This is a genomic window from Cedecea colo, assembly GCF_011808225.1.
Taxonomy (GTDB): Bacteria; Pseudomonadota; Gammaproteobacteria; order Enterobacterales; family Enterobacteriaceae; genus Dryocola; species Dryocola colo.
Window position 1 is genome coordinate 1 of the sequence record NZ_SOYS01000014.1, and the last position, 57671, is coordinate 57671.

Consider the following 57671-nt stretch of genomic DNA (forward strand, 5'->3'; position numbering starts at 1 on the left):
GGTCCCCCTCTTTGGTCTTGCGACGTTATGCGGTATTAGCCACCGTTTCCAGTGGTTATCCCCCGCCATCAGGCAGTTTCCCAGACATTACTCACCCGTCCGCCACTCGTCAGCAAAGCAGCAAGCTGCTTCCTGTTACCGTCCGACTTGCATGTGTTAGGCCTGCCGCCAGCGTTCAATCTGAGCCATGATCAAACTCTTCAATTAAAAGTCTGATGTGCTGCAACTCGTGCAGCGGTGCTCAAAGATTACTTTCAAATAATTCACTTAAATGAATTACTGTCTGGTCACTCTTCAAGGCTTGATATTTTTTTGATACCCGAAGGTATCTGAGATATCAATCCTGCGAGTGCCCACACAGATTGTCTGATAAATTGTTAAAGAGCGGTGCCACAATCTTCGGTGGCGCGGGGTGTGCATATTACGCTTCCCCGCTACGTAGTCAAGCATTTATTTCCTGCTTCACTCCGACTGACGGGCCGGTTTGTAAGCCGTTGTGCCGTGTCAGTGGAGGCGCAGTATAGGGATTTTTCGGAACGTGACAAGCGTTTATTGCAAAAAAATTACCGACCGCAGTATTTTTCAACAAACCGTCTATTTTGAAAGCTATCTGGCGGATAACTGCGCTACTTCATGGGCAAAACGCGCTACCTGCTGCCAGTCGGTGTAGACCACTTCTTTGCTGGTATCCGTTTCGCCGCCGGTCATTTTCATAATTAAACGAATCATTGCGCGATCCAACCAGCCATAACGCGGATAACGCAGCGCTCCGGCGAAGACCGCACAGCGATCTGGCTGCCATGGCGAATTCAGCAGGAACTTGCGTGTATAGGAGTTTGTTTGCGGTGAACGCTTTTCCGCTTTGCGGGCGACCAGGTTTACGGAAAAGAATGCGCTGGGAATGGAACTTAATGCCTGCTGATGCTTTTTCACAAACGTATCAACCGATGCGTGGAAGTGGCCGTAACGTATAGAGGCGCCAATAACCACGCGGTCGTAATTGTCCCATCCAATATTGCCGTTACGATGCAGGTTAACCACATCGCTTTCCACGCCCAGTTCTTTTAACTCGGATGCTATATAAGAAGCTATTTCGCGGGTCTGACCATCGCGGGTCGAAAACAGAATCAAAGTCTTCACTACGGGCTCCGGTTATTCTCGCCAGAAGGTTGGCGTGAAAAGTACTAATAAAGTAAATACCTCAAGGCGACCAAACAGCATATTGCTGATAAGGATCCACTTCGCCACCGGGTTCATGCTGGCAAAGTTATCCGCTACCACGCCCAGCCCCGGCCCGAGGTTATTAAGCGTAGCCGCCACCGAAGCAAAAGCAGAGAAGTCATCCACCCCCGTCGCAATAATCGCAAGCATGCTTAAAAGAAACACCAGCGCATAGGCAGAGAAAAATCCCCACACCGCTTCCAGGATACGTTCCGGTAGCGCACGGTTACCCAACTTAATGCTATAGACCGCATTCGGGTGTACCAGACGCTTAAGCTCACGGTTCCCCTGTTTGAATAACAGGAGGATACGAATGACTTTCAGACCCCCGCCGGTAGACCCAGCGCAACCGCCAATAAACGCCGAACAGAGCAATAGTACCGGTAAGAAGAGAGGCCATCGGGCGATACTGTCAGTAGTAAACCCGGCCGTTGTCGCCATAGACACAACCTGGAAGAACGCCTGGTTTAACGTTTGCAGCGCCGATTGATAAGTACTGTGCGTCCACAGTACCAGAGTACAGACGATCACCAACGTTAGCTGCACGCCAATGAACATACGGAATTCCGGGTCACGCCAGTAAACTTTTAAATGACGGCCGCTGAGTAAAGAGAAATGCAGGCCGTAGTTGCAGCCTGAAATCAGCAGAAAAATAGCCATGATGCTGTTAATCGTAGGATTGTTGAAATATCCCACGCTGGCGTCGTGCGTTGAAAACCCACCGATGGAGATAGTCGCAAAGCTGTGCCCTATCGCGTCAAACGCCGGCATTCCGGCAAACCACAACGCCAATGCACAAGCGATGGTTAACAGCACATAGATGAGCCACAGCGTTTTCGCGGTATCCGCAATGCGCGGACGCATTTTGTTATCTTTCAGCGGCCCCGGCATTTCGGCCCGGTAGAGCTGCATCCCCCCTACGCCCAGGATAGGCAGAATCGCCACGGCCAGAACGATGATCCCCATCCCGCCGAACCATTGCAGCATTTGCCGGTAGAACAAGATGGCATGGGGAAGCGTGTCCAGCCCCACAAGCGTAGTCGCGCCCGTGGTGGTCAGGCCTGAAAAGGATTCAAAAAAAGCGTCGGTGACGGTCAGGTTAGGACGTTCAGAGAAGATAAACGGCAATGCCCCCACGCTTCCCAATACCGTCCAGAACAATACGACTATCAGAAAACCTTCGCGCGGCTTAAGCTCGCTTTTTTCACGACGATTTGGCCACCAGAGTAATGACCCAATCGCCAGCGCAACAAAGAAGGTCTGTGTAAAGGCGCGGCCAGCGCCATCGCGGTAAATTAAGGCAACCAGCCCGGGAATTATCATGGTCCCGGAGAACAGGATAACCAGCAGACCAACGATTCGGGTTATGGCACGAAAATGCATTTCAGCCGCTTCCTTAAATATCAAAAATTGCGAGGAGGGAATTATTCTTCAATCGGCAATAAACGCAATGAACCACGGCTAAAATCCGCCAGCCGAAGTGAAAATTCAGCCAGTTGCGTCTGCGGCAAAGCCACTTTAAGTAACACCGATGCCTGAAATTCACTTTGCACGATTAGTCCATCATAGTGTTTGAGTAGCGCTTCAATGCCCGCGAGCTGAGCGTAATCACATTGCAAAGTATATTCGGTTAATGGCACTTTGAGCACCGTAGGCAATTGGTTTAGCGCGAGCTGGACGCCGCCGCCGTAAGCTTTAACCAGACCGCCCGTGCCCAGCTTAATTCCGCCGTAGTAGCGCACGACTACGGCGGTAATTTCACCGATACTGCTCCCCATAAGCTGCGCGAGCATTGGCTTGCCGGCCGTCCCGGCTGGTTCCCCATCGTCAGAAAAGCCAAGCTGTTGCGAATCATCCGGTGCGCCCGCTACCCACGCCCAGCAATGGTGCCGGGCATCAGGATGCTGCGCACGCACCTGCTCTACAAAAGCTTTTGCCGCCGCTATCCCATCAGTATGAGCTACCAGCGTAATAAAACGGCTTTTCTTGATTTCCTCGCTGACGAAAAAGGTTTCAGCTGGAATTAGCCAGCTATCCATCAGGCCAGCTTCAGGTCGCGCGTCATGTTTTCGACGTTATTTTCGTGGATAACGACGTTATCCTCGATGCGGATCCCGCCGAACGGCTTCAGCGCCTCGATACGCTGCCAATCAAAGTGCTTGCTGTACTGTCCTTCGCGCCATGGAGCGAGCAGAGATTCAATAAAGTAGATGCCCGGCTCGATGGTCAGCACCATACGTGGCTCAAGCACACGCGTGCAGCGCAGGTACGGATATTGCGAAGGCGCAGCGAGATGTGTACCTGTATCATCCTGCATAAAGCCCGCAACATCATGAACCTGTAGACCCAACGGGTGACCAAGACCATGCGGCATAAACGGACCGGTAATGCCGGTTTCCACCATCGCTTCTTCACTGATATCGTTGACCAGTTGATGACGACGCAGCAGTTTAGCGATGCGTTGATGGAACTGGATATGATAGTCGGTGTAGCGCACACCCGCTTTCAGCGTGTCAATCAATGCCAGTTGTTCGGCATTAACGTCTTTGATTAGCTGCGCATAATCGCTGTCGCCGTTGGCCGCCCAGGTTCGGGTCAGGTCGGCTGCATAGCCGTTGTACTCTGCGCCAGCATCCAACAAAAAGCTGCGCATTTCGGACGGGGCCTGGCTGTCCAGTTTGGTGTAATGCAACACGGCGGCATGCTCGTTCAACGCAACGATGTTGCCGTAGGGCACGTCGATATCGCGGTGGCCGGTTGCGGTCAGATAAGCCTGATTGATGTCGAACTCGCTCATGCCGGACAGAAAAGCTTCGTGGGCAGCCTGATGGCCAACAACGGCGGTTTTCTGCGCCTGGCGCATGCACGCCAGTTCATAATCCGTTTTATAAGCACGATAGTAATGCAGGTAATCAAGCACCCCTTTCGGATTGATGTTTCCCGCCTGGAGTTCAAGCTGTAAAGCGCGCTCTGGTACCGGACCAATATAGCCGATATTGCCCCGTGCGGCAGGGAGCTGGCCGCCAATGCCGTCGGCTTTCGGCAGCGCAACCACATCAATTTCGTCGGTCCAGAAGGATTCCGGCAGCGGTTCAACGTTATGCCAGTAATCTACCGGCAGGTAGAACCACAGCTTTGGTTTATTAACGCCATCTACCAGCAGCCAGCAGTTTGGTACCTGGGTCACCGGCACCCAGGCTTTGAACTGCGGGTTAACTTTGAACGGATAAGCATGATCGTCCAGGAAGACATTAAGCAGCTCCCCGGAGTGAATCAGCAGTGCATCAAGATTGAAACGCGCCAGAACGTTGCGGGTGCGTTCCTGCAAGGTTGCCACATGATCTTTATAAAGCGAGGCTAGTGAATCCATAGTTTACCCTTCTGTTTTTATGCCTGATCGGCACGCATCTTAGCACACGGCTAACGGCCCCGACTTATTTCCGGCTGCTGTGATCATCCCTGCAAATATTTAATGAGTTGTTTGCATTTCGTTAACATCAATTCCACACTCCCCTCCATCTGGTACGACCAGATCCCATTGCTGGATTCAGGAGACTGACATGCTCTACCAAGGCGAAACCCTACATCTCGACTGGCTGGAAGATGGCATCGCCGAACTGGTGTTCGATGCGCCCGGTTCGGTCAACAAACTCGACACGGCGACCGTTGCCAGCCTCGGCCACGCGCTCGACGTGCTGGAAAAGCAGCCCGGTCTGAAAGGACTGCTGCTCAGCTCAAACAAAGCGGCGTTTATCGTCGGGGCTGACATTACCGAATTCCTGTCGCTGTTTCTCGTACCAGCGGAGCAGTTGACTAACTGGTTACAGTTCGCCAACAGCGTCTTTAACCGCCTGGAAGATTTACCCGTTCCAACCCTCGCCGCCATAAATGGTTATGCGCTGGGCGGCGGATGCGAATGCGTGCTGGCAACCGATTATCGCCTGGCTTCGCCGGACGCCCGCATTGGCCTGCCGGAAACCAAACTGGGCATCATGCCGGGCTTCGGCGGTTCTGTGCGCCTGCCACGCCTGCTCGGTGCGGATAGCGCGCTGGAAATTATTACCGCTGGCAAAGATGTTAGCGCAGCAGAAGCGCAAAAAATCGGCCTGGTCGATGGCGTGGTTAAAGCCGAAAAGCTGCGTGAAGGCGCGCTGGCGGTGCTGCGCCAGGCCATCAGCGGCGATCTCGACTGGAAAGCGAAGCGCGCGCCAAAGCTTGCGCCGCTACGCTTAAGCAAAATCGAAGCGACCATGAGCTTTACCATCGCCAAAGGCATGGTGATGCAGATCGCAGGCAAGCATTACCCTGCTCCGATGACGGCGGTAAAAACCATTGAAGCCACAGCAAGGCTTGGCCGTGATGAAGCATTGCAACTGGAAACACAAAGTTTTGTACCGCTGGCGCGATCCAATGAAGCCCGTGCGCTGGTCGGGATTTTCCTGAACGACCAGTACGTTAAAGGCCAGGCGAAAAAACTGACCAAAAATACCGAAACCCCGAAACAGGCTGCCGTCCTCGGCGCCGGGATCATGGGCGGCGGCATTGCTTACCAGTCAGCCTGGAAAGGCGTGCCGGTACTCATGAAAGATATTAACGAGAAGTCGCTGGCGTTAGGCATAACCGAGGCCAGCAAACTGCTTAATAAGCAGCTTGAGCGCGGCAAGATCGACGGCATGAAGCTGGCAGGTGTGATTGCCACTATTCATCCAACGCTCGATTATGCCGGCTTCGAACGCGTTGACGTTGTCGTTGAAGCCGTTGTCGAAAACCCGAAAGTGAAAAAAGCCGTACTGGCGGAAGTGGAAGATAAGGTGCGTGAGGACACGGTACTCGCATCAAATACCTCGACCATTCCAATCAGCGAACTGGCAAATAGCCTGAAACGCCCGGAAAACTTCTGCGGTATGCACTTCTTCAACCCGGTACACCGCATGCCGTTGGTGGAAGTGATTCGCGGCGAGAAAACCTCTGAGCAGACCATCGCCAAAGTTGTCGCCTGGGCCAGCAAAATGGGCAAAACCCCAATCGTGGTGAACGACTGCCCCGGGTTTTTCGTCAACCGCGTTCTGTTCCCGTACTTTGCTGGCTTCAGCCAGTTAATGCGCGACGGCGCGGATTTCCGTCAGATCGATAAAGTGATGGAGAAACAGTTTGGCTGGCCGATGGGTCCGGCCTATCTGTTGGACGTGGTGGGCATTGATACCGCTCACCACGCTCAGGCGGTGATGGCGGCTGGTTTCCCGCAGCGTATGCAAAAAGATTATCGCGATGCGATTGACGCCATGTTCGATGCCGGCCGCTACGGTCAGAAAACCCAGCAGGGCTTCTATCGCTATAAAGAAGACAGCAAGGGCAAACCGCGCAAAGAGCAGGACGAAACCACCGACAGCCTGCTGGATGGCGTCAGCGAAGCACGCCAGAGCTTCAGCGACGAAGAGATTATCGCCCGCATGATGATCCCGATGGTCAACGAAGTGGTGCGCTGTCTGGAGGAAGGCATTATTGCCAGCCCGGCAGAGGCGGATATGGCGCTGGTTTATGGTCTGGGATTCCCTCCGTTCCACGGCGGTGCATTCCGCTGGTTAGATACTATCGGCAGCGCGCAATATCTCGATATGGCTCAGCAGTATCAACATCTCGGTCCGCTCTATCAGGTGCCGGATGGCCTGCGTGCAAAAGCGTCACGTAACGAGCCGTATTATCCCCCGGTTGCGCCAGCGCGCCCGGCCAGCGATCTGAAAAGTGCCTGAGGAGTGATTATGGAAAAGGTTGTCATTGTTGACGCAATTCGCACCCCGATGGGCCGCTCTAAAGGTGGCGCGTTCCGCAACGTGCGTGCGGAGGATCTTTCGGCTCATCTGATGCGCAGCATTCTGTCCCGAAATCCGGCGCTGGAAGCAGCCGCGCTGGACGATATTTACTGGGGCTGCGTGCAGCAAACGCAGGAGCAAGGCTTTAACATTGGGCGCAATGCCGCATTGCTGGCAGAAATCCCGCATTCTGTACCCGCTGTGACGGTGAACCGTTTATGCGGTTCTTCCATGCAGGCATTGCACGACGCCGCCCGCATGATCCAAACCGGCGATGCACACGCCTGCCTGATTGGCGGCGTGGAACATATGGGCCACGTGCCGATGAACCACGGCGTTGATTTTCACCCGGGTCTTAGCCGCAGCGTAGCTAAAGCTGCCGGAATGATGGGTTTAACCGCAGAGATGCTGGCGCGTATGCACGGCATCAGCCGCGAAATGCAGGATCGGTTTGCCGCTCGTTCGCATCAGCGCGCGTGGGCTGCAACCGAAGCCGGGCATTTCAAAAATGAAATCGTCGCCACCAGCGGTCATGATGCTGACGGGGTGCTTAAGCGCTTTGATTATGATGAGGTCATCCGCCCGGAAACCACCGTCGAAGGACTCGCCTCGCTGAAGCCGGCGTTCGATCCGGTTAACGGAACGGTTACCGCTGGCACCTCTTCGGCGCTCTCTGACGGGGCCGCGGCTATGTTGCTGATGAGCGAATCTCGCGCTAAGGAACTGGGTCTGACGATTCGAGCGCGCATTCGTTCAATGGCGGTGGTTGGCTGCGATCCATCGATTATGGGTTACGGACCGGTTCCGGCTTCGAAAATGGCGTTAAAGAAAGCGGGCCTGACGCCTGCCGATATTGACCTGTTTGAAATGAACGAAGCCTTTGCCGCGCAGATCCTGCCGTGCATTAAAGACCTGGGGCTGATGGAGCAGATCGACGAGAAGATTAACCTGAACGGCGGAGCCATTGCGCTTGGGCATCCATTAGGCTGTTCCGGCGCTCGTATCAGCACCACGCTGCTCAACCTGATGGAGCGCCGCGATGCGCAGTTTGGCCTCGCCACCATGTGCATCGGCCTGGGTCAGGGCATCGCTACCGTCATTGAACGCGTTTAACAGCAGGAAGGTTCACAGGACTGTAGGGTGAATAAGCGTAGGCGCCATCCGTCTTCTACAGGTTCCGGCCGGTGACGTTGCACTTATTCGCCCTCTGACACCTCAGGCAGAAGATAAACTATTGCGCAGAGTTTAGTTGTCGTTTTTCCCGCCTGTCAGGGGCGGGTTTTTTATTTCTTGCGCCACAGAAAAATAAAAACCACCGACAATGCGGCGGCTTATATTTAGGGTTTCGCCATCAAATAAACGCGAAAGCGTCACCAAACATGCGGTCGACGTTTGCACCACGCTCATTGCAGAACAGTTCCCGTGCAATCTTCGCCATCTCAAAGCGCCCGGCGATATAAATATCGTGCCCGGCAAGCGTACCGTAATCCTGCAACACCGCCGTTAATACTGTGCCACTGCGCCCGCGCCAGCCTTCTTCCGGCTGTTCGACTACCGCTTCCACCCGCAGATTCGCATGCTTCACCGAAAGCGCTTCCAGCTCGGGCAGGTCATAGAGATGCTTCTCTTCGCGGCCGCCCCAGTAAATAGCGATTTCACGCTGCGGATTACGCGCCAGCGCCGTCAACAGAATCGAGCGCGCGTAAGAGAAGCCTGTGCCGCCCGCAATCAGGATCAGCGGACGATCTTCATCTTCGCGCAGCCAGGCATCACCGTGCGGAATATCCACAACGATTTCCTTTTCCTTCAGAATGCGGTCCATTACGGCCATGGCGTACAAATTGAGTTCTGAGGCACCGATGTGCAGCTCGATAAACTCATGCTCGCTCGGCGTGGATGCCATGGAGAACGGTCGCTTATCACGCTCATCCATCACTACCATCAAATACTGTCCGGCCTGAAAAGAGAAATCTGTTTCCGGCAGCAATCGAACGCGATATACCGTATCCGTTATCGCTTCTACCGAGGTCACTTTACAGCTTAAGGTTGTCATGCGTCCCCTCTGTCGGGTCAATAATGCTAAACCGTAAAATCGCCCCTCAGGCGTCTTTACCGTTATCGAAAATAGCCAGTTCATCCCAGATTGCGTCTATACGCGCACAGACTTCCGCATCTTTTTTGATAGGACGCCCCCACTCGCGCTGGGTTTCTCCTGGCCATTTATTGGTGGCATCCAGTCCCATTTTTGAACCAAGGCCGGAAACCGGCGAGGCAAAATCCAGGTAATCGATCGGCGTATTTTCTACCAGTACGGTATCACGCGCCGGATCCATACGCGTTGTGATGGCCCAAATAACATCGTTCCAGTCACGCGCGTTAACATCGTCATCGCACACGATGACAAACTTGGTGTACATAAACTGCCGCAGGAAAGACCAGACGCCCATCATCACGCGTTTGGCGTGGCCGGCGTACTGCTTCTTAATGGTCACGACCGCAAGGCGATACGAACATCCTTCCGGCGGCAGATAAAAATCGACAATTTCCGGAAACTGTTTTTGCAAAATAGGCACGAAGACTTCGTTTAAGGCCACGCCCAACACCGCCGGTTCATCCGGTGGACGTCCGGTATAGGTGGAGTGATAAATTGCATCTTCACGCTGGGTAATATGCGTCACGGTGAAAACCGGGAAATCATCTACTTCATTGTAGTATCCCGTGTGGTCGCCATATGGCCCTTCCGGCGCCATTTCACCCGGCTCGATATAGCCTTCCAGCACGATTTCCGCACTGGCCGGCACTTCAAGATCGTTAGAAATACATTTTACGACTTCAGTTTTGGTCCCGCGCAGCAGACCGGCAAAAGCATATTCGGAAAGGGTATCCGGCACGGGAGTGACGGCGCCAAGAATAGTTGCCGGGTCTGCACCCAGCGCCACAGAAACCGGGAAACGCTCGCCCGGATGAGCCGCGCACCACTCCTGGAAATCAAGCGCGCCGCCGCGATGCGACAACCAGCGCATGATTAGCTTGTTCTTGCCGATTAGCTGCTGACGATAGATGCCAAGATTTTGCCGTTCTTTATGCGGGCCGCGGGTGACGGTGAGTCCCCAGGTAATCAGCGGGGCGGCGTCTTCCGGCCAGCACTGCATAATTGGGATACGGTTTAAATCAACCTGTTCGCCTTCCCAGACTTTTTCCTGGCAAGGCGCACCGCGCAGCCGTTTGGTCGGCATATTCAGCACCTGCTTAAACTGCGGGAGTTTATCGAACAGGTCGCGGAACCCTTTTGGCGGCTCCGGCTCTTTCAGAAAGGCCAGCAGCTTACCCACTTCACGCAGGGCGGAAACGTCTTCCTGTCCCATGCCCATCGCGACTCGCTTCGGTGTGCCAAACAGATTGCACAACACCGGCATGCTGTAACCTTTTGGGTTTTCGAACAGTAACGCCGGGCCATTTGCCCGCAGGGTACGATCGGCAATTTCAGTCATTTCCAGATACGGATCGACGGGCAAAGCGATACGTTTTAACTCGCCGCGCTGCTCAAGCAGCGTCATAAAGTCGCGTAGGTCGTGGTATTTCATGCAGTTAATCCAGGCCCGGAGAATAGCGGTCATTATACGGACTTCATCCGCGCCATGCTGTATTTTTGTTAAAAACGGGTAATAGCCCTGTCTGCTATCAGTTGGTGATTGGTTATACTTGTGCTGGCTATCTCTGAGTTCGTCCTTTTGTTATTCTTGCGCGCTCAATGAGGTGAGATGAGAAATTATGGAATCCTGGTATCTTCTGTACTGCAAACGAGGGCAGCTGCTGCGTGCGCAAGAGCATCTTGAGCGCCAGGCGGTAAACTGCCTCACCCCGATGATCACGCTGGAAAAAATAGTGCGTGGAAAAAGAACTGCAGTCAGTGAACCCCTGTTCCCGAACTATATGTTCGTAAAATTTGATCCGGAAAATATCCATACCACAACGGTCAACTCCACCCGTGGCGTGAGCCATTTTGTCCGCTTTGGCTCGCAGCCTGCCAGCGTGCCGGATGATGTCATCGCAAGGCTTGCCAACTATCATCCAGAAAATGTCACCGACCCGGAAACGCCCTATCCAGGCGATAGCGTAGTGATCACCGAAGGGGCATTCGAAGGGCTGGAAGCAATATTCAGTGAGCCGGACGGCGAAGCGCGCTCTATGCTGCTGCTTAACCTGCTGAATAAGCAGATAAGACAGAGCGTAAAGAACACGGCCTTCAGGAAGGTTTAAAGTTAAAGAAGGCCAGCCATCGCTGGCCTTCTTGTTTGCAGCTAGCGCTGCATCTGCTCGTCGTGCAGCCACTGGGCAACGCGCTTAGAGAAGTAGGTCAGCACGCCGTCGGCACCGGCACGCTTGAAGCACAGCAGTGATTCCATGATTGCCGGTTTTTCTGCCAGCCAGCCGTTCTGAATAGCCGCCATGTGCATTGCATACTCGCCAGATACCTGGTAGGCGAAAGTCGGCACGCCAAAGGTATCCTTCACGCGGCGAATAACATCCAGATACGGCATGCCTGGTTTCACCATCACCATATCCGCGCCTTCTTGCAGATCCTGCGCGACTTCCTGTAAGGCTTCATCACCGTTCGCAGGGTCCATCTGATAAGTCTTCTTATTGCCGCCTTTCAGGTTGCCTGAAGAGCCGATCGCATCACGGAACGGACCGTAGTAGCAGGACGCGTATTTTGCGGCGTAGGACATGATCTGCGTATTCACCAGACCATCGGCTTCGAGCCGATCGCGGATAGCGCCGATGCGGCCATCCATCATATCGCTTGGCGCGATGATTTCGGCCCCGGCTTCCGCATGGGAAAGCGCCTGACGCACCAGAATTTCACGGGTGACGTCGTTGATAACGTAGCCGTCTTCGTCAATGACGCCGTCCTGGCCATGGGTGGTGTAGGGATCGAGCGCAACGTCAGTCAGTAAACCCAGCTCTGGTACCGCATCTTTCAGGGCGCGTACGGTGCGCTGTACCAACCCGTTCGGATTATAAGCTTCTTCGGCATGGAGCGATTTGCCCGCGCTTTCAATCACCGGGAATAAAGACAGGACGGGGACGCCCAGTTTTGCAACGGCTTCGGCTTCTTTAAGCAACAGGTCAATAGTCATGCGATAAACGCCCGGCATCGACGTTACTTCCTGCTGGCGATTCTGACCTTCCATAACAAACACCGGATAAATCAGGTCGTTAACCGTTAGCTGGTTTTCTGCTACCAGGCGGCGACTAAAATCGTGGCGACGGACACGGCGCATACGGCGGCCGGGAAACGTTCCGGGAAATGCATAGCTCATTTATTTTCTCCTGATTTAGGCCAGCCGGAATAAACGGCGGGCATTTTCATCCGTTACTTGCGCAAGCCAGGCGGGATCTTCTCCGCGCCAGTGGGCCACCTGTTTGAGGATATGGGGCAAGTAACAGGGTTCGTTCCGCCGGGTTGCAGGTTTTGGTTTAAGATCCCGCGGTAATAGCCAGGGGGCATCGGTTTCCAGCAGCAACTGCTGGGCAGGAATGACCGGCAGCAGCTCGCGCAGTTCCAGGCCACGGCGTTCGTCGCACACCCAGCCGGTAATACCGAGAAACAGGCCGCGGGCAAGGCACTCGCGCGCTTCCGCTTGCGTACCGGTAAAACAGTGCAGCACTATGCCCGGTAGTTTATCCAGCCACGGATCAAGCAGGGCGATAAAGCGCTCATGAGCTTCGCGACAGTGGAGAAACACCGGCATCACCAAATCGGCAGCCAGCGCCAGCTGAGCGGTAAAAGCGCGCTCCTGCTCGACGGGCGTTGAAAAGTTGCGGTTGAAATCCAGACCACATTCACCGATGGCGACCACTTCAGAAGCATTGGCAAGCTGAATAATGGCTTCTGCGGTTGCCTCTTCCCACTGGCTTGCATCGTGAGGATGCACGCCCGCGGTAGACCAACAGCCGGTGTATTTCCGCGCCATCGCGAGGGCTTGCTGGCTCTCGTGCAGGCTGGTTCCGGTAAGCAGCATGCCGCTAACGCCCGCCTGCTGCGCGCGCAGTACAACCTCCGCATGGTCTTTGGCGAACTGCGAACTGGTTAAATTTACGCCGATATCAAACATATAACGTTCCAAACGACGACCGCCCTGACGGGCGGCCTGAAATCACGACTCACTTTCTGAGCGATCGTCATCTTCTTCAGCGCCTTCCATATCTCTGCGGCCTTTGCCGACATAGTACCGGGAGAAGAATACGCCAACCTCAAACAGACAGTACATCGGAATAGCCAACAGCGTTTGCGAGAAGATGTCCGGCGGCGTTAACAGCATGCCCACCACGAAAGCACCGACGAAAATATACGGACGCTTCTGTTTTAACGCAGCAGGAGTTGTTACGCCCATCCAGCACAGCAGGATGATAGCAACCGGTACCTCAAACGCGACCCCAAACGCCATAAACAGCGTCATGACAAAGTCGAGGTACTTGCTGATGTCGGTAGACATTACCACGCCTGTCGGCGCCGTTTTTGTCAGAAAGCCAAATGCCAGCGGGAAAACGACAAAATAGGCAAAAGCGATGCCGATATAGAACAGCAGCGAACTGGAGATCAGCAGCGGCGTGACCAGTTTACGTTCATGCTTATATAAAGCCGGAGCGATAAACGCCCAGATTTGATACAGAATGACCGGCGCTGACAGAAAGACCGAGACGTAGATCGTCAGCTTAATTGGCGTAAAGAAAGGCGACGCCACGTCGGTGGCAATCATCGTTGAGCCAGTCGGCATCTGCTGTATCAGCGGTGCAGAAACGATCTGATAGATATCGTTAGCAAAATAAACCAGCGCCAGAAAAATCACCAGCACAGCGATAATGCTGTTTAACAGTCGCTTGCGCAGCTCAATCAGGTGAGTGATGAGCGGTTGGGTATCTTCAACGGCCATGTTTACTGTTTATCACTTGAAGGTTGAGGAGTGACCGGAGCGGAAACAGGCTCCGGTGCAGAGTTAATCTGAGGCCGGGAGATTGCTGCTGAAGGCTCGACGGCCTGCGTTGTTTCCGCTTCAGGAGCCTGGTCGGGCGCGCTTGCCTGGTGAGCCGCCGCCGCAGGCGTAACGCCTTCATGACTGTCCTGCTCGTTTTTCACCAATGGATTATGGATGGTGTGCGCCTCATCGCTGTCCTTTTCAGGATCCTGCGTATAGGAACGCTTCATGGATTCCGCAGCCTGACGCAGCTCATCCATGGAAGCTTTTAGCTCCGGCGTCAGGTGATCCATGCTCGCCTTCTCAACCTTTTTCAGGCTGTCCTGCAATTCCTGGATTTTCAATTCCTGAGCCAGTTCATTTTGCACCGTCGCGGCAAGCGAACGCAGAGCACGGATCCAGCCAACAACCGTTTTGACGGCCACCGGCAGACGTTGCGGCCCCAGAACAACAAGGCCAATCACGAAGACCAGCAGCAGTTCACTAAAACCAATATCGAACACGCTTTACACCTGCTCTTTATCGTTGCTCTTTGCGTCTTCTTTTTTCACGTCGCCTGGTTGCTTATCCGCCAGGTTTTTCGCGGTAAAATCAGCGTCCTGAACAGATTGGTCTTTTTCTTTAGGCTCATCATCGTTCATGGCTTTCTTGAAGCCTTTAATAGAAGCGCCCAGATCGGAACCGATAGAACCCAGCTTCTTAGTACCAAACAGAAGAACGACGATGACGGCAATAATCACTAATTGCCAGATACTGATACCACCCATGTTGTTGCCTCAAATCACTCGATGTATGTGTAACGCCCGTTATTATACGGCACGCGCCTGTTAATAACGATGGAATTTCAGGCAGAGCGCCGCCAGCCAATCAGCCAGACCACGATACCTGCGGCCATTAGCCAGGCGGGCATAAATTCCCACTCCGGTTTGTTTATTAGCAGTAACGTCCCGCTCAAAATAAGCGTAGCCCCGATGCCAAACAGATAGCGTGACTGCCCCTGACGTACATGATGCTGATGCAGGTCGCGTTGGATTTTATCAATGCTGTGCTGTAAATACTTGCCCTGGCGCAAACTGTCGTACACCAGTTCAGGAAGTTCCGGCATTTTTTCTACCCAGAACGGCGCTTTTTCTTTAAAAGAGCGAATCAGGGCAGGAATACCAACCTGATCTTTGATCCAATTTTCCAGGAAAGGCTTGGCGGTTTTCCACAAATCGAGCTGGGGATAAAGCTGTCTTCCAACGCCCTCAACATATAAGAGCGTCTTTTGCAGTAAAACCAGCTGTGGCTGCACTTCCATATTAAAGCGACGAGCCGTGTTAAAGAGGTTTAGCAGCACGTGTCCAAAGGAAATATCCGCCAGCGGTTTTTCAAAAATCGGCTCACAAACGGTACGAATAGCGAACTCAAACTCTTCGACGTTGGTTTCCGGCGGAACCCAGCCTGAGTCCACATGCAGCTCGGCGACTTTGCGGTAGTCCCGGTTAAAGAAGGCAATGAAGTTTTCAGCCAGGTAGCGCTTATCTTCTTTATTCAGCGAGCCGACGATGCCGCAGTCAATCCCGATATACTGCGGATCTTCCGGATGCTCATAGCTGACAAATATATTGCCTGGATGCATATCGGCATGGAAGAAACTGTCGCGGAAGACCTGGGTGAAAAAGACCTGCACGCCGCGTTCGGCCAGAAGCTTCATGTTAGTGCCCTGGCTTTCCAGCGTCGGGATATCCGAGACGGGAACCCCGTAAATCCGCTCCATCACCATCATGTCTTCGCTACAGTAATCCGAGAAGACTTCGGGAACGTAGAGCATCGGGCTATTTTCGAAATTGCGCCGTAACTGGATAGCATTCGCCGCCTCACGCAGCAAATTCAGCTCATCAATCAGGGATTTCTCATATTCACGCACGACCTCCAGCGGACGCAGACGACGCCCATCCGGCAGCAGACGGGGAACCCAACGCGCCAGCCGGTAAATCAGTTTCATATCGGCTTTGATGACGGGCAAAATATCCGGGCGAATAACTTTAATCACCACTTCGCGGCCGTTTTCTTTCAGGCGAGCGGTATGTACCTGCGCGATAGAAGCCGAGGCAAGCGGCTTGATATCAAAATCATCGAACCAGGTCTCAATGGGAATACCGCCCATCGCCTGTTCGATTTGTTTTTTTGCCAGTACGCCATCGAACGGCGCAACGCGATCCTGCAACATCGCTAGCTGATCGGCTATCAGCGGCGGAAACAGATCGCGACGCGTAGACATCATCTGACCAAACTTGATCCACACCGGCCCTAATTCTTGCAGCGCAAGGCGCAATCGCTCACCCAGTTCTTTGTCTTTATGACGGTTTGGCATCCAGAACAACGAACGCCGCCAGAGGCGTAGCGGCAGCGTGATTCGGAGCCGGGGAATGAGTTCATCCAGGCCATAACTGAGGAAAGTACGAACGATGAAATAGAGACGACGAATTTCTCCTGGCGTCATTTGCCCTCCAGCTTATCCAGCCGCGCACTTAAGGCGTCAACTGCGCGTTCAACGGCTGCCGTTTCTTCGGCGAACCATGCCGCTTCCAGCGGGCCTGGCGCTATACGCCACTCTTCAGCGATCGCTTCGGCGAGGTATTGCTGATTGCGTGCAAAGCCTTTCTTCAGCAGTTTGCCGCCGCCACGAAACATTTTGCTGATGCCTTCCGCCGCGATATCACCGATATAAGGCGCAAGGAGTTCTGCCGGGTCAAACTCGGCCAGATCCATCAGGGCAACCCAGTTTTGTACAACCTGCAGATCGCCCTGTACTTCAAGATCGCCGCTGCGGATAAGCGCCGTGAGCTGCTGCCTGTCGCGCAATTTTGGCAATACGGCCAGGCGCGTGACAACGCGGCAGTCCGCCTCACCCTCCCATTCGCCCAGCACATCAAGCTGCTGTTCGCTAAAGACCAGAACCAGGGGCGCGGAGAACTCTTTTAGCTCAACGCGTAATACTTTACCCAGCAGGCGCTGACGAGCGGCTTTCAGCCCGCGGTCACGCCACAGAAAGGCATTGAGGACGCTTTCGAGTCCAGCGGTCACTAGCGGTGTAAATGGCATCAGCAGCCCCCGGTCAGAATTTGTAGCCACGGTGCAGGGCAACAATCCCGGCGGTCAGATTATAATAGGTGGTGTTTTCGAAGCCTGCGTCTTCCATCATCGCTTTCAGGGTATCCTGATCGGGATGCATACGGATGGATTCCGCCAGGTAACGATAGCTTTCTGCATCCTGCGCGACCATTTCGCCGATGCGCGGCAGAATATGGAAAGAATAGGCGTCGTAAGCTTTGCTGAGCGGCTCGATGACGGGTTTGGAGAATTCCAGCACCAGCAAGCGGCCACCCGGCTTCAGCACGCGATACATAGAACGCAGCGCTTTTTCTTTATCGGTAACGTTACGCAGGCCAAAAGAGATGGTGATGCAGTCGAAGGAATTATCCGGGAAAGGCAGCGCTTCCGCGTTTGCCTGGACGTAATTCACATTGCCGATAATGCCGATGTTGCGCAGTTTTTCACGTCCCATTTTCAGCATTGAGTCGTTGATATCCGCCAGCACCACTTCACCTGTTTCCCCCACCAGGCGAGAGAATTTAGCCGTCAGATCGCCCGTTCCTCCGGCAAGATCCAGTACCCGCTGCCCACGGCGCACGCCGCTGCAGTCGATAGTAAAGCGCTTCCAGATACGGTGAATACCAAACGACATCAGATCGTTCATGACATCGTATTTTGCGGCCACGGAGTGGAACACATGAGCCACCATATCGGCTTTCTGTTCTTTCGCTACGGTGCGGAAGCCAAAGTGAGTTGTTTCCTGGGATTCGTCAACCATCTCAATGCCTGCTTATCAAAAATATGTTCATGAAGTGTAACAGAATGGGCGCTAAAGCCCTATGATTCAAGCCTGCCGGCAAAACCTAAGCCTGGCGCTCGCCAACGATTCGCCGCTTATCTAAGCCATTGTGCTGGAATGTTTCTTCGTCGTTTCCATGGCCTGTTCTTGCCGCATTATCTTCATCTTCCTGCCGCGCCTGCTCGACCAAATCTGGATTAATCTCACGTTTTACCTCCACGCCCAGTTCACGAAACGCATCGGCCTGTACGAGAATATTACCGCGCCCGGAGGCGAGTTTTTTCATCGCCTGCCGGTAGTTATCCTGAGCTTTATCCAGGCTCTGCCCGATAGCGGACATGTCATCGACGAACAGCCTCATTTTGTCATACAGGCGACCCGCGCGTTCGGCAATTTGTTGTGCATTACGGCTTTGATGCTCATAACGCCACAAATTGGCAATGGTTCGCAGCGCGACCAGCAGCGTGGTTGGGCTAACGAGCATAATATTATTTCTCAGCGCTTCGCTGATTAGCTCGGGCTGACGGTCCACGGCCAGCAGAAAAGCCGGTTCGATGGGGATAAACATCAGGACATAATCAAGGGAGCGCAGGCCCGGAAGCTGCTGGTAGTCTTTACGGCTTAGCATGCGGATATGATTGCGAACGGCGGCGATATGTTCATTAAGCGCGCTTTCGCGGGTCAGCTCATCGTCGCCATTGTAATGACGCTCATAGGCCACCAGCGTCATTTTGGCATCGATAACTACGTCCTTGCCCTGCGGCAGGCGGACAATGACATCAGGCTGCATACGGCTGTTGTTTTCGAGCTGAATGTTTACCTGCGTCTGGTACTCGTGCCCTTCCCTTAGGCCCGATGCCTCCAGCACGCGGGTCAGTACGACTTCTCCCCAGTTACCCTGCGTTTTATTATCGCCCTTCAACGCCCTGGTGAGGTTGAGGGCTTCCTGCGCCATTTGCGCATTGAGCTGCTGAAGATTGCGAATTTCATGCGTAAGGGTATGGCGTTCGCGCGCTTCCTGACCAAAGCTTTCCTGCACCTGGCGACGGAAGCCATCCAGTTGCTCCCGCAGCGGCATAAGGAGGCCATTCAGGCTCTGACGGTTCTGCTCTTCAACTTTGCGACCGCTCTGCTCAAAAATACGGTTAGCGAGATTTTCAAACTGCTCGCTCAGCCGTTGCTCGCTGTTCATCATCTGCCGATGCTTGTCTTCAGCGTGCAGACGAGTCTGTTCCAGGAGCGTGGTTAGCTCGCGGAGATCGGCTTCCTGAGTGCTGTTAATTTCAAGCTGGGTACGCAATTCGCGATTAAGCTGCTCGCACTCTTCCTTCCAGTGCTGCTGTTGCAGCAAATCCTGTCTGGCCGCGGTAAGCTCGCCGTAGATTTCTCTTTGCTCTTCATGAAGTACGGCTTGCCGCTGCGCCGCCCGCAAACTTGCCAGCAACCAACCGGTCAGCACACCGACCAGGATAATCCCCAGTCCAAATAATATTGAGATATCCACTACGCCTCCTGCAGCCCATGCCAAACATCAGCAAAATAAAATTCTGCTGTATAAATGTCCAGATTAAAAGGGATTTCCTGCGAGGCGTTACGCAAAGCGTAAAAATTAAGCCGGCTTATACCGGCTTGAGACTGATGACAAAGCTCATAACTTAAGAAGTTCAGAAAGATGTCATCATAAAATTAACAGTAAAATCAATATATTGATTTTCGGCAGATAACCACAAAGAAAGAAAAACCACGCTTTTTCCTTCTTTGCCAGCAACCTGAAGCCGGTTTGCACCAGCTTTGGAAGGTCTAGATCAGGCGGCGAGCCGCTTCCACAACGATTTTCACCGCATGACTTTCAGTCTGCTTCATGGTTTCAGCGTCAGGAATTTCTTGCTGGGTGCGGTTCACGATAACACCGGCAACCATACCGGCGCGCAGACCCTGGCTTGCGCACATGGTCAGCAGCGTAGCGGACTCCATTTCATAGTTCATCACGCCCATCTGCTGCCACTCTTCCATCGAACCTTTAAAGCGGTTAACTACGCGGCCTGAGAATGTGTCGTAGCGCTCCTGGCCCGAGTAGAAGGTGTCGGAAGAAGCCGTCACGCCAACGTGCGTGGTCGCGCCGATAGATTTCGCCGCTTCAACCAGTGCGGTGGTGCAAGCAAAGTCGGCAACGGCCGGGAATTCCATTGGCGCAAAGTGCAGGCTGGCGCCGTCAAGACGCACCGAAGCCGTCGTTACCAGCACATCGCCGATATTGATATGTGGCTGTATCGCACCGGTAGTACCGATACGCAGGAAAGTGCGAATACCCAGCTGTGCCAGTTCTTCCACGGCGATGGATGTGGACGGGCCGCCAATCCCTGTCGAACAAACGATAACTGCCTTGCCGTCGATTTCTGCACGCCAGGTGGTGAATTCACGGTGGGCAGCCAGTTTAACCGGCTTATCCATTAGCACGGCGATCTTTTCAACTCGCTCCGGATCGCCCGGGACGATAGCAAGCGTAGCCCCCTGCAGATCGTTTTTAGTAAGGCCGAGATGAAAAACATCAGACTTGGACATAACAGACTCCTCTGTTGAATAGGATTGGCTTGTGCCGCAAAGCGGTACTTTACAGAACCCCCGAACATAATTTCGTGACGAACCTCACCTTGAATAAAGCAAATTACATAAATTTCACCTTTATTAGTGACGCTCGTCACACAACAAACTCTTTCCGGTCAGTTATCAGGCACAAAGCGCGTTTTTTGCAAACCAGAGATGCTACTAATCCTGACTATAGTTATCACACTGCGCTAATGCTGGTACGGAGAATGCCAATGAAAGAAAAGCAACCAATATCCAATACGCCGGGTGGACGTTTCGCACCGGCGGCTGAACCTCCCGCGTCAACCGTTGTACATACCCCGGATGATTCAATTCAGACAGGCGAAACCTCTATTCCCACGCAGGGGGAAAATATGCCTGCTTATCACGCACGTCCAAAAGAGGCCGCAGGCCCTCTGCCGGTAGTGATTGTGGTACAGGAAATCTTTGGCGTACATGAGCATATTCGCGATATTTGCCGCCGTCTGGCGCTGGAAGGTTATCTGGCTATCGCGCCAGAGCTCTATTTTCGTCAGGGCGACCCCAACGATTTTGCAGATATTCCTACGCTGTTCAGCGGGCTGGTTTCAAAGGTGCCCGATGCGCAGGTGCTGGCGGACCTCGATCATGTCGCCAACTGGGCTTCCCGCAACGGTGGAAACGCGCATCGCCTGATGATTACCGGGTTCTGCTGGGGCGGTCGTATCGCCTGGCTGTATGCCGCACATAATCCGCAGCTTAAAGCCGCTGTCGCCTGGTATGGCAAACTGGTTGGCGAAAAAACGCTGAATTCACCGCAACATCCCGTGGATATTGCCGTTAATCTCAACGCCCCTGTGCTGGGCCTTTACGGTGGGCAGGATACGGGCATTCCGCAGGATACGGTGGAAACGATGCGTCAGGCGCTACGCGCGGCGAATGCCACCGCTGAAATCATCGTCTACCCGGAAGCGGGCCATGCGTTTAACGCTGACTATCGCCCGAGCTACCATGAAGAGTCGGCGAAAGATGGCTGGCAACGCATGCTGAAGTGGTTTGAGCGTTATGACGCGAAGAAATAAAAAAGGCCCCTCAAAATGAGGGGCCCGGTTTTTTAAGCGCTACGCAAATTCTGCGCGGCCTTCACCATGTTCGCCAGCGCCTGACGGGTTTCCGGCCAGCCGCGAGTTTTCAGGCCGCAGTCCGGGTTTACCCACAAACGTTCGGCTGGAACTGACTCCGCCGCTTTCTTCAGTAATGCTTCAATCCATTCCACGCTCGGCACGTTCGGGGAGTGAATGTCATACACGCCCGGTCCGATTTCATTCGGGTATTCAAACACCTTGAACGACTCCAGCAGGTCCATATCGGAGCGGGAGGTTTCGATGGTAATAACGTCCGCGTCCAGCGCCGCAATAGAATCCATGATGTCATTAAACTCGCAGTAACACATATGGGTGTGGATCTGCGTGTCGTCGCGCACCACGGCGGCGTTCAGACGGAAGGCTTCAACCCCCCATTCCAGGTAAGCCTGCCAGTCGGACTGGCGCAGCGGTAAGCCTTCACGCAGGGCTGGCTCATCAATCTGGATGATGCCGATACCTGCCGCTTCCAGATCCGCCACTTCGTCGCGCAGCGCCAGGGCAATTTGCTTCGCGATAGTTTCGCGGCTCACGTCTTCACGCGGGAATGACCAGCACAGAATTGTCACAGGCCCGGTCAGCATGCCTTTTACCGGTTTGTCGGTCAGGGATTGCGCGTATTTTGCCCATTCGACGGTGATCGCTTCCGGGCGGCTAATATCGCCAATTACGATCGGCGGTTTTACGCAGCGGGAGCCGTAGCTTTGCACCCAGCCGTTCTGGGTAAACACGAAGCCGTCGAGGTTCTCGCCGAAGTATTCCACCATATCGTTACGTTCGGCTTCACCGTGTACCAGCACGTCCAGGCCTAAACGCTCCTGCTCAACAATCGCCTGTTTGATGTGTTCCGCAATACCGGTGCGGTAATGACCGGCATCCAGATTTCCTTTTTTGAAATCCAGGCGCAGGCCGCGAATTTCAGTGGTTTGGGGGAATGAACCAATGGTCGTGGTTGGCCAGGCGGGCAGATTAAAGCGCTGACGCTGAGCCCGGGCACGAGCGGCATAGTCGCTCTGACGCTGGCTGTCCTGCGCGGTAACTGCGGCCAGACGTTTTTCCACCGCGGCGTTATGCACGCGGCTTGAGTGGCGGCGGGCCTGGATCGGGGCGCTCCATTCAACCAGCGTTGCCGTTTTACCGCTGTTCAACGCTTCAGTCAGCAGTGACAGTTCGGCACATTTTTGCAGGGCAAAGGCAAACCAGCTCTTCACTTCTGCATCAAGACGCGTTTCCACGCTCAGATCGATTGGGCTGTGCAGCAGCGAGCAGGAGGAGGCCACCCACAGCTCACGTTTACCAACGAGATCTTTAAGCTGAGCGTATTTTTCCGTCAGATCGGCGCGCCAGACGTTACGGCCGTTGATCACACCGGCGGACAGCAGCCAGGCGGCAGGCAGTTGCTGATGCAGCGCGTTGATATCATCTTTACCGTGGACGAAATCAACGTGAAGGCCCTGTACCGGCAGCGCGGTAATGGTGTTCAGATTCGGCGTTACGCCTTCAAAATAGGTGGTCAGCAGCAGTTTTACGTTGCCAGCCAGCGCGTCGTATGCCGGTTTGAACGCATCCAGCCACGCCTGCGGCAGTTCCAGCACCAGCGCAGGTTCATCGATTTGCACCCATTCGACGCCGCGTTTCGCCAGTTCTGCCAGCACCTGCTGATAAACCGGCAGAATATCTTTCAGCAGGCTGAGGCGATCGAATTGCTCACCCTTTACTTTGCCCAGCCACAGATAAGTTACCGGCCCGAGCAGTACGGGTTTCACGTTATGGCCTGCTGCGAGCGCTTCGTCCACTTCATCCAGAAGCTGCGTCCAGGTCAGTTTGAACTGCTGGCCTTTGCTGAATTCCGGCACCATGTAGTGGTAGTTGGTGTTAAACCATTTGGTCATTTCAGCGGCGGCGGCGGGCTCGCCCGTTGGCGCACGGCCGCGGCCAATGCGGAATAAAGTATCCAGATCGACGCTGCCGTCCGCATTCTGATGACGAGCCGGCACGTTGCCAAGCAGCAGGCTGGTGGTCAGAACGTGGTCGTACCATGCAAAATCGCCAACCGGCAGCAGTTCAACGCCCGCCTGCTTTTGTTGCTCCCAGTGGCGGACGCGCAGCTCGCGGCCCACCGCCAGTAATTCTTCCTGAGAGATATTCCCCGCCCAGTAGCTTTCTTGCGCTTTCTTCAGTTCGCGGCGCAGGCCGACGCGAGGAAAACCGAGGGTGTGATTTTTGATCGTCATGTTATCGCCTCTTTATTTATTAGATTAATCCAGATGGTTTTCGGATTTAGGGACAAACACGCGATAAGCGTTTTTGAACAGCCGTAGGCTGGCCCCAACGGGGCAAGGCTTCAGCCGAATAACGCGGTAAGCTCGCTTATTTCCGGACGCTTACATAAGTAAGTGACCGGTGTAAGTGAGTGAAACCAACGCACCATAAATTCGAAAGACGCTGGATTTAGACGTCCAGATGTTTACACATCTATAATCCGCAGGTACTGTATATTCCTCAAGCGCAAAATCTTCATGGCGAAGTGAAGGACTTTCATGATCGAAATTAAACATCTGCGGACGCTCCAGGCGTTACGAAACTGCGGCTCTTTAGCTGCCGCCGCCGCCTCGTTGCATCAGACCCAATCGGCCCTCTCCCATCAGTTCAGCGATCTGGAGCAGCGGCTCGGGTTCCGCCTGTTTATTCGGAAAAGTCAGCCGCTGCGCTTTACGCCGCAGGGTGAAATCCTGCTGCAGCTTGCTGAACAGGTGCTGCCGCAAATTAGTCGTGCGCTGCAGGCCTGTAACGAGCCGCATCAGACCACGCTGCGTATCGCCATTGAATGCCATAGCTGTATTCAGTGGCTGACGCCGGCGCTTGAGAATTTCCATAAGCACTGGCCGCAGGTCGATCTTGATTTCAAATCAGGCGTAACGTTCGACCCGCAGCCTGCGCTGCAACAAAGCGAGCTGGACATCGTGCTGACGTCCGACATCCTGCCGCGCAGCGGTCTGCACTATTCGCCGATGTTCGATTTTGAAGTACGCCTGGTGCTGGCGGCCGATCACCCGCTGGCGGGCAAAGCGCGCATTGTGCCGGAGGATTTGAGCCGCGAAACGTTGCTGATTTATCCGGTGCAGCGTAGCCGACTGGATATCTGGCGGCATTTCCTGCAGCCGGCGGGAGTCAGCCCATCGCTGAAAAGCGTCGATAACACGCTGCTGCTGATTCAAATGGTGTCGGCGCGCATGGGTATTGCCGCGCTGCCGCACTGGGTAGTGGAGAGTTTTGAGCGCCAGGGTCTGGTGGTGACTAAAACCCTGGGAGAAGGATTGTGGAGCCGACTGTACGCCGCCGTGCGCGATGGCGAGCAGCGTCAGCCGGTGACGGAAGCGTTTATTCGCTCGACGCGCTCACACGCCTGCGAGCATCTTCCTTTTGTGCGGAACGCGGAGCGACCCAATGACGATGTGCCCATAGCGAGGCCATTATCACCGTCCCCCCAATGATAAAGCTTGGCCAGTGGGGCTGTTCCTGCCAGATGGCGAGATTAACCAGCAGCCCTGCCGGAACGTGCACGTTATTCATGATGCCAAGCGTACCGGCATCTACCTGCGTCGCACCGTAGTTCCACATAAAGTAACCCAGCCCGGAAGCCACCACGCCCAGCCAGACCAGAATGCTCCATTGCAGGGTAGTGGTTGGCAGCTTCTGCGGATTACCCAATACAAACCAGGCGCTCACCGCCACCGCGGCCGCCCCAAGGTAAAACCAGGAGAAGGCGCACTTCTGCGGCATCGGACGAGTTTCCATCAGCCGCTTGTAACCCACCATGCCAATCGCAAAGCAAATGTTCGCCGCCTGCACCAGCAGCAGACCGATCCAGAAATGATCGCTTACTTTGTCGTAGCGAATAATTACCGCGCCAACCACCGCCAGTCCGGCGCTTAACGCATAGCCCCAGCGCAAAGGTCTGCGGCTGAGCAAATCGTAAATCAGCGTGATGTAGAGCGGCGTAAGCACCGTAAACAGCAGGAATTCCGACACGGTAAGGTAGAGATAGGCCTGGAAGCTAAACAGGTACATCACGCCCAGCTGTAGCGCCCCCACCAGCATATAGAGCAGCAACGTTTTCAGGCTGTAGCCTTTAAAGCGCAGGAACGGCAGAAACACCGCCGCCGCCAGCCCCACGCGCATCAGCACGGAGAAATAGCTGTCGACATGTCCGGCAAGGTATTCGCCTATCAGGCTAAAGGAGAAGGCCCACAAAATTGTGGTGATGATAAGTAACGGCACGATGATATCTCTGCAACGGGCAATTTATTCGCCATTGTAGCGAAGCTTGTCGGCAGGTTCTGAACTATTTGGTTGACGGGTGGCTAAAAAACGAACTTTCAATTGTAGGGCGGGTAAGCAAAGCGCCGCCCGCCGAACAAGAATGGATGATGCTATCGCTTATCCACCCGACAAAGTTCAATCCGCGCCGAGGAACATTTTGCGCAGGTAATGCGGCACGGCGTTATCAGCGTTGGTGCCGATGACTTCCAGCTCCGGCAACAGATCTTTCAGGCGCTGATGGGCGTTACCCATGATGCAGCCTTTGCCCGCCATGGAGAGCATTTCCGCATCGTTCATGCCGTCGCCAAAGGAGATGCACTCTTTCAGGCTATAACCCATAGCTTTAGATACGGCTTCCAGCGCGTGGCCTTTGGAAACGCCGCCCGCCATCACTTCCAGACAGGTAAGCGTGGAGAAGCTGACGTTCACGCGGTCACCCCAGCGAGCGTTGATGGCCTGCTCCAGCGGCAGCAACTTATCATGGTCATCGCAGGTGAAGAACACTTTGCTTACGCCATCTGTTTCAAGCAGGCCCGGCTCATAAAGCGAATAGTTAAACACCGCTTCTTTAAAATATTTCATCTCCTCCGGGCGATGACGGTTCATAAACCATTCGTCGCCGCGATAAACGTTGGTGACGATATCCGGATTAGCATTCATCACGCCAAACAGATCGGCTGCGATATCACGGTCCAGATCGTGGGTAAAGACCAGGTTGCCATCGGTGTCGTGCACGCGCGCGCCGTTGGAGGTGATCATATAGGCTTTGATTTCGAGGTTATCGCGGATCTGCGCAACGTCGATATGGTGGCGGCCCGTCGCAAACACAAAATGAACGCCCTGAGCGGTGAGCAGTTTTAGCGTTTCTTTGGCATACGGGGAGAGCAGGTGATCGGGAGACAGCAACGTGCCATCTAAATCAGACGCAACGACTTGGTACATAAGATTAGTAAACCTCTGGTGAAGAAAATTAACGATGCCGGTCGAAAAACTCGAGGATGGCATGCAACGCTCTGGCTCGCATATCGTCCTTTTCAAAGAGGATCTCATGATACGCGCCTTTTATGACGTAAGGTGTGTCCCCCTCACAAGGATGGCCCGCCGCGGCGCGAAGCTCGCAGAAGCGCTGGTGCGCGCGGTTATCCACCACACGCTCCTCTTCTGCCTGGAGTATAAATATCGGCGTGGTAATGGCGGTGGCTCCCGCTAATACCTCTTCTCCTGCGAGTATCCCTTCGCGTACCCAGTGCCAGGTCGGCCCACCCACCCGCAGCGCTGGTTCATCAGCATAAAAACGCAGGTTGCGGCGGTAACGTTCGCGGCTATGGGTCAGGACATTAACGCTAAACGGTAAAGCGCGCCAGCGGCCTGTTCCTATTGCATAGCCTTCACGAATACGTTGATGGCCTTCGGCCCAGTCCAGCAGATGGCGCACCATCCACCCCGGCCAGCGCAGAGTAATGCCGAACATCGGCGCACAAAGGGCAACGGCATCAAACGCCTGTGAGTTTTTCTCCAGCCACAAAGAGGTAATAGCGCCTCCCATGGAGTGCGCCAGCACGTAACGTTTTCGCCACGGGCCCGGCGCGACTTCCTGCTGGTAGAAGCGATCGAAGTCATCGACATAATCACTGAATTTCACGACGTGGCCACGATGGGTGTCTGACAGCAGACGACCCGAACGACCCTGACCGCGATGATCGATAATCAGGACATCAAAGCCGCAGTGGAACAAATCATAGGCAAGCTCGGCATACTTTACGTAGCTTTCGATGCGCCCCGGGCAGACGACTATTACGCGGTCATGACCTTCGGCGCAGAATCTGACGTAGCGTACCGGCACGTCGTCGACGCCCAAAAATTCCCGCTCTTCACGCTCGCGCCAGAAGTCCGTTAAGGGGCCCATAGTGAAAGCAGCAAATGCGCCCTCACGCGCGAACCATCCGTTTTTATGCTGCGTCATAAGCTGTTTTTGCACCGTCTGGACTGAATATTTGTGATCCGTAGCACGCCAATAAACAATAGCGTATTGTGGCACAAAAGTGTCCGTCCTGGGAATTTCACATGACTTTCGAATGGTGGTGTACTTATCTTCTAACGACGCTCATTTTGAGCCTCTCGCCCGGGTCCGGCGCCATCAATACTATGACTACCGCCATTAGCCACGGCTATCGGGACACGGCGGCATCAATTGCTGGCTTACAAGCCGGGCTGGCTACCCATATCGTACTGGTCGGCGTTGGCCTTGGCGCGCTGTTTTCACGTTCGCTGCTGGCGTTTGAGGTGCTGAAGTGGGCAGGTGCCGCTTATCTTATCTGGCTGGGTATTCAACAATGGCGTGCAGCAGGCGCTATAGATCTGCATACGCTGGCCACCAGCCAGCCGCGCAGCCGTCTGTTTAAACGCGCGGTGTTCGTGAATCTCACTAACCCAAAAAGCATCGTATTTCTCGCCGCACTTTTTCCCCAGTTTATCGAGCCGCATCAACCGCAAGCGGTGCAGTATGTGATTCTTGGCGTGACAACCGTGGTGGTCGATATCATTGTGATGATTGGCTATGCCATGCTTGCGACAAGGATTGCAGGCTGGATTAAGGGGCCGCGTCAGATGAAGGCGCTAAACCGGGTGTTTGGTTCGCTGTTTATGCTGGTAGGCGCGCTCCTTGCCGGAGCACGCCAGGCTTGACGGGCGAGTAAAATGCTAACGAGAGATAATCAGGTGAATGCCGAAGCCGGTGAACAGAGCGCCCGCCGTACCGTCAATCCATTTGGCGAGACGCTGATAGCCGCGACGCATTTTCGGTAAGGCGAACAGGCTGGCCACCACGGTAAACCAGGCAAAGGTTTCCAGCGCGATCATCACAAATAATCCCCAACGCTCGACGCTGCCTACGCTATCGCCCACGAACAGCGAGAAGACGCTGCCAAAGTAAATAATGGCTTTCGGGTTCGACAGGTTGGTAAGCAGGCCTTTCAGGAAGCTGCGCCCGCCATGCGCCAGCTCTGCCGCAGGCGATTCCTGCGTAGCTTGCTCTTTCTTCAGTGCACCGCGCAGCATCTGGTAGCCCATCCAGCACAGATATAACCCACCACCAACCATGATGATGCTGTGCAGCCACGCCATTTTTTCAAGGATCAGATTCAGGCCCAGCAGCGCCACCCCGGACCAGACCATGACGCCGCCGGTGATGCCCAGCACGCCCATCATCGCTTCTTTGCGGGAGCGGCTAACGGCGGTCTGCGAAACGAAGAAGAAATCCGGGCCAGGCGTGACCAGCGCAACGATATGCAAAACCGCTACGGTCAGAAAAAGCATCAACATAAGAAATAACTCGCGGGATAATTATTCAGTGAAGGATTATCCTGCCACGTTCGCACAGGCCTGGCTACTATTCATCTTCGCCGTCGACATGGCTGCGAATAAGCGACATGAATTCGCGCCCAAAGCGTTCCAGCTTGCGGGTGCCCACGCCGTTGACGCCGAGCATTTCGCCCGCGGAGATCGGCATTTGCTCAGCCATTTCGATAAGCGTGGCATCGTTAAATACCACATACGGCGGGATGTTCTCTTCGTCAGCAATCGCTTTACGCAGTTTGCGCAGCTTAGCGAACAGCTTACGGTCGTAATTGCCGCCGAACGTTTTCTGATTCGTCCGCGGCTTGATGGCAACGACGCGCGGCACCGCCAGCATCAGCGGCACTTCGGCACGCAAATACGGGCGCGCCGCTTCGGTAAGCTGCAAAGCAGAATGTTGGGCAATATTTTGCGTCACCACGCCGAGGTGTATGAGTTGACGAATCACGCTTACCCAGTGCTCCGTCGTGTGGTCGCGGCCTTCGCCGTATATTTTGAGTTTGTCGTGCCCCAGGTCGCGAATACGCTGGTTGTTCGCACCGCGCAGCACTTCGACAACGTAGCCCATACCAAAACGCTGGCCTACGCGATAAATACAGGAGAGCGCCTTTTGTGCGTCCACCAGCCCGTCGTAGCGGCGCGGCGGATCGAGACAAACATCGCAGTTGCCGCAGGCCTGCTGGCGGCCTTCGCCAAAGTAGTTCAGCAGCACCAGACGGCGGCAGGTTTGCGCCTCGGCAAACGCCCCCATCGCGTTAAGCTTATGGCGTTCAATATCCTGTAGCTGGCCCGGCGGCTTCTCTTCAAGGCACTTGCGCAGCCACGCCATATCTGCCGGATCGTAAAACAGCATCGCTTCCGCAGGCAGCCCGTCGCGCCCGGCACGGCCCGTTTCCTGATAGTAAGATTCAATGTTACGCGGGATATCAAAGTGCGCCACAAACCGCACGTTAGGCTTGTTGATGCCCATACCAAACGCTACGGTAGCCACCACGATTTGCAGATCGTCGCGCTGGAATTTCTCCTGCACGTCGGCACGCACGTTATGTTCCAGGCCCGCATGATAAGCCCCGGCGCTGATGCCTTTGCTTTGCAAGCGCGCGGCGGTGTCTTCCACTTTGGCGCGGCTATTACAGTAGATGATGCCGGATTTGCCGCGCTGCTCCTGAACGTAACGCATCAACTGATCGAGCGGTTTAAACTTTTCCATCAGCATATAGCGAATATTAGGACGATCGAAGCTGCTGATTTGAATCAGCGGATCCTGCAGGCCAAGCAGACGAACGATATCCAGCCGCGTGGTTTCATCGGCGGTAGCGGTAAGGGCGATAAACGGCACGCCCGGCAGGCGCTGGCGCAATTGCCCAAGCGCTGCGTATTCCGGCCGGAAATCATGCCCCCACTGGGAAATACAGTGCGCTTCATCCACGGCAACCATCGAAAGGTGCCAGTGGCTGATTTGGTCGATGAAATTATCCATCATCAACCGTTCAGGAGCGATATACAGCAGACGAATTTGCCCGCTGCGGCAGCCTGCCATCACTTCCTGCTGCTGCTCACGGCTTTGGGTGGAGTTAAGACAGGCCGCAGCAACGCCATTTGCCAGCAGCTGATCGACCTGGTCTTTCATCAGGGAAATCAGCGGGGAAACGACAACCGTCAGCCCGCCGAACACCAGCGCTGGGATCTGATAGCACAGAGATTTACCGCCGCCGGTCGGCATCACGACCAGACAGTCGCGCCCGACAAGCACCGTTTCGATAATGGTTTCCTGGCCCGGGCGGAACTGCTGATAGCCAAAGGTTTCCTGCAAAACCCGTTGAGTCAGCACCGTCTGATTAATAACTTCCGCCTGTGTCACGCTCTCTCCACTACCAAAAATTCAGGCGCCATTTTCAGCGCCTGAAGTAAAAACTGCAACTTTTTAGAACAGATCGTTGAGCATAACGCCTACACCAAAGCGTGTCTGGTTAAAGTTGTAATCAATTAAAGATTCGCCGTAACCGCTGTAGAGCTGGGTGTACAGGCGCACATGCTTAGTGACCGGATAGCTGAAGCCCATCTCGGCACCGCCGTAGCCGGTATTCCAGTTGTACTGCCCTTTCACGCTCAGTATCGCATCGCCCAGCGAATAACCAATTTTCAGCTGGTAATAACCCATGTATTTGGTGATGTCCGGGTTATCGTCAGTGCTGCCAAGCACATACCACGGCTTCGCTTCAACCAGCCAGTTACCGTTTTCCGCCATCAGACGTGCGTACATGCGGTTCCAGCTACGGGAGGTTGGATCGGATCGCCCGTTGGAGTCGTGATTATAGCCAAACTCCACGTCTCGCAGCGTCCAGCCCGCAAACGTCTCGTCCACAGCAAAACCGAGGAAAAGTTGCGGCTCATAGTTGGTTTCGCGGAACGGGGAAGATTCGCCACGATTGGAAAGCTGCCACCAGGATTTCTGGGTGTAAGACGCGCCCAGCACTGAATTAGCGCCGAGAATGCCGCGCCATAACGGGAAGGCAAGGCTTAACTGAAACTTCACTTCATCTTTACGGGCATTGTCCGACCAGTTATAGGAGCCGATTGCCTCTTTGTTCAGGTCATCCGTCACCGTATAGAGCAAATAGTTCGTGTCGTACGGATAGAGGGTGAACGGGTTGTCATGTTCCTGAAGCAGGTTAGCAATAACGCTGCCGCGCACGGCGGGTTTGTCATGAACCTTTTTAATCGTGGCTTCCTGTGCGTAGGCCGTAAAAGGCAGCAAACACGCCGCCAGCAAGCATCCCAGAAACTTGTGCATCGACAATGTTCTCCTGAACGTAAATTTGTTATCGGATTATTAGCTGCCGGACATTCTACATAGTTCCTTCGCATCTCGCGCGGTCAACCTTTCTTAAAGTAGAAAGCAACAAATGAGAAGCATAAAATAAACTTTTAGTTAACGTAGACAGAATTTTTCGATCGAGGAACGATCCATGTCCGGCACCATACTGACAACCGAAGCAGCCCTCCAGCTGGTTGGCGAAATTTTTGTTTATCACATGCCGTTTAATCGCGCGCTGGGTCTTGAGCTGGAGCGCTATGAGAAAGCCTTTGCGCAGCTTGGCTTTGATAATCAGCCGATGATGGTTGGTAACTGGGCGCAGAGCATTTTACACGGCGGCGTGATAGCCTCCGCACTTGATGTGGCGGCGGGCCTGGTTTGCGTAGGCAGCACCCTGACGCGCCATGACACCATCAGTGAAGAAGAGCTGCGCCAGCGTTTGTCGCGGATGGGCACTATCGATCTGCGCGTGGACTACCTGCGCCCGGGCAGAGGCCAGCGCTTTACCGCAAGCAGCAGCCTGCTGCGAGCCGGGAACAAAGTGGCAGTAGCAAGAGTTGAGCTGCATAACGAAGAGCAGGTTCATATCGCCAGCGCCACGGCCACCTATATGGTGGGATGAGAAGATAATTTCTGAGACGGCTGGCAAAGAAGGAAAAGCGTGGTTTTTCCTTCTTTATGCTTAAGCGGCGAAATCAATTAGTTGATTTTACTTATTATTTTCTGGTGAAATCTTTGCGTCTCTCAATCATGTCTGCTTTGTCATCAATCTGTAATTCCTGTTACTATTTGCGCACTATTCTTTCGACGAGTTTTTTCATGGATGCGAAACAGACCCGCCAGGGCGTGCTGCTTGCTCTCGCAGCGTATTTAATATGGGGCATTGCGCCTGCCTATTTCAAACTGATCCACTATGTCCCGGCGGATGAGATCCTCACTCATCGCGTGATCTGGTCGTTCTTTTTCATGGTGGCGTTAATCAGCCTCAGTCGCCAGTGGCCGCAGGTGAAAAGGGCCTGCAAGAATCGCAGGAAGGTGTTGGCGATGGCGCTCTCCGCGGTGCTTATCGGCGGCAACTGGCTGCTTTTCATCTGGGCGGTGAATAATAATCACATGCTGGAAGCGAGCCTGGGATACTTCATTAATCCGCTGGTGAACGTCGTCTTAGGCATGATTTTTCTCGGCGAACGCTTTCGCACAATGCAGTGGGTTGCGGTTGCGCTTGCCGCCTGTGGCGTACTGGTGCAGCTGTGGACCTTCGGTTCATTGCCGATAATTGCTCTGGGCCTGGCGTTCAGCTTCGCGTTTTACGGGCTGGTGCGTAAGAAAATCGCCGTGGATGCGCAAACCGGCATGCTGGTCGAAACCCTCTGGCTGCTGCCGGTTGCGGCAATTTACCTGTTCGGGTTTGCTGACAGCGCCACCAGCCACATGGGGCAGAACGCGTGGTCGCTTAACCTGCTGCTGATTGCCGCGGGCATTGTGACGACCATTCCGCTACTGTGCTTCACCGCTGCCGCAACGCGTTTACGCCTCTCAACGCTGGGCTTCTTCCAGTACCTTGGCCCAACGCTAATGTTCCTGCTGGCCGTGACGTTTTATGGCGAAGTAGTCGGCCAGGATAAAATGCTGACGTTTGGCTTTATCTGGGCGGCGCTTGCGGTGTTTATTCTGGATGCGGTTTATACACAGAGAAGATTGCGAAAAATTGGCTAGCGGTGGATGTAATGATGTCGGGTGGCGCTAGCGCTTACCCGACCTACAATCGCCAAAGCGATGTAAGTCGGATAAGCGCAGCGCCATCTGACAAAACTGCCGACAATATTACAGCCAGTTCTTACGTTTGAAGTAGAGATAAGGCGCAAGGCCTGCGAGGATCATAACGATGATCGCGGCGGGATAGCCGAAGCTCAGCTTCAGTTCGGGCATAAATTCGAAGTTCATTCCGTAACTGGATGCCACAAGCGTTGGCGGCAGGAACACGACCGATACCACCGAGAAGATCTTGATGATGCGGTTCTGCTCGATGTTGATAAAGCCCATCGCCGCCTGCATCAGGAAGTTAACCTTCTGAAACAGGGATTCGTTATGCGGCAGCAGGGATTCAATATCCCGCAGGATCTCACGAGCCTGCTCCAGTTGTCCGCCCGGCAAGCGCGCTTTACGTACCAGGAAGTTCAATGCACGCTGGGTATCCATCAGACACAGACGAACCTTCCAGCCAATATCTTCCAGTTCGGCAAGCGTTGAGAGCGCAGCATCATACTCATCGCCCTGCTGCCCTTCCATGATCACCCGGCTTAGCTTTTCCAGGTCGCTGTAGATATTTTCGATTTCATCCGCCAGCTGTTCAATTTTGGTTTCAAACAGGTCAAGCAGCAGTTCCCAGGCGTTGCCGTCCACCATATTCTGGCTGCGGGCGCGCATACGATAGAGGCGAAACGCAGGCAGCTCGCGTTCACGCAGCGTGTACAGGCGGCCTTCGCGGATGGTAAACGCGACGGTGCTGTTGCCGGCGTGATCGTCCGCATCTTCAAAGAAGAAAAATGAGTGAATGTGCAGGCCGTCTTCGTCTTCAAAAAAACGCGCGGATGCTTCGATGTCTTCCAGCTCTGGCCGGGTTGCCAGGCTTTGGCCAAGTTCCGTTTGTACAAGCTGTCGTTCGCCCTCGTCGGGCTCGACCAAATCAACCCAGACAGAACTTGTCAGATTGTCGGCCTCATCCAGTTCGAGACGGGACAGTCGTTTGTTTTCCAGTTGAAATGCGCTCAGCATGACCGGGACTCCCAATGCAAAAAATATCAGGGACAGTTCGGTTGGCACACAGACAGAAACATTACAGGTTTCAGACCATTAAACAGCCTGACTCATTGCGACGGGATACAGGGATATGGGGTCGCCGACAACCACTAAGGCCATCAGCATAAGAGGATAGCCTTAGAAGTTGTACCTGGATGACAGGTAATTGAGCCAGTATCTACTGGGTGTGTCCAAGGCGAGTGTCCTCTTAAGTCGTTATCGTGCGCGCATGTTACGCCAGCAAAAATATGGCGTCAACACGCAACGGGACACCGCAGCCTAATAAATGCAGGTGACGTTTTAAGCGTAGCACCTGGCTGGAGAATCGCGCGATATTTCTGTGACTTACACCGTTTCCAGACGTGCATAAGCGGCCACCAGCCACTTAATTCCCTGCCCCGGGAAAGCGACCTGCACGCGGCTATGCTCACCGCTGCCTTCCAGGTTGACGACGGTGCCTTCGCCAAATTTTGCATGGCGGACACGCTGCCCGAGGCTGAAGCCTGAATCATTCTCAGAGATCGGCGTCCCCATGCGCTGGTGGCTGACCGGGCGGCTGATGCTGGCACGTAAACGCACCTCTTCCACGCAGTTTTCCGGCAGCTCGCCAACAAAGCGTGACGGGCGGTGATAAACCTCTTTACCGTACAGGCGACGGGTTTCTGCGTAGGTCAGCGTAAGCTTTTGCATCGCGCGCGTGACGCCAACGTAAGCCAGGCGGCGTTCTTCTTCCAGACGGCCGCCCTCTTCCAGCGACATCTGGCTTGGGAACATGCCCTCTTCCATGCCGACGATAAAGACCTGCGGAAATTCCAGCCCTTTCGCGGAGTGCAGCGTCATCAGCTGAACCGCATCCTGCCAGCTATCCGCCTGCCCTTCGCCCGCCTCCAGCGCGGCATGGGATAAGAAAGCCTGCAGCGGCATCAGATCTTCATCTTCGTCCTGGTAGCTGAACTGGCGCGTTGCCGTCACCAGTTCTTCTAAGTTTTCGATACGCGTCTGGCCTTTCTCGCCTTTCTCCTGTTCGTACATCATCATCAGGCCGGAGTCTTTGATAACCCGGTCAGTTTGTACGTGCAGCGGCATATCAATGGTTTCATGTGCCAGCGCGTCGATAAGCTCCATAAAGCGTTGCAGCGCGGAAGCGGCCCGCCCGGCAAGCGCTTTCTCCTGCAGCAGGAAGCGGCAGGACTGCCAGAGCGTTAGCTGCTTGTCGCGCGACGTCTGGCGCACCACGTCCAGCGTGCGATCGCCAATCCCGCGCGTCGGCGTGTTTACCACGCGTTCGAAAGCTGCGTCATCGTTACGGTTGGCAATCAGACGCAAATAGGAGAGCGCGTCTTTGATTTCCTGGCGTTCAAAGAAGCGCATGCCGCCGTAAATACGGTACGGCATGCTGACCTGCAGCAGCGCCTCTTCCAGCACGCGCGACTGGGCGTTGCTGCGGTAGAGAATAGCGCACTGTTCCAGCGCTCCACCTTTCTCCTGCCAGGTTTTAATGCGGTTGACGACAAACCGCGCTTCATCCAGTTCGTTGAAAGCGCAGTAGAGGGAAATAGGTTCGCCGTCGCTGCCGTCGGTCCACAGCTCTTTACCCAGGCGGCCCGCGTTATTAGCGATCAGGGCATTAGCCGCGTTCAGAATATTGTTCGTTGAACGGTAGTTCTGTTCCAGACGGATAGTTTGCGCGCCGGAGAAGTCGCTGAGGAAGCGCTGGATGTTTTCCACCTGAGCGCCGCGCCAGCCGTAGATGGATTGGTCATCATCGCCTACGATCATTACTTTTCCGCTATCGCCCGCCAGCAGGCGTATCCACGCGTACTGAATGCTGTTGGTATCCTGGAATTCGTCCACCAGGATATTGGTGAAACGTTCGCGATAATGATTGAGGATATGCGGCTTATTAAGCCAGAGTTCGTGAGCGCGCAGCAGCAGCTCGGCAAAATCCACCAGCCCCGCACGGTCACAGGCTTCCTGATAGGCCTGATAGACTTTCTGCCAGGTTTGTTCTACCGGATTACCATAGCTTTCAATGTGATGCGGGCGTAACCCTTCGTCTTTTTTGCCGTTGATGTACCACATCGCCTGGCGCGGCGGCCACTGCTTCTCATCAAGGTTCAGCGCCTTAATCAGACGCTTTAGCAGACGTAGCTGATCTTCGCTGTCGAGGATTTGGAAGTCCTGCGGCAGTCTGGCATCCATATGGTGCGCACGCAGCAAACGGTGCGCCAGGCCATGGAAAGTGCCGACCCACATGCCGCCCTGGCTGGTGCCCATCAACTGGCCAATACGATGACGCATTTCCGCCGCCGCCTTGTTAGTAAAGGTCACCGCCATGATGGAGTACGGCGAACTGTTCTCAACCGTCATCAGCCACGCGATGCGGTGCACCAGCACACGCGTCTTACCACTACCCGCTCCGGCCAGCACCAGCATATTGCTGCGCGGGGCCGCGACGGCTTCGCGCTGTTTATCATTGAGGCTATCAAGCAGGTAAGAAACGTCCATTGGCACCGCCGTTTAAAGTGTATGGATACGCTTAATAATTCGAGTTACGGCAGGCGGCAAGCTTGGGGATCCTCAGGAGCTTACATAACGTAAGCGGCTGAGGTGAGCGAGTGTAGCCAACGCACCTGTAGTTCGAAGTATGACGAGTATCGACACCTGGAATTTTATACAGAGTTGCTGACGATTATATCAGCGCGGTGAGGGATGCCAACCGCGAAATTTCCAGATGTGGCAATAAGCGGCTGTCATTTATCTGCATCAGATCGCCATCGCGCAGGTTAATCCAGCAGGCCTGCATCCCACAGCGCACCGCGCCCGCGACGTCGGTGGTGAGATCGTCGCCCACGTGAAGGATCTGTTCCAGCGGTACATTCAGCTTTTCAGCCGCCAGGTGATACATATCGTTAAACGGCTTGGAACGTCCGTGCGGGCCGGCTCGCAGGACAAATTTAAAATATTTGTCCAGGCCAAACAGATGCGGTTCGGCATTACCGTTGGTGATAGCCACCAGCGGCCATTTTTGCGCAAGCATCGCCAGCGTGTCATGGGTTTCTTGCGGTACGTCGATGCGGCTGCGCCACTGGGCAAAATTCGCCATGGAAGCAGTGGCACCCGCTGTGGCTTCTTCCGCCGTTAAGCCTGCCTCTAGCATGGCCTGCTCAACGGCACGGCGACGCCATTCCGTCACGTCGTGGTAAATATCCGGCTCTGCCAGGCGAATAGCCTGACGCAGGCGCATGAAGTCTGGCTTTGTTAAGGCGCTGAGGCTCGGATGATAATTCTGCACAAAGCTCAGCGATTCCAGCTCGGTGCGTTCGATCACCGGACGATTGTCATACAGCGTGTCGTCAAGATCGAAAGTGAGCGCGGCAATTGGCCCAGGTGGGCGGTAAAAATGCATTACGATTTCCCCCGTTTGGCGCGTGGATGCGCGGCATCATACACCGAGGATAAATGTTGAAAGTCTAAGTGGGTATAGATTTGCGTTGTGGACAGGTTCGCGTGGCCGAGCAGCTCCTGCACACCGCGCAAATCGCCGCTCGATTCCAGCATGTGCGTGGCAAAAGAGTGGCGGAGTTTATGGGGGTGAACGTGGCTGTTCAGCCCCTGTTTGATTCCCCACTCGCTAAAGCGTTTTTGTACGTTGCGGGCAGAGATGCGTTTACCCTGCTTCGAGAGAAACAGCGCATCGTCGTCCGGGCCAAAAAGCTCGCGCAGATCGAGCCAGTGCTCGACCCAAACTACGGCAGATTTCCCCACCGGCACGCGGCGTTCTTTGCTGCCTTTGCCCATCACCCATACTTCACCGGTGGACAGACTGATGTGTCCGCAATCCATGTTCACCAGTTCCGAAAGGCGCAGGCCCGCGCCGTACATCACTTCAAGCATGGCGCGATCGCGCACGGCGAGCGGATCGTTAAGATCGAGATCCAGCAGGCGGTTAACGTCATCCACATCAATATTTTTTGGCAGATGGCGGCCAGCCTTCGGCGCGGAGATCCCTTTTGCGGGATTGGCTTGCAGCTCGCCCTGGCTAACCTGCCAGTCGAAGAAGCTGCGTAGCGCGGAAAGGCGCAGCGCAAGGCTTGATGGCCCAAGGCCTGCTTTGCGGCTACGAACCGTCAGAGAGCGTACGGCTGCGGCATCGCACAGTTGCCAGGCTTTCAGACCCATCTCATCAAGCAGATGAATAATGGCTTCAAGCTGGCGACCATAGTTGAGCAGGGTTAAAGGGCTGAGCTGGCGCTCAACCTTCAGGTATCGCAGAAAACCATCAACGGGGGATTGCAGAGGTGAGGCGGTCATACGCGCTCGATCCAGCGCTCCAGCAAATCAGGCAGCATCAGCGCCAGCTCGTGCAGCAACTGGGTTCCCTGGCCTTCGTGATAATGCTGTGCGTCACGGCTGCTAAAGAGCAGCACGCCGAGATCGGCATCGTTGCCCATCAGCGACATCGCAACCGAACCTATCGCTTTTGCCTGTGGCAGCACCACCAGCAGTTCAGGCCCGTTAAGCGGCCCCAGATAATGCTGATTATCGCCCAGACGCTGAATGCGCAGCGGTTCGAACGCCTTGCGGTTGAGCGCCAGATGGGTAAAGTCAGAAGGCGCGCCAATACGCCAGCGATCGGCAAAAAGACGCACGTTCGCACCCGCCAGCCCCATTTCACGCGCCCAGCGATGCAGGCGGTTAAGCATATCATGCAGGCTGGTCGCAGAGGCGAGACGGCCCTGTAGCTTCAACAGGCGGTAGAACAACCCTTCGTTGGCACTCGCCTGCTCCATCAGCAGGGTCATGTTTTCCTCAAGGAAATTGATGTGGTGGCGGCTGCGGGCCATATGCCACTCAACCAGCGATACGCTCCCACGCACGGGGTGCGGCACCTGCATCTGTTCGACGTGTCGGGCGTTACGAATAAAGAAGTCGGGATGACGCAGCAGATACTCCGCCACGGCGTTATCATCGAGCTCCAGTACGGCTTCTTGCTGTTCCTCGGCGTTCTTCATAGATGTATGAATCCATCATAAACATGGGCCGCCGGGCCAGTCATAAACAGTGGACTTCCCGGCCCTTTCCAGGCGATATCAAGGCGGCCGCCGGGCAGCTCTACACGCACCTGCTCCGCCAGTAAACCTTGCTGAATGCCCACGGCTACGGCACCACAGGCGCCGCTGCCACAGGCTTGTGTTTCGCCCGCGCCACGCTCAAACACGCGCAGGCGGATGTGTTCGCGGGTAACGACCTGCATAAAGCCGATGTTCGCCCGCTCCGGGAAGCGCTCATGGCTTTCCATAACCGGACCCAGGGTTGCAACAGCGGCAGTGGCCACGTCGTCCACCTGAATCACGCAGTGCGGATTTCCCATCGACACAACGCCGCACATAATCGTCTGCTCGGCCGCGCGCATGATATAGGTCTTTTCCGCTTTGTTTGCGCGGAACGGCACTTCCGATGGCTCGAAGTTTGGCTCGCCCATGTTGACGCGCACCAGTTCGTCATCGGTGACGCTTAACACCATGCGGCCGTTGGCCGTGCTCACGCGAATATCACGTTTGTTAGTCAGCCCTTTCAGGCGCACAAAACGGGCAAAGCAGCGCGCGCCGTTACCACACTGCGACACTTCGCTGCCGTCGGCATTAAAGATGCGGTAGTGGAAATCAAGATCGGGATCGTAGGGCGGTTCAACTACCAGCAGCTGATCGAAACCCACACCGAGATGCCTGTCCGACAAGCGACGGATCAGCTCAGGGGAGAAATAGACATTCTGTGTCACCGCGTCGACGACCATAAAGTCATTACCGAGGCCATGCATTTTAGAGAACTGCATTTTCTGCTCCATTTCCGCGGTTACTTATCTCTTATTGACTAATAAATTACCTGAGTCGGTGCATCATCCGTGCCGCGGTTATTGCGATCCGGCGTGGTTGATTGTATCTGCGGTTGAGGCGCGGTGCTCTGCGTTGCCGGTTTGGTTTTACCGTCAGCGGGTGGAAAATAGAGAGGTCCTTTCAGGCCGCAACCTGTCAGACTAAATAGCGCAATTGCCACCGCCAGCGGGCAGAAAATTTTCTTCATTATTGAGTTGCCTGTGATTCAACATTCTGTTGTCTATCATCGCAGGTGATCCCCGAAAAGCAATACTCTTTTCTATTCACTCTGGTTGCTTTTATACTGCCGTGAAGACGACTAACCGGGAAGAAGAGATGAACGACAGCGAATTTCATCGCATATGCGATGGCCTGTGGATGACTATTGAAGAGCGTCTGGATAACTGGGACGGCGACACGGATATCGATTGTGAGATTAACGGCGGCGTGCTGACGCTGAGTTTTGAAAACGGCAGCAAAATTATTATCAACCGCCAGGAGCCGTTACATCAGGTGTGGCTGGCGACCAAAAGCGGCGGTTATCACTTTGACCTGAAAGGGGATTTGTGGATTTGCGATCGTAGCGGCGCTGAATTCTGGACGCTGCTGGAAACGGCCTGCACCCAGCAAGCGGGCGAGCCGGTAAGCTTTAGCTAGCTACTGGTACTGTTGCAGCAGCGGCGCGGCGTTATCGTCATGATTCGCCGACGTGGCGGGGAGAATAGTCTGGGTGCGGAACGGGATAACCTGCATGCGCCCGTCTACCTTCACAATCTGGTAGAACTGCGGCAGGTTGAAGTTGATAAAGCTTGAGCCGTAGGTGAAACGGTCGTGCGATGAAGAATAGAAGCGGCTGACATCGCGCACCAGCTCTTCTTTGCTTCCCTCGCAGTGGTGATACACCTCCGCCCGGTTGCTCTCATCAAGAATATAGATGTTAAAGCCCTGCTCTTCGCTGGTCTCTTCAAAGAAAAACTGAATAATCCCTTCGCTGGCAAAGCCGTCCACCACCGGCGGCAACTGCACCTGGTTTGTTTCCACCTGAACGGACAGCCCGTGCAATTTGTTATGGGAAATCGCCCCATAGAACTCCACCGCATTTTCCAGCTTCTGCACCGACACGCTCAGCCGTTCGAAGAACAGACCCCATGTCTGCCCGGATACGCGCAGCGCTTTGAAACGCCCCGGCTCCTGGCGAGTGCTGGATAAGCGGAACTCAATGCATTCGGAAACCAGTTGCAGCACACGAGTGCGGATCAGACCGCGCAAGTGCTGGCTGTAGCAGAAGACTTCTACGCTATCCGGCGGCGCGGCATCCTGGTGCATTTTGCCGAGGATGGTTTTCAGCGCTTCGATCATCGCCTGCTCGCCGTTGAAATGCAGAGTACGCACTTCGTTCCACGAGTTGCGATAAAGCAGGTCGACGCTGCCGATCAGACACTGCTGCTGCTGCCCAAAGCTGAATACGTCGAGCTTGCGGAAATCGAAATGCACGACCTGATTGCGGAACGCCGCCGTCGGGTCATATTCCAGGTTGACGATAATCGCCAGATGGCGGATTTCACACGGGCTGTAGAGCGCTTTTGGCGTTGGCGCAGGCAGGCGCAGCGGGAAGTGATGGGAAACATCCGCCACCATTTCCTGCAGCTTAGGCAGGTCGCAAATACCGTTGCCCTTAATAAACAGGCGGGTGCGCGAGGTCAGCAGGCCATTAAAGTAGGCCCACGCCACCAGCTTATTAAGATAACGGTTATATTCCAGCGGCTGATGGCTGACGATGGAATCCATATTTGGCGCGCGGTTGTAGAGATACCAACCAGAACGGTTGGCGCGGCCCGGCGGCACATGGATAAAGGTAAGGTTCGACTCGGAAAGGTCCGGCGAAATCTGAGGGTTCACCAGAGTGACCTTACCCGGCAGCGCTTCGAAGGCTGCATACAGTTTACGGGTCAGCACGCCAATATCCTGCGGGCTGGCGCTGACGCTGAGGTTGTTGCGGCGCGCAAAGCGAATCAGGTTGCGGTAGCTTTGCATCATCGCATCCAGCAATTCGTTGTGCGCATCGCGTACCTGATCAATCTTCCAGTTAGCGCGGTTGTCCAGCATCGCCAGACGCTCTTCGTCCCAGCCCCAGTCTTTGACCAGCTGGCTTAATACTTCACGACGCCAGCCGACGCAGGCCCGCTCGCGTGAGAGTTTTTCGCACACTTTCAGGTAGAAGCAGCGGCGTACCAGATCCAGTCGTGCGGTATCTTCGATTTGTGTCAGATAATGGGTTACGCGTTCCAGCATCATGCAGTAAGGATCGAGCCCGAAGGAGACTATCTCGCCGTCGTGCAGGCGCTGTTTGATGTCTTTCGCCAGTAGGCGCGCGTTCGGGTATTCCCAGGAATAGGCTTCCAGCAGCAGCGTTTTCAGCACTGCTTTATAGGGAGAGTCGATACTTTTATAGAGCTGCCACAGGCTGGCGCCGAAGTATTCTTCGGCAGAGAGCGAACTCAATCCGCCGAGATCGAGCCATTCGTTTGGCGTCAGCACGCCCTGCGAGTAGAGCGACATGACGTAATCGTCGTAGTTCTCTTCTTCATCGCCCGGCACCATATTCCACAGAATACGTTTACCCGCGAGGCGCACGGCGGTGCGGTAAAATTCGTCCAGCAGCAGGATATGTTGCGTTGAGCCGCAGTCTTCGCCGCCGAGACTGCCGCTTTCGTTATGGCGGAAACGGTTCTCATCGATCAGGAAGAAACTGACTTCTACGCCCAGTGACGCAGCCCAGCTTTCCAGCAGGCTACATTTACGCTGCAGCAGCTGGCGTTCATCGTTGTCGAGCCATGCCTGGTGACAAACCCAGATATCCAGGTCTGAAGAACAGCTTTGGCCAACGGAGGAGGTACTGCCCATTGAATAGAGTGCGGTTATCGGTAACTCGCCGGCGGCGGTTTCCTGCGGCGGCATGCCGCGCATCATTTCCAGCTCGTTCAGGTAATGGCGTTGGGTTTCATCAGGCGTGTAAATGCAAATGCCATGGGGAACGTTACCTTCGAGGTAACCCGGCATCAGCGGGTGATGATAATGTAACAATGTTGGCAGAAGACTGTAGACCTGTTGGAAAGCAGGGCCCATCGCAGCAAGCGCGCGATCTACGCGCAGTTGGTTGATGGCATCCAGTCTCTGTTTAAGCGTCTCAATATAGAGGTACAAGACATATCGCCTGATGGTTTCAGTATTTCGAAAAAACCCGTTTCCTGATTGCTGCCGTTATGATTATAAACGAACGGGCAGACAATTGCTGGAAACGTGATCAATTTAACACCTTGCTGGTTGACCGTAAAGAAAGTTGCGCTATGCACAATGTTCGCCACCAGTAAGCCGTTTTATATTCCATAATACGAGACACGTCCCTCTTTGCCGCAAAAACCGTTGAAACTGACAGCCTTCCGTGAAGAGTGGTAGGATGGGAAGCAGACGACAATTACGGTAACAAGCATGTTAGACAAAGAATTAAGAATTGCCACTCGCCAAAGTCCATTAGCGCTTTGGCAAGCACAATATGTTAAACAGCGCCTGATGGCCTGCCATCCGCAACTCACCGTTGAGCTGGTGCCAATGGTCACGCGCGGCGATGTCATCCTCGATACACCCCTGGCAAAAGTTGGCGGAAAGGGGCTGTTTGTCAAAGAGCTAGAACTGGCTTTGCTTGAGGGTCGTGCTGATATTGCCGTGCATTCGATGAAAGATGTGCCGGTCGAATTCCCGGAAGGGCTGGGGCTGGTAACCATTTGTGAGCGCGACGATCCGCGGGACGCCTTCGTTTCTAATCGGTATGCAAGCCTTGATGATTTACCTCCAGGCAGCATCGTTGGCACCTCCAGCCTCCGCCGCCAGTGCCAGCTTGCTGAACGCCACCCGGAGCTGGTTATTCGCTCGCTGCGTGGCAACGTAGGCACGCGTCTGAGCAAGCTTGATAAGGGCGAATACGATGCGATTATTCTCGCCGTGGCGGGGCTAAATCGCCTTGAGTTGCAGTCCCGAGTTCGCTGCGCGCTTCCAGCCGAAATCTCACTTCCGGCGGTAGGCCAGGGCGCGGTGGGCATCGAGTGCCGAATCGATGACAAACGCACCCGCGAGTTACTCGCACCGCTCAATCATGACGAAACGGCAATTCGCGTGCGCGCGGAACGTGCCATGAACATGCGTCTTGAAGGCGGTTGTCAGGTGCCGATCGGCAGCTATGCGGAACTGAAAGACGGCGAGTTATGGCTAAGAGCGCTGGTTGGCGCGCCGGACGGTTCCTTTATGGTACGCGGTGAACGTCGTGGAAAACCTGAAGATGCGGAAGCCATGGGCATTTCACTGGCCGAAGAGCTGCTCAATAATGGCGCACGCGAAGTGTTAGCCGCAGTTTATGCCGGGGACGCCCTCGAATGACGATCCTTGTCACCCGCCCCTCTCCCGCCGGGGATGAGTTAGTGAGCCGTCTGCGCGCACTCGGGCAGGTGGCGTACAGTTTCCCTCTTATCGAATTCTCCCGTGGCGGGCAGTTGGAACAGCTGCCGGGGCTGCTTGCCAATCTCCGTGCTGAGGATCTGGTTTTTATTTTATCTCAGCATGTCGTGCAGTACGCGAATCCACTCCTGAGCAAAAACAGCATCGGCTGGCCGCAGAACCTGAGCTGGTTTGCCATCGGGCGTACAACCGCCCTCGCGTTTCATACGGTGAGCCATTTGCCAGTTCGCTATCCGTTGGATCGGGAAACCAGTGAAGTCTTGCTACAATTACCTGAATTACAGAATATTACCGGTAAGCGTGCGCTGATCCTACGTGGCAACGGCGGGCGCGAGCTGTTAGGCGAAACCCTGGCGGCCCGCGGCGCTAAAGTAGAATTTTGCGAATGTTATCAACGCAATGCCAGAATTTATGACGGAACAGAAGAGGCTTTTCGCTGGCGCGATCGTGGCATAAACACTCTCGTGGTGACCAGCGGTGAAATGCTGCAACAGCTTTATACGCTGATTCCGCAGTGGTATCGCAATGCCTGGTTACTCCACTGCCAGCTGGTTGTTGTCAGTGAGCGTTTGGCGATTCTTGCCCGGGATTTGGGCTGGCAGGATATTCGCATCGCCGATAACGCCGACAATGACGCGCTGCTCCGCGCGTTACAATAAACCTAACAATATGGGACGCCACAATGACGGAACAAAATACTTCCTCCGCCATGGTTGAAGAGACCAAACCCGCGGTAGAAAGCACGCCGCTACCGGAACAATCCCCACAGAAGAATCGTAGCGGCGTAGCGGGGATTGCTTTGGGTGCCATCGCCATTGCTATTGCTCTGGCGTTAGGTGCCGGACTTTACAGCTATGGCAAACATCAAACCTCTGCGCAAACCGCCACCAATGATGCGCTGACGACCCAGCTTGCCGCGCTGCAAAAACAGCAGGATCGGCAGCAAGCCGAACTGGAAAAGACCATCAAACAGCAGGCAACGGCGCTTGATGAAGCCAACCGCCAGCAGGCAAATCTGGCACGTCAGTTAGATGAAGTGCAGCAAAAAGTGGCCACTATTTCGGGCAGCGATGCAAAAACCTGGCTGCTCGCCCAGGCTGATTTCCTGGTAAAATTAGCCGGGCGTAAGCTTTGGAGCGATCGGGATGTCACTACCGCCGCCGCGTTGTTAAAAAGCGCTGACGCAAGCCTTGCAGACATGAATGACCCAAGCTTGCTTACCGCTCGTCGCGCCTTAACCGACGATATCAGTTCGCTTGCATCGGTCACCCAGGTGGATTACGACGGCATCGTTCTGAAGTTAAACCAGCTGGCTAATCAGGTTGATAACCTTCGCCTTGCGGATAACGACAACGACGATACGCCGATGGATTCCGACGACAGCGAACTGTCCAGCACCATGACCGAATGGCGGCAGAATCTGGTGAAAAGCTGGCATAACTTTATGGATAGTTTTATTACCATTCGCCGCCGCGATGAAACGGCGGTGCCGCTGCTGGCCCCTAACCAGGATATCTATCTGCGTGAGAATATTCGCTCGCGCCTGTTAATTGCCGCTCAGGCCGTGCCTCGTCATCAGGATGAGACCTACAAGCAGTCGCTGGAAAACGTGTCCACGTGGGTGCGTGCTTATTACGACACCGACGATGCCGCCACCAAAGCATTTCTGGATGAATTAGACGCGCTGAGCCAGCAAAGCATCAATATGGATATCCCGCAAACGCTGCAAAGCCAGCCGCTGCTGGAAAAACTGATGCAAACTCGCGTTCGCAATTTACTTGCTCAGCCAGCCGAAGCCAGCGCCGCGCCAGCCGAAGCCACGCCTGAACAGGCGCCCGCAGTAAGTCAGGGAGAATAAGCATGATTAAAGTCTTATTACTCTTCCTGCTGTTGATCGCCGGGCTCGTTCTTGGGCCTATGCTGGCGGGTCATCAGGGCTATGTCCTGATTCAAACCGATAACTACAACGTGGAAACCAGCGTCACAGGTCTGGCAATCGTATTGATCCTGACCATGATCGTACTGTTCGCTGTCGAATGGATACTGCGTCGTATTTTCCGCACCGGCGCACGTACCCGAGGTTGGTTCGTGGGACGTAAAAGCAGCCGTGCACGTAAGCAAACTAAAGCGGCACTGCTGAAGCTGGCTGAAGGCGATTACCAGCAGGTTGAGAAGCTGATGGTAAAAAATGCCGATCACGCCGAACAGCCCGTGGTTAATTACCTGCTGGCGGCCGAAGCGGCGCAGCAACGCGGTGATGAAATCCGCGCCAACCAGCATCTGGAACGGGCAGCTGAGCTGGCGGACAGCGATCAGTTACCGGTAGAAATCACCCGTGTTCGTCTGCAACTTGCCAGGAACGAAAACCATGCGGCTCGCCATGGTATAGATAAACTGCTGGAAGTCGCGCCTCGCCATCCGGAAGTGCTGCGTCTTGCAGAGCAAGCTTATGTGCGGACCGGCGCATGGAGTTCCGTACTGGATATTCTGCCTGCTATGGATAAAGTACAGGTCGGTGACGAAACCCATCGTGCAGCGCTGCAAGAACAGGCGTGGATTGGGATGATGGATCAGGCCATGGCGGATCGGGGCAACGATGGCCTGAAAGCCTGGTGGCGCAGCCAGAGCCGCAAAACACGTCATGAAACGACGCTGCAGGTTGCGATGGCGGAGCATCTTATTGAGTGTGACGATCAAGAAGCCGCACAGGAAATCATACTGGACGGCCTGAAACGTCAGTATGACGAACGTCTGATTCTGCTGATGCCTCGCCTGAAGTCAGGCAATCCGGAACAGCTGGAAAAAGCGCTGCGTCAGCAAATCAAAACGCAGGGCGACCGCCCTCTACTGTATAGCACGCTGGGCCAGCTATTTATGAAGCGTGGCGAATGGCAGCAGGCGAGTGAAGCGTTTCGTGAGGCTATTAAGCAGCGCCCCGATGCCTTTGATTATGCCTGGCTTGCCGACTCGCTGGACCGGCTGCATCAGCCGGAAGAAGCTGCGCTGATGCGTCGTGATGGCCTGCTGCTGACCCTGCAAAATAACCCTAATCCTTAAGCCTTCAGGGCGAAGTTCTTTCGCCCTTTCCCTTCGCTCGATACATAAAAAAACACCTGCCGGTTGGCAGGTGTTAAAACAGGTCTGTTTGACAACTAAGTGGTGCTTCACTCAACGTTATGTCCATGGTGTCGGATGAGGCCTGAGGCGACATCTGTCGGTGGACGATAAGCACCGTAATTGGCTCTGCGTCATTCCTGGGTTTATGAAGCCTGAGCAAACATAAGAAGTGGAATGAGCATCTACAAGTGGATTATTGCACGAAGCATGCCAGGTTTGAATCGGCATTTTGCCAGCTCCAGCAATACCTACAATTTCAGGTAGTTATTGTTACGGATAGCCTACTAGTTTGACGCTACCGCGACGGATATCACCCGTTTCGCCTGTCTCCCCAAGGAGACACTTAACGGCCGGATAATTAAAAGACCTATTTATCAGCTAATTAAACGTCGTGAAAAAGCGACAGCCAAATGTGGTTTGTCGCAAAGCTGCGACAGTCGGGCAGAAGCAAGGAATAAGGGCAAAGGCGTTTTACAGAAATAGCAGATACAAAAAGGCCAGCCTTGTAGGGCGGATAAGCAACGCGCTATCCACCGATGTCCGGCCAGTAACGTTGGATGGCACTACGCTTATCCAACCTAAGCTTTTATAAACGCCGGATGCAAAAAAGCCAACCCGAAGGTTGGCTTTTTCTAAATGTGGTCGGCGAAAGAGGATGGCTTTTTTACAAAACACGCCCTGTGGGCCGTGGCTATTGCAACGTTGTCTCGCTGCGCTCGGCTCGAACCTCCCTGCCCCGGAGCTTCTCATCCTCTCTAAACTACAGATGCAAAAAACCCCGCTAAAAAGCGGGGTTTCTTAAATGTGGTCGGCGAGAGAGGATTATTCCCCTGCGGGCCGTTGCCTGAGCAACGTTGTCTCGCTGCGCTCGGCTCGAACCTCCCTGCCCCGGAGCTTCTCATCCTCTCTAAGCTACAGATGCAAAAAACCCCGCTAAAAAGCGGGGTTTCTTAAATGTGGTCGGCGAGAGAGGATTCGAACCTCCGACCCACTGGTCCCAAACCAGTTGCGCTACCAAGCTGCGCTACTCGCCGAAATACTGCTTTTACTTTTTTGTCAGAATTTTACTTAACTTAGATGATTGGTGCGAAGAGAGGGACTTGAACCCTCACGTCCGTAAGAACACTAACACCTGAAGCTAGCGCGTCTACCAATTCCGCCACCTTCGCATCATAACCACTAAATTAATGGGGTGGCTAATGGGACTCGAACCCACGACAACTGGAATCACAATCCAGGGCTCTACCAACTGAGCTATAGCCACCACTGTAAAATCTTTCACGCGGTACGTTAATTACCACCGCAGCTCAAGCGCCCTTCTAAAAGATGGCGCGCCCGACAGGATTCGAACCTGAGACCTCTGCCTCCGGAGGGCAGCGCTCTATCCAGCTGAGCTACGGGCGCGTAGCGCCGTTGCGGGGTCGGATATTACGGGCTTCATGCCCGGCTGTCTAGTGCTTATTTCAATAAAAAGCGCGTTTGGTTACGCTTTGTGCAGTCTGCTGCTTATCCATGCATATTTTACCAAGACAGGCGTTTATTCAGGCCAAAACCCTTATAAACCAGCGTTACCAGCAACAAAAATGCCGCCCCGACGGCCAGCGACATACGCGTATCTTCATTAAAGCCCATACCGACTAACACGCAAAGCAGGAACGCCATCGTCAGGTAATTTACCCATGGGAAAACGATCGACTTAAACGGATGGCTGGCAATAACCTGGCGATGAGCCTTACGGAAGCGTACCTGGCTTATGAGGATCACAAACCACGGCACCATACCCGGCAGCACGCTTGCGCTATAAACGTATACGAATACGCGCTGCGGATTGGGAATAATATAATTCAGGCACGACCCGAACAGCAGAATGGCGATTGAAACAGCAACTCCCGCCACCGGCACGCCATTGCGGGAAACTTTCGCCATCTTAGCCGGAAGCTGGCGGTTCTTTGCCAGGGCATACAGCATACGGCCGCAGCTATACATCCCGCTGTTACAGCCAGAAAGCGCTGCGGTCAGCACCACAAAGTTAATGATTCCCGCCGCCGCGGTGATGCCAATTTTTGCGAAAGTCAGCACAAACGGGCTGCCGGTGTTGCCAATCTGGTTCCACGGGAAGATAGTCACGATAACGAAAATCGCACCCACGTAGAAAATCAGGATACGCCACAGCACCTTACCAACCGCGCTGCGCAAGGTGACCTGCGGGTTTTTTGCTTCCCCGGCGGTGATACCAATCAGCTCCACGCCCTGATATGACGCCACAACAATACAGAGCGCGGTTAAGAAGCCTTTCCAGCCGCCGGCAAAGAAGCCACCGTGTTCGGTAAGATTACCAAAGCCAATCGCCTGGCCGTGGTTACCGAAGCCAAAGAAAATCACTCCAAGGCCAACCACAATCATTACGAGAATGGTGGTGACTTTGATCATCGCAAACCAAAATTCAATCTCACCGTACAGCCGCACCGCCGCCAGGTTCGCCAGCGCCACAAGCCCAACGGCGAGAAGCGCCGGCAGCCATTGCGATAAGTCAGGGAACCAGTACTGGACGTAAAGCCCTATTGCGGTAATTTCTGATATCCCCACCGCCATCCACATAAACCAGTAAGACCAGGCGGTAAGGTAGCCAAAAAACGGGCTCATATAACGATGCGCGTAAACGGCAAACGAGCCGGCTACCGGTTCCAGAAACAGCATCTCGCCCATGGAACGCATAATAAAGAACACAAACAGGCCGGCGATGATGTAAGCCAGCAGCACTGAAGGGCCAGCCCACCTGAGCGTGCTTGCCGCCCCCATAAACAGGCCGACACCGATAGTACCGCCCAGCGCAATAAGCTCGATATGCCGGGCCTCAAGGCCTCTCTGAAGCTCCGCTTGTTTCTCTGCCATAAATTCCTCAGTCCTGCTCACCCACCGGCGATCTTTAAAAGGGCGCAATGGTTTCGTATTTTTTGCAAAAATACAAATCGACTGTTAACAATTTGGCCGGGTAAACCGGGCAGGAAAACAAAACGCGCTCCTTTGAGCGCGTTTTTTATTATTTACAGGCGGCCCGTGTAGTGCCAGGCAAGGTAACGCAGTAGCTTGAGCTGACGGCCGAGGCGGCTTGGCTGGGACAGCAACCGGTAAAGCCACTCCAGGCCCAGCTTCTGCCAGATTTTCGGCGCACGTTTAACATGACCGGTAAAGACATCGTAAGTGCCGCCCACGCCCATATACAGGGCCTGCGGGTAAACTTTGCGGCAGTCTCGCATCAGAATTTCCTGCCGCGGCGATCCCATCGCCACGGTCACAATCGCCGCACCGCTGTCACGAATGCGCTCAAACATCTCCTGCCGCTCCTGCGCTTTGAAGTAGCCGTCCTGGCTGCCCACAATATTCACGTTCCACAGCTTGCGCAGCTTCGCTTCCGTCTGGGCCAGGATCTCAGGCTTGCCGCCAACCAGAAAGACTGGCGTGCCCTCGCGCCCGGCTTTTTCCATCAGCGCTTCCCAAAGGTCAGCCCCCGGCACACGCGATACCTGCGCCGCAGGATACTTTTTCCGAATTGAACGCACGACGCTTATGCCGTCAGCATATTTAAACTCTGCCGCGTCAATGAGTTCGCGAACTTCACGATCGCGTTCCGCCGTCAGGACCTTCTCGGCGTTGATCGCTACCAGCGTTCCAGACCTCAGCGAGCCGTCAGCATAGAGATAATCCAGCGCATGCTGCATATCACGCCAGCCCAGCAGTGCCAGGCCGCGAATGGTGTAGCCAGGCGCAGAAATCGACTCGTTCATGTTGTTCCTTATCATCCACTCAGGCTCCGGCTTCCACGCCCGGCATGCGCCGCAGGCGCTGATGTATCAAACCCGCACTGTCAAATAACCAGTAAAGAAGCTTAGCCAGCAGAAGGCAAATGCCAAATACCATCATGAAGAAAACGACGCGGGAGACAAAGGAGTCCACGCCTTCACGGGCCAGAACTATCATGTTAAAAATCGCACCGAAGCAGAAGCTATGCAGAATAGCGGCTTTATAGCGATTGGTTTCCCGGTTGCCAAGTTCATAAAGCCAGTCGAACCATTTGATAATCAGACCGACCGCCACCGCGCCTGGCAGGATAAACCACACGCCGCCCATCACAACCAGCGAGCCGATAAGCGTCGGGGAAATCGCCAGCCCCGAGTGGTTATCCAGAATTTCCCAGGTAAAGTAGTTAGCGCTGTTAAGCACAATACCCGGACGATCCGGCCATACCCATGTTGGAATAAACACGTAGAAGTCACGCACGATGGGCGCCAGACCCTGGAACTCGATTTTGTCGTAGTTTTGCAGCAGTAACGCCAGGTTTTCCCAGGGTGAGAACGTATCGCGTGTCAGATACAGGAAAGTGTAAAAAGCCTCATCGCCGCTGACGTTCAGCCCGTAGCGTTTCAGCGCCAGCCAGAACATGCCCACAATGCCGAATACTCCGGCCGCCGCCAGCATCCAGAGAGAAATCCAGCCGCGAATAATGCCGATAAACAGGAAGATGGCGAAAGCGATAATGATATTGGCGCGCGTGCCGCCAACTATCATGTAGGTCAGCAGGCCAAACGCCACGGTGCTGACCAGGAAGAACATCCACGCGCGGCCATCCTGCTTAAGGAAGTAAACCACCAGCATCGCCGGAATAAAGAAGTAGAAGAAGCGCTTAAGCGCGACGCCTGACACTTCGCTGGAGAATATCTGGCTGTAGGAGTGCAGCTTAAACAGCAAAAAACCGTTGTGCATAAAGAAGATGCCAACGCTTACCAGCGCAACCAGCGCCAGCATCACCCATGTCAGATGCGTTTCGACGCGATTCATGGTGAACAACGGGCGGCGCTCGGTGATTGCTGGCCGCTTCGCCCGCAGACGCGTTTTATAGGCGACGTAATAAATACCGTAGAAGCAGGTCGCCGCTAGCTGCGCCTGCAGCAGTACATCCGCAGGCACGACGCCCACGCCAAACCGGAAGACCAGCGTACAGGTAAACGGGAAGCCGAAGAAAAAGGTCAGCAGGTAAAGTAACGAGAAGAAGACGTTAAAGTTGAAGCGTACCTTGCGGAACTCCTGATATGTCAGCAGGCCGATAAACATCACGGAAACCAACCACACCACAAACAGACCGCCAAATTGCAGCAAACTCATGCGGTTTCTCCTGATGCGATTGCTAACGCCTGGTGCCAGCCGTCAAGATAGTTGGGGTTGAAAAAGGCGATCTGCTGTTTATCTAATAAGCGTAGCTGGCGCTGCGCTTCACGCACGACCGTTTCATCCAGCGGATCGCCGGTGAACAGTACGGGGATATGCTGTTCAACCATATCCTGCCAGAACGGATTTTTACGGCTCAATACGCACGGAATACCTGCCTGAATCAGCAGGCAAAGCGTTCCGATGCCCTGCTGCCTGTCAAAAATGAAATAACCTAAATCGCACTGGCGCAGCAGCGCAAGATAGTCGTTAAATTCGATATTTTCGGCCAGAACCTTCAGGTTTTCCTTGCTGAATAACGTACTGCCAGCCTGCTGCACTTCGTTGATATAAGCGCTGTTATTTTTCGGGTAGCCCATAGGCACCACGACACGTACGTTATCACCGAACTGAGCGTGTATCGCCTGCAACGCGGCGATATGCTGATTGCTGCGATCGCCGGAATTCCCGACCAGCAAAGTAAGTTTACCGCCCGTTTTTTCTTCACTGCTCATTTCATTGAGCGCGGGATCCATACGCGTCGGGAAGTACAGCAGCTCACCGGGCACTCGCGGATGGCGCTGATGAAGATAGTTAAGGTCGCCGCGCGTGGCGAATACCCGGCCAACGCGTCCCTGAGCAATACGACGCAGCAGGTAAAAGAGACGAAACTTGAGGCTCCGTGAAGCCTCATACAAATCTGCTCCCCAGATATGCCAGCTCACCTGCGCAGGCTTCAGACCGCCTGTCAGCAAGGCAATCCACAACGAGCTATTAAACTGGCCGTGGAAGAAAAACCGCTGCTGGCGGTTTGCGCGAGCTTTTTCTGTCACCGCCCTGGCCAGCGCTTTTTTTGTCGGGAAGAGCGTAATCGTAAGTTCAGGAAAAGCAGACGGCAAAGCGCTGTCCGTTGAGACCACCAAAAAATGGCGCGCGTGCGGATGTGAGGCGGCTAAAGCGTCGTTAAAGAAACGCAGTACCGTCTGGTTATGATGCGGGATATCCGATCCCAGTACGTGAATCAGTGTCGTCATGCTCGTCTACGATAAATAAGAAACACGCCACAGCAGAGCGCGAAGTAAATAATATACGTCGCCATATAGGCCTGTGCGGCGCCCAGTGCGCCATGGGCTGGGATCAACCAGCGTGAAAAGCCGGTTAATAAAGCAAACTGGCTGATTTCAGTCAAAATATAAAAGCGCAGCGAGGCTTTAGCGATGACTAAATAGCCGAAAACGTAAGAACCCACTTTCAGCACGTCGCCCACCAGCTGCCAGGCAAACAGATCGCGCATGGCGATAAACTTATGTGAGAACAGCAGCCAGATGGCAAAATCACGCAGTAACCACACGGTTAAACTGGCGACGGCTACCGCCGACAGTACGAATTTTAATGAGCGGACTATCTCGCGGGAGATATCTTGCCTGGTCGTCAGCCTTGATAAGGTTGGCAACAGGTACACGCTAAACGATGCGGTAATGAACTGGAGATAGGCATCTGAAATGCTGCTGACGCCCTGCCAAATCCCCACATCATCCCAGCTATAATGCTCGGCGAGTAGATTACGCATCATCACGTAAGCAACGGGCAGCGTGATGGAGGTAATTAACGCCATGATCGTAAATTTACCCAGGCTGCTGGCGTAGACTTTATCCCACTGCGGTTTCAGATAGCCCAGCGGGACATGTTCGCGTCTAACCAGCATGAAACCTGCGGGAATAAGCACCAGCGCTGGCACCAGCGCCAGACCAAGCAGCGCGCCCTGGTAGCCGCCTGAGCGATAACAAAGATAGTAAGCGACCACGCCGATGAAGCTGCCGCCAATCAACGCCAGCGCATTACCAGCCGCATCCCGGAAGCCTTTCATGATAGCCAGCGACAGGTTCGCCCAGGCGATACCCATCTGCACCAGCGCCACCAGCCGTATCAGGCCTTGATAATGGTCGTGACCAAACAGCCCGACACAGATCGGTTTCGCCGCCACGACAAAAATAATCGCCAGCAGGGTCGAAAATCCCAGCACCATGGCTGAGGAAGTACCGATGACTTTGCGAAGCTCTTGCGGGGAGTCGTGATACTGAGCGACGTATTTAGTGACGCCGTTAAAAATACCGGCCCCCGCCAGCACGCCCAGCACGGTGACCATCTGACGAAAGTTGCCCGCAAGCCCTACGCCGCTCGGGCCAAACGCCACCGCCAGAAGTTTTACCACCAGCAGACCGGCCGCGATTTTTACCAGCGTGGACCCGGCGGTCCACGCTGAGGCTTTAGCCAGCGACATATCAGGAGAGGTAGCTTAACAACGTATTGATAACCGCACGTTGATTAACCGGAGAAAGGTTATAGAACAGCGGCAGGCGCACCAGGCGTTCACTCTCTTTGGTGGTGAACCGGTCTTCGCCGTGGAAGTAACCAAACTTTTCGCCAGCCGGGCAAGCGTGCAGCGGAATGTAGTGGAATACGGCCATAATTTCGGCTTCTTTGAGATACGCAATCAGCGCGCTGCGGTCTTCCATATCACGCAGCTTGATATAAAACATATGCGCGTTTTGCACGCAGTCTTTCGGCACGGAAGGCAATTCAATACGGCCTGCGCGAGCCAGCGGGGCCAGCGCGTCATGATAAGCCTGCCAGAGCTTAAGGCGCTGCTGGTTAATCTTTTCCGCGGCCTCGAGCTGTGCCCATAAATAGGCAGCCTGCAAATCAGCCATCAGATAGCTCGAACCAATGTCGCGCCAGGTATATTTATCCACCTGCCCACGGAAGAACTGGCTGCGGTTGGTGCCCTTTTCGCGAATGATTTCAGCGCGATCGATTAACGACGGATCGTTGATAAGCGTCGCGCCGCCTTCGCCACCGGCGGTGTAGTTTTTAGTTTCATGGAAGCTGAAGCAGCCGATGTGGCCGATAGAACCCAGGGCACGGCCTTTGTAAGTCGACATCACGCCCTGCGCGGCGTCTTCTACCACGAACAGGCTGTGTTTTTTCGCCAGCGCCATGATGGTGTCCATTTCACAGGCAACGCCCGCGTAGTGCACCGGTACGATAGCTCGCGTGTTTTCGGTAATCGCCGCTTCAATCAACGTTTCGTCGATATTCATGGTGTCAGGGCGCACATCGACAAACACAATTTTTGCGCCGCGCAGCACGAAGGCGTTCGCGGTTGAAACAAAGGTGTAGCTTGGCATGATGACTTCATCGCCAGGCTTGATGTCCAGCAATAGCGCGGCCATTTCCAGCGAGGCCGTACAGGATGGCGTGAGCAGGACTTTTTTGCTGCCGAAACGCTGTTCCAGCCATTGCTGACAACGACGCGTAAAGCCACCGTCGCCGCAAAGCTTGCCGCTCCCCATCGCAGCCTGCATGTATTCGATTTCCGTGCCTACTACTGGCGGAGCATTAAATGGGATCATTTTTTCACCTGTATAACCAGAAGGCAGTGCTATCTACGGTGGCACCGCTTTGAATATAACGTCGCAAAGCCGCAGTATTGCTTATCTGCGTGGCTACACGCAGCGTTGCCAGCCCGCGTTGCTGGCACCATAAGCTCGCGGCATGCATTAGCTGTTCACCTGCTCCACGACCCGCCAACAGGCCAATCCGCGCTTCACGCTCGTTTAACTGGCGCAGACTGACGAAGCCCTGTATCTCGTCACCCTTTTTTAGCAACAGGCACTGGTGATCAAACTTGCCCAACACCGCGTTTTCTACCCACTGAGCATAGAAGCGGCCGCTGTCGGCTGGCCGATACCAGGGCGCGCGAAAACGGCTTTGCGTGAAGACCTGAGCGGCCATTTCGCGCAGAACAGGGACATCCGCGGCTTGTGCGACAACGACAGAAGATGCAGCATTTTCCGTGCCAACTGACAGCACCAGATCGACTTCACCTTCGACCAGCTTAAAACCGAACTGCTGTAAAGCATTCAGCAAATCAGCGCGATGGGCAGGAATTTTTGCCTGCACGCGTCCGTAAGCCGCAAGCTGCTCTGCGGTCAGCTCGCCTGCATCGTCCGCAAAACGAACAATGGCGCTGTTAACGCCAAAGAACTGATTTTCCCATGCCAGCGCATCAAGCCGG

The 57671-nt window shown here is 54.5% G+C and carries 52 protein-coding genes, 4 tRNA genes, 1 rRNA gene and 2 other RNA genes (1 of these 59 running past the window's edge); 13 read left to right on the forward strand and 46 right to left on the reverse strand.

The window, feature by feature from the left end:
• From E2L00_RS20180 to pepQ, 5 genes are all read right to left on the reverse strand, one after another.
• Positions 1-207, reverse strand: a 16S ribosomal RNA gene (locus E2L00_RS20180); the annotation flags it as partial.
• A 399-nt stretch (positions 208-606) separates the two neighbouring features.
• Complete coding sequence (gene hemG, locus E2L00_RS20185) at positions 607-1140, reverse strand: menaquinone-dependent protoporphyrinogen IX dehydrogenase (RefSeq protein WP_167614732.1); 534 nt, start codon at positions 1138-1140, stop codon at positions 607-609.
• A 12-nt stretch (positions 1141-1152) separates the two neighbouring features.
• A complete protein-coding gene (gene trkH, locus E2L00_RS20190; RefSeq protein WP_167614734.1) occupies positions 1153-2604 on the reverse strand; it encodes a Trk system potassium transporter TrkH in 1452 nt (483 codons plus the stop codon).
• Between the two features lie 41 nt (positions 2605-2645).
• Complete coding sequence (locus E2L00_RS20195) at positions 2646-3260, reverse strand: IMPACT family protein (RefSeq protein WP_167614736.1); 615 nt, start codon at positions 3258-3260, stop codon at positions 2646-2648.
• Positions 3260-4591: a Xaa-Pro dipeptidase gene (gene pepQ / locus E2L00_RS20200; RefSeq protein ID WP_167614738.1), complete on the reverse strand. Its 1332-nt coding sequence runs from the start codon at positions 4589-4591 to the stop codon at positions 3260-3262. The genes E2L00_RS20195 and pepQ overlap by 1 nt, the downstream gene beginning before the upstream one ends.
• Positions 4592-4781: 190 nt before the next feature.
• On the opposite strand from pepQ, the gene fadB reads away from it, so the two are divergent.
• On the forward strand, positions 4782-6971 hold the full coding sequence (gene fadB / locus E2L00_RS20205; protein ID WP_167614740.1) for a fatty acid oxidation complex subunit alpha FadB: 2190 nt from the start codon (positions 4782-4784) through the stop codon (positions 6969-6971).
• 9 nt (positions 6972-6980) lie between these two features.
• Positions 6981-8144 (forward strand): acetyl-CoA C-acyltransferase FadA, encoded by a 1164-nt coding sequence (gene fadA / locus E2L00_RS20210; RefSeq protein WP_167614742.1) that lies wholly within the window; start codon positions 6981-6983, stop codon positions 8142-8144.
• A 238-nt stretch (positions 8145-8382) separates the two neighbouring features.
• On the opposite strand, the gene fre is transcribed toward fadA, so the two are convergent.
• Together fre and ubiD are read right to left on the reverse strand one after the other, a co-directional pair.
• Positions 8383-9084 carry an NAD(P)H-flavin reductase gene (gene fre, locus E2L00_RS20215; protein WP_167614744.1) on the reverse strand — a complete coding sequence of 234 codons (702 nt, stop codon included), beginning with the start codon at positions 9082-9084 and terminating at the stop codon, positions 8383-8385.
• A 46-nt stretch (positions 9085-9130) separates the two neighbouring features.
• The gene (ubiD, locus tag E2L00_RS20220) at positions 9131-10624 is read right to left on the reverse strand and encodes a 4-hydroxy-3-polyprenylbenzoate decarboxylase (RefSeq protein WP_167614846.1); all 1494 of its coding nucleotides are present in this window, start codon (positions 10622-10624) and stop codon (positions 9131-9133) included.
• A gap of 178 nt (positions 10625-10802) precedes the next feature.
• On the opposite strand from ubiD, the gene rfaH reads away from it, so the two are divergent.
• On the forward strand, positions 10803-11291 hold the full coding sequence (gene rfaH / locus E2L00_RS20225) for a transcription/translation regulatory transformer protein RfaH (protein WP_167614746.1): 489 nt from the start codon (positions 10803-10805) through the stop codon (positions 11289-11291).
• A 41-nt stretch (positions 11292-11332) separates the two neighbouring features.
• On the opposite strand, the gene hemB is transcribed toward rfaH, so the two are convergent.
• The 10 genes from hemB to udp all read right to left on the reverse strand — a co-directional run bounded on the left by hemB (position 11333) and on the right by udp (position 20450).
• A complete protein-coding gene (gene hemB, locus E2L00_RS20230; RefSeq protein ID WP_167614748.1) occupies positions 11333-12355 on the reverse strand; it encodes a porphobilinogen synthase in 1023 nt (340 codons plus the stop codon).
• A gap of 15 nt (positions 12356-12370) precedes the next feature.
• Positions 12371-13150 carry a 3'-5' ssDNA/RNA exonuclease TatD gene (tatD, locus tag E2L00_RS20235; RefSeq protein ID WP_167614848.1) on the reverse strand — a complete coding sequence of 260 codons (780 nt, stop codon included), beginning with the start codon at positions 13148-13150 and terminating at the stop codon, positions 12371-12373.
• Between the two features lie 42 nt (positions 13151-13192).
• A complete protein-coding gene (gene tatC, locus E2L00_RS20240; RefSeq protein WP_167614750.1) occupies positions 13193-13969 on the reverse strand; it encodes a Sec-independent protein translocase subunit TatC in 777 nt (258 codons plus the stop codon).
• A 2-nt stretch (positions 13970-13971) separates the two neighbouring features.
• Positions 13972-14514 carry a Sec-independent protein translocase protein TatB gene (tatB, locus tag E2L00_RS20245; RefSeq protein ID WP_167614752.1) on the reverse strand — a complete coding sequence of 181 codons (543 nt, stop codon included), beginning with the start codon at positions 14512-14514 and terminating at the stop codon, positions 13972-13974.
• 3 nt (positions 14515-14517) lie between these two features.
• Positions 14518-14778 (reverse strand): Sec-independent protein translocase subunit TatA, encoded by a 261-nt coding sequence (gene tatA / locus E2L00_RS20250; RefSeq protein ID WP_167614754.1) that lies wholly within the window; start codon positions 14776-14778, stop codon positions 14518-14520.
• Positions 14779-14855: 77 nt separating this feature from the next.
• Positions 14856-16496 (reverse strand): ubiquinone biosynthesis regulatory protein kinase UbiB, encoded by a 1641-nt coding sequence (ubiB, locus tag E2L00_RS20255; protein WP_167614756.1) that lies wholly within the window; start codon positions 16494-16496, stop codon positions 14856-14858.
• A complete protein-coding gene (gene ubiJ, locus E2L00_RS20260; RefSeq protein ID WP_167614758.1) occupies positions 16493-17098 on the reverse strand; it encodes a ubiquinone biosynthesis protein UbiJ in 606 nt (201 codons plus the stop codon). The genes ubiB and ubiJ overlap by 4 nt, the downstream gene beginning before the upstream one ends.
• A gap of 13 nt (positions 17099-17111) precedes the next feature.
• Positions 17112-17867, reverse strand: coding sequence for a bifunctional demethylmenaquinone methyltransferase/2-methoxy-6-polyprenyl-1,4-benzoquinol methylase UbiE (gene ubiE, locus E2L00_RS20265; RefSeq protein WP_167614760.1), 756 nt, complete (start codon positions 17865-17867; stop codon positions 17112-17114).
• A gap of 85 nt (positions 17868-17952) precedes the next feature.
• Positions 17953-19392 (reverse strand): DNA recombination protein RmuC, encoded by a 1440-nt coding sequence (gene rmuC, locus E2L00_RS20270; RefSeq protein ID WP_167614762.1) that lies wholly within the window; start codon positions 19390-19392, stop codon positions 17953-17955.
• A 296-nt stretch (positions 19393-19688) separates the two neighbouring features.
• Entirely contained in the window at positions 19689-20450 is a 762-nt protein-coding gene (gene udp / locus E2L00_RS20275; RefSeq protein WP_167614764.1) for a uridine phosphorylase, read from the reverse strand.
• 257 nt (positions 20451-20707) lie between these two features.
• On the opposite strand from udp, the gene E2L00_RS20280 reads away from it, so the two are divergent.
• A complete protein-coding gene (locus E2L00_RS20280; protein WP_167614766.1) occupies positions 20708-21535 on the forward strand; it encodes a dienelactone hydrolase family protein in 828 nt (275 codons plus the stop codon).
• 32 nt (positions 21536-21567) lie between these two features.
• On the opposite strand, the gene metE is transcribed toward E2L00_RS20280, so the two are convergent.
• Positions 21568-23829, reverse strand: coding sequence for a 5-methyltetrahydropteroyltriglutamate--homocysteine S-methyltransferase (gene metE / locus E2L00_RS20285; protein ID WP_167614768.1), 2262 nt, complete (start codon positions 23827-23829; stop codon positions 21568-21570).
• Between the two features lie 306 nt (positions 23830-24135).
• On the opposite strand from metE, the gene metR reads away from it, so the two are divergent.
• Positions 24136-25089 carry an HTH-type transcriptional regulator MetR gene (gene metR, locus E2L00_RS20290; protein WP_167614770.1) on the forward strand — a complete coding sequence of 318 codons (954 nt, stop codon included), beginning with the start codon at positions 24136-24138 and terminating at the stop codon, positions 25087-25089.
• Here metR and E2L00_RS20295 read toward each other — a convergent pair.
• From E2L00_RS20295 to pldB, 3 genes are all read right to left on the reverse strand, one after another.
• Positions 24977-25876, reverse strand: a complete 900-nt coding sequence (locus E2L00_RS20295) for a carboxylate/amino acid/amine transporter (protein WP_167614772.1) — start codon at positions 25874-25876, stop codon at positions 24977-24979. The genes metR and E2L00_RS20295 overlap by 113 nt on opposite strands.
• A 177-nt stretch (positions 25877-26053) precedes the next feature.
• Positions 26054-26860 (reverse strand): sugar/pyridoxal phosphate phosphatase YigL, encoded by an 807-nt coding sequence (yigL, locus tag E2L00_RS20300; protein WP_167614774.1) that lies wholly within the window; start codon positions 26858-26860, stop codon positions 26054-26056.
• A 28-nt stretch (positions 26861-26888) separates the two neighbouring features.
• Entirely contained in the window at positions 26889-27881 is a 993-nt protein-coding gene (pldB, locus tag E2L00_RS20305) for a lysophospholipase L2 (protein ID WP_167614776.1), read from the reverse strand.
• Between the two features lie 101 nt (positions 27882-27982).
• On the opposite strand from pldB, the gene rhtB reads away from it, so the two are divergent.
• Positions 27983-28603 (forward strand): homoserine/homoserine lactone efflux protein, encoded by a 621-nt coding sequence (rhtB, locus tag E2L00_RS20310; RefSeq protein WP_167614778.1) that lies wholly within the window; start codon positions 27983-27985, stop codon positions 28601-28603.
• A 15-nt stretch (positions 28604-28618) separates the two neighbouring features.
• On the opposite strand, the gene rhtC is transcribed toward rhtB, so the two are convergent.
• The 3 genes from rhtC to pldA form a co-directional block, all read right to left on the reverse strand.
• Complete coding sequence (rhtC, locus tag E2L00_RS20315) at positions 28619-29239, reverse strand: threonine export protein RhtC (protein WP_167614779.1); 621 nt, start codon at positions 29237-29239, stop codon at positions 28619-28621.
• Positions 29240-29306: 67 nt separating this feature from the next.
• Positions 29307-31133, reverse strand: coding sequence for an ATP-dependent DNA helicase RecQ (gene recQ / locus E2L00_RS20320; protein WP_167614780.1), 1827 nt, complete (start codon positions 31131-31133; stop codon positions 29307-29309).
• Positions 31134-31196: 63 nt separating this feature from the next.
• Entirely contained in the window at positions 31197-32066 is an 870-nt protein-coding gene (gene pldA, locus E2L00_RS20325) for a phospholipase A (RefSeq protein ID WP_167614781.1), read from the reverse strand.
• Positions 32067-32241: 175 nt separating this feature from the next.
• Here pldA and yigI point away from each other — a divergent pair, with 175 nt between their 5' ends.
• Both yigI and rarD read left to right on the forward strand, forming a co-directional pair.
• Entirely contained in the window at positions 32242-32712 is a 471-nt protein-coding gene (yigI, locus tag E2L00_RS20330; RefSeq protein ID WP_167614782.1) for an acyl-CoA thioesterase YigI, read from the forward strand.
• Between the two features lie 197 nt (positions 32713-32909).
• Entirely contained in the window at positions 32910-33806 is an 897-nt protein-coding gene (rarD, locus tag E2L00_RS20335) for an EamA family transporter RarD (RefSeq protein ID WP_167614783.1), read from the forward strand.
• Positions 33807-33914: 108 nt separating this feature from the next.
• Here the strand turns inward: rarD and corA are convergent, their stop codons facing one another.
• The 8 genes from corA to lptM form a co-directional block, all read right to left on the reverse strand.
• Positions 33915-34865, reverse strand: a complete 951-nt coding sequence (gene corA / locus E2L00_RS20340; RefSeq protein WP_167614784.1) for a magnesium/cobalt transporter CorA — start codon at positions 34863-34865, stop codon at positions 33915-33917.
• A 162-nt stretch (positions 34866-35027) separates the two neighbouring features.
• A complete protein-coding gene (gene ysgD / locus E2L00_RS21760) occupies positions 35028-35084 on the reverse strand; it encodes a YsgD/CorL family protein (RefSeq protein WP_236127787.1) in 57 nt (18 codons plus the stop codon).
• Positions 35085-35234: 150 nt separating this feature from the next.
• The gene (uvrD, locus tag E2L00_RS20345) at positions 35235-37397 is read right to left on the reverse strand and encodes a DNA helicase II (RefSeq protein WP_167614785.1); all 2163 of its coding nucleotides are present in this window, start codon (positions 37395-37397) and stop codon (positions 35235-35237) included.
• 184 nt (positions 37398-37581) lie between these two features.
• A complete protein-coding gene (gene yigB / locus E2L00_RS20350; protein WP_167614786.1) occupies positions 37582-38298 on the reverse strand; it encodes a 5-amino-6-(5-phospho-D-ribitylamino)uracil phosphatase YigB in 717 nt (238 codons plus the stop codon).
• Entirely contained in the window at positions 38298-39203 is a 906-nt protein-coding gene (gene xerC / locus E2L00_RS20355) for a tyrosine recombinase XerC (protein WP_167614787.1), read from the reverse strand. Before xerC ends, yigB begins: the two co-directional genes overlap by 1 nt.
• Complete coding sequence (locus E2L00_RS20360; RefSeq protein ID WP_167614788.1) at positions 39200-39904, reverse strand: DUF484 domain-containing protein; 705 nt, start codon at positions 39902-39904, stop codon at positions 39200-39202. The genes xerC and E2L00_RS20360 overlap by 4 nt, the downstream gene beginning before the upstream one ends.
• Positions 39901-40725 carry a diaminopimelate epimerase gene (gene dapF, locus E2L00_RS20365; RefSeq protein WP_167614789.1) on the reverse strand — a complete coding sequence of 275 codons (825 nt, stop codon included), beginning with the start codon at positions 40723-40725 and terminating at the stop codon, positions 39901-39903. Before dapF ends, E2L00_RS20360 begins: the two co-directional genes overlap by 4 nt.
• Positions 40726-40763: 38 nt before the next feature.
• Positions 40764-40973 carry an LPS translocon maturation chaperone LptM gene (gene lptM / locus E2L00_RS20370; RefSeq protein ID WP_167614790.1) on the reverse strand — a complete coding sequence of 70 codons (210 nt, stop codon included), beginning with the start codon at positions 40971-40973 and terminating at the stop codon, positions 40764-40766.
• A gap of 128 nt (positions 40974-41101) precedes the next feature.
• Here lptM and cyaY point away from each other — a divergent pair, with 128 nt between their 5' ends.
• Positions 41102-41422, forward strand: a complete 321-nt coding sequence (gene cyaY / locus E2L00_RS20375) for an iron donor protein CyaY (protein WP_167614850.1) — start codon at positions 41102-41104, stop codon at positions 41420-41422.
• Here the strand turns inward: cyaY and cyaA are convergent, their stop codons facing one another.
• Complete coding sequence (cyaA, locus tag E2L00_RS20380; protein ID WP_167614791.1) at positions 41423-43969, reverse strand: class I adenylate cyclase; 2547 nt, start codon at positions 43967-43969, stop codon at positions 41423-41425.
• 285 nt (positions 43970-44254) lie between these two features.
• Between cyaA and hemC the strand changes: the two genes are divergently transcribed.
• The 4 genes from hemC to hemY are packed head-to-tail and all read left to right on the forward strand — an operon-like array spanning position 44255 to position 48331.
• A complete protein-coding gene (gene hemC / locus E2L00_RS20385; protein ID WP_167614792.1) occupies positions 44255-45196 on the forward strand; it encodes a hydroxymethylbilane synthase in 942 nt (313 codons plus the stop codon).
• On the forward strand, positions 45193-45933 hold the full coding sequence (hemD, locus tag E2L00_RS20390) for a uroporphyrinogen-III synthase (protein ID WP_167614793.1): 741 nt from the start codon (positions 45193-45195) through the stop codon (positions 45931-45933). The genes hemC and hemD overlap by 4 nt, the downstream gene beginning before the upstream one ends.
• 23 nt (positions 45934-45956) lie before the next feature.
• Entirely contained in the window at positions 45957-47132 is a 1176-nt protein-coding gene (gene hemX / locus E2L00_RS20395; protein WP_167614794.1) for a uroporphyrinogen-III C-methyltransferase, read from the forward strand.
• A 2-nt stretch (positions 47133-47134) separates the two neighbouring features.
• Positions 47135-48331, forward strand: a complete 1197-nt coding sequence (gene hemY / locus E2L00_RS20400; protein ID WP_167614795.1) for a protoheme IX biogenesis protein HemY — start codon at positions 47135-47137, stop codon at positions 48329-48331.
• Positions 48332-49030: 699 nt separating this feature from the next.
• Here hemY and E2L00_RS20405 read toward each other — a convergent pair.
• The 13 genes from E2L00_RS20405 to rffC all read right to left on the reverse strand — a co-directional run.
• Positions 49031-49162, reverse strand: a non-coding RNA gene (locus E2L00_RS20405) — RtT sRNA.
• 34 nt (positions 49163-49196) lie between these two features.
• Positions 49197-49314, reverse strand: a non-coding RNA gene (locus tag E2L00_RS20410) — RtT sRNA.
• 34 nt (positions 49315-49348) lie between these two features.
• Positions 49349-49425 (reverse strand) — tRNA-Pro (locus E2L00_RS20415).
• Between the two features lie 48 nt (positions 49426-49473).
• A tRNA-Leu gene (locus E2L00_RS20420) sits at positions 49474-49560 on the reverse strand.
• A 19-nt stretch (positions 49561-49579) separates the two neighbouring features.
• A tRNA-His gene (locus E2L00_RS20425) sits at positions 49580-49655 on the reverse strand.
• A gap of 63 nt (positions 49656-49718) precedes the next feature.
• Positions 49719-49795: transfer RNA gene (locus E2L00_RS20430), tRNA-Arg, on the reverse strand.
• A 117-nt stretch (positions 49796-49912) separates the two neighbouring features.
• Positions 49913-51283, reverse strand: coding sequence for a bifunctional threonine/serine APC transporter ThrP (gene thrP, locus E2L00_RS20435; protein WP_167614796.1), 1371 nt, complete (start codon positions 51281-51283; stop codon positions 49913-49915).
• A 152-nt stretch (positions 51284-51435) separates the two neighbouring features.
• Entirely contained in the window at positions 51436-52176 is a 741-nt protein-coding gene (wecG, locus tag E2L00_RS20440; RefSeq protein ID WP_167614798.1) for a lipopolysaccharide N-acetylmannosaminouronosyltransferase, read from the reverse strand.
• Positions 52177-52195: 19 nt separating this feature from the next.
• Entirely contained in the window at positions 52196-53551 is a 1356-nt protein-coding gene (gene wzyE / locus E2L00_RS20445; protein ID WP_167614800.1) for an ECA oligosaccharide polymerase, read from the reverse strand.
• Entirely contained in the window at positions 53548-54627 is a 1080-nt protein-coding gene (locus E2L00_RS20450) for a TDP-N-acetylfucosamine:lipid II N-acetylfucosaminyltransferase (protein WP_167614802.1), read from the reverse strand. Before E2L00_RS20450 ends, wzyE begins: the two co-directional genes overlap by 4 nt.
• The gene (gene wzxE, locus E2L00_RS20455) at positions 54624-55874 is read right to left on the reverse strand and encodes a lipid III flippase WzxE (protein WP_167614804.1); all 1251 of its coding nucleotides are present in this window, start codon (positions 55872-55874) and stop codon (positions 54624-54626) included. Before wzxE ends, E2L00_RS20450 begins: the two co-directional genes overlap by 4 nt.
• Before the next feature lies 1 nt (position 55875).
• Positions 55876-57006, reverse strand: a complete 1131-nt coding sequence (gene rffA, locus E2L00_RS20460; protein ID WP_167614806.1) for a dTDP-4-amino-4,6-dideoxygalactose transaminase — start codon at positions 57004-57006, stop codon at positions 55876-55878.
• Positions 57007-57010: 4 nt separating this feature from the next.
• Positions 57011-57671, reverse strand: partial view of a dTDP-4-amino-4,6-dideoxy-D-galactose acyltransferase gene (rffC, locus tag E2L00_RS20465; protein ID WP_167614808.1) — the 3' portion only. It continues 20 nt past the right edge of the window; the window shows 661 of its 681 coding nt (coding positions 21-681); its start codon lies beyond the right edge, outside the window; the stop codon is at positions 57011-57013.

What these genes read in the sequence shown, in the direction of transcription:
- hemD (WP_167614793.1), top strand. Translation starts at nt 45,193, where the DNA reads ATGACGATCCTTGTCACCCGCCCCTCTCCCGCCGGGGATGAGTTAGTG.
- wzxE (WP_167614804.1), bottom strand. Translation starts at nt 55,874, where the DNA reads ATGTCGCTGGCTAAAGCCTCAGCGTGGACCGCCGGGTCCACGCTGGTA.
- rfaH (WP_167614746.1), top strand. Translation starts at nt 10,803, where the DNA reads ATGGAATCCTGGTATCTTCTGTACTGCAAACGAGGGCAGCTGCTGCGT.
- ubiE (WP_167614760.1), bottom strand. Translation starts at nt 17,867, where the DNA reads ATGGTTGACGAATCCCAGGAAACAACTCACTTTGGCTTCCGCACCGTA.
- tatA (WP_167614754.1), bottom strand. Translation starts at nt 14,778, where the DNA reads ATGGGTGGTATCAGTATCTGGCAATTAGTGATTATTGCCGTCATCGTC.
- trkH (WP_167614734.1), bottom strand. Translation starts at nt 2,604, where the DNA reads ATGCATTTTCGTGCCATAACCCGAATCGTTGGTCTGCTGGTTATCCTG.
- yigI (WP_167614782.1), top strand. Translation starts at nt 32,242, where the DNA reads ATGTCCGGCACCATACTGACAACCGAAGCAGCCCTCCAGCTGGTTGGC.
- xerC (WP_167614787.1), bottom strand. Translation starts at nt 39,203, where the DNA reads ATGACCGCCTCACCTCTGCAATCCCCCGTTGATGGTTTTCTGCGATAC.
- pldB (WP_167614776.1), bottom strand. Translation starts at nt 27,881, where the DNA reads ATGACGCAGCATAAAAACGGATGGTTCGCGCGTGAGGGCGCATTTGCT.
- wzyE (WP_167614800.1), bottom strand. Translation starts at nt 53,551, where the DNA reads ATGAGTTTGCTGCAATTTGGCGGTCTGTTTGTGGTGTGGTTGGTTTCC.
- yigL (WP_167614774.1), bottom strand. Translation starts at nt 26,860, where the DNA reads ATGTACCAAGTCGTTGCGTCTGATTTAGATGGCACGTTGCTGTCTCCC.
- fadB (WP_167614740.1), top strand. Translation starts at nt 4,782, where the DNA reads ATGCTCTACCAAGGCGAAACCCTACATCTCGACTGGCTGGAAGATGGC.
- rhtB (WP_167614778.1), top strand. Translation starts at nt 27,983, where the DNA reads ATGACTTTCGAATGGTGGTGTACTTATCTTCTAACGACGCTCATTTTG.
- udp (WP_167614764.1), bottom strand. Translation starts at nt 20,450, where the DNA reads ATGTCCAAGTCTGATGTTTTTCATCTCGGCCTTACTAAAAACGATCTG.
- corA (WP_167614784.1), bottom strand. Translation starts at nt 34,865, where the DNA reads ATGCTGAGCGCATTTCAACTGGAAAACAAACGACTGTCCCGTCTCGAA.
- ubiJ (WP_167614758.1), bottom strand. Translation starts at nt 17,098, where the DNA reads ATGCCATTTACACCGCTAGTGACCGCTGGACTCGAAAGCGTCCTCAAT.
- hemC (WP_167614792.1), top strand. Translation starts at nt 44,255, where the DNA reads ATGTTAGACAAAGAATTAAGAATTGCCACTCGCCAAAGTCCATTAGCG.
- fre (WP_167614744.1), bottom strand. Translation starts at nt 9,084, where the DNA reads ATGACAACCTTAAGCTGTAAAGTGACCTCGGTAGAAGCGATAACGGAT.
- uvrD (WP_167614785.1), bottom strand. Translation starts at nt 37,397, where the DNA reads ATGGACGTTTCTTACCTGCTTGATAGCCTCAATGATAAACAGCGCGAA.
- E2L00_RS20450 (WP_167614802.1), bottom strand. Translation starts at nt 54,627, where the DNA reads ATGACGACACTGATTCACGTACTGGGATCGGATATCCCGCATCATAAC.
- rarD (WP_167614783.1), top strand. Translation starts at nt 32,910, where the DNA reads ATGGATGCGAAACAGACCCGCCAGGGCGTGCTGCTTGCTCTCGCAGCG.
- metE (WP_167614768.1), bottom strand. Translation starts at nt 23,829, where the DNA reads ATGACGATCAAAAATCACACCCTCGGTTTTCCTCGCGTCGGCCTGCGC.
- rhtC (WP_167614779.1), bottom strand. Translation starts at nt 29,239, where the DNA reads ATGTTGATGCTTTTTCTGACCGTAGCGGTTTTGCATATCGTTGCGCTG.
- pepQ (WP_167614738.1), bottom strand. Translation starts at nt 4,591, where the DNA reads ATGGATTCACTAGCCTCGCTTTATAAAGATCATGTGGCAACCTTGCAG.
- E2L00_RS20280 (WP_167614766.1), top strand. Translation starts at nt 20,708, where the DNA reads ATGAAAGAAAAGCAACCAATATCCAATACGCCGGGTGGACGTTTCGCA.
- fadA (WP_167614742.1), top strand. Translation starts at nt 6,981, where the DNA reads ATGGAAAAGGTTGTCATTGTTGACGCAATTCGCACCCCGATGGGCCGC.
- ubiB (WP_167614756.1), bottom strand. Translation starts at nt 16,496, where the DNA reads ATGACGCCAGGAGAAATTCGTCGTCTCTATTTCATCGTTCGTACTTTC.
- pldA (WP_167614781.1), bottom strand. Translation starts at nt 32,066, where the DNA reads ATGCACAAGTTTCTGGGATGCTTGCTGGCGGCGTGTTTGCTGCCTTTT.
- tatD (WP_167614848.1), bottom strand. Translation starts at nt 13,150, where the DNA reads ATGTTTGATATCGGCGTAAATTTAACCAGTTCGCAGTTCGCCAAAGAC.
- metR (WP_167614770.1), top strand. Translation starts at nt 24,136, where the DNA reads ATGATCGAAATTAAACATCTGCGGACGCTCCAGGCGTTACGAAACTGC.
- cyaY (WP_167614850.1), top strand. Translation starts at nt 41,102, where the DNA reads ATGAACGACAGCGAATTTCATCGCATATGCGATGGCCTGTGGATGACT.
- E2L00_RS20360 (WP_167614788.1), bottom strand. Translation starts at nt 39,904, where the DNA reads ATGAAGAACGCCGAGGAACAGCAAGAAGCCGTACTGGAGCTCGATGAT.
- yigB (WP_167614786.1), bottom strand. Translation starts at nt 38,298, where the DNA reads ATGCATTTTTACCGCCCACCTGGGCCAATTGCCGCGCTCACTTTCGAT.
- thrP (WP_167614796.1), bottom strand. Translation starts at nt 51,283, where the DNA reads ATGGCAGAGAAACAAGCGGAGCTTCAGAGAGGCCTTGAGGCCCGGCAT.
- hemX (WP_167614794.1), top strand. Translation starts at nt 45,957, where the DNA reads ATGACGGAACAAAATACTTCCTCCGCCATGGTTGAAGAGACCAAACCC.
- lptM (WP_167614790.1), bottom strand. Translation starts at nt 40,973, where the DNA reads ATGAAGAAAATTTTCTGCCCGCTGGCGGTGGCAATTGCGCTATTTAGT.
- rffA (WP_167614806.1), bottom strand. Translation starts at nt 57,006, where the DNA reads ATGATCCCATTTAATGCTCCGCCAGTAGTAGGCACGGAAATCGAATAC.
- wecG (WP_167614798.1), bottom strand. Translation starts at nt 52,176, where the DNA reads ATGAACGAGTCGATTTCTGCGCCTGGCTACACCATTCGCGGCCTGGCA.
- E2L00_RS20195 (WP_167614736.1), bottom strand. Translation starts at nt 3,260, where the DNA reads ATGGATAGCTGGCTAATTCCAGCTGAAACCTTTTTCGTCAGCGAGGAA.
- hemB (WP_167614748.1), bottom strand. Translation starts at nt 12,355, where the DNA reads ATGAGCTATGCATTTCCCGGAACGTTTCCCGGCCGCCGTATGCGCCGT.
- hemY (WP_167614795.1), top strand. Translation starts at nt 47,135, where the DNA reads ATGATTAAAGTCTTATTACTCTTCCTGCTGTTGATCGCCGGGCTCGTT.
- tatC (WP_167614750.1), bottom strand. Translation starts at nt 13,969, where the DNA reads ATGGCCGTTGAAGATACCCAACCGCTCATCACTCACCTGATTGAGCTG.
- dapF (WP_167614789.1), bottom strand. Translation starts at nt 40,725, where the DNA reads ATGCAGTTCTCTAAAATGCATGGCCTCGGTAATGACTTTATGGTCGTC.